General features: G+C 46.3%; 46 protein-coding genes (1 of these 46 running past the window's edge). 39 read left to right on the top strand and 7 right to left on the bottom strand.

The annotated features are described in order from the left end of the window. Positions 1–535: the 3' portion of an NAD(P)H oxidoreductase gene (locus RB620_RS27040; RefSeq protein WP_308099845.1), read on the top strand. The gene continues 77 nt to the left of window position 1, outside the view; 535 of the gene's 612 nt are visible here — the last part of the coding sequence; the start codon falls outside the window, past its left edge; its stop codon occupies positions 533–535. 268 nt (positions 536–803) lie between these two features. On the opposite strand, the gene RB620_RS27035 is transcribed toward RB620_RS27040, so the two are convergent. Then, positions 804–1,640, bottom strand: coding sequence for a helix-turn-helix transcriptional regulator (locus tag RB620_RS27035; RefSeq protein WP_308099843.1), 837 nt, complete (start codon positions 1,638–1,640; stop codon positions 804–806). 363 nt (positions 1,641–2,003) lie between these two features. On the opposite strand from RB620_RS27035, the gene RB620_RS27030 reads away from it, so the two are divergent. From RB620_RS27030 to RB620_RS26920, 23 genes are all read left to right on the top strand, one after another. Beyond that, a complete protein-coding gene (locus RB620_RS27030; RefSeq protein WP_308099841.1) occupies positions 2,004–3,560 on the top strand; it encodes an MFS transporter in 1,557 nt (518 codons plus the stop codon). A 38-nt stretch (positions 3,561–3,598) separates the two neighbouring features. Next, positions 3,599–3,901, top strand: coding sequence for a metal-sensing transcriptional repressor (locus RB620_RS27025; RefSeq protein WP_374121468.1), 303 nt, complete (start codon positions 3,599–3,601; stop codon positions 3,899–3,901). A gap of 295 nt (positions 3,902–4,196) precedes the next feature. After that, positions 4,197–4,523, top strand: coding sequence for an ArsR/SmtB family transcription factor (locus RB620_RS27020; protein ID WP_308099839.1), 327 nt, complete (start codon positions 4,197–4,199; stop codon positions 4,521–4,523). Then, positions 4,504–4,962: an SRPBCC family protein gene (locus tag RB620_RS27015; protein WP_308099837.1), complete on the top strand. Its 459-nt coding sequence runs from the start codon at positions 4,504–4,506 to the stop codon at positions 4,960–4,962. The genes RB620_RS27020 and RB620_RS27015 overlap by 20 nt, the downstream gene beginning before the upstream one ends. Positions 4,963–5,004: 42 nt before the next feature. Beyond that, a complete protein-coding gene (locus RB620_RS27010) occupies positions 5,005–5,184 on the top strand; it encodes a hypothetical protein (RefSeq protein ID WP_308099835.1) in 180 nt (59 codons plus the stop codon). 93 nt (positions 5,185–5,277) lie between these two features. Continuing rightward, the gene (locus RB620_RS27005; protein WP_308099833.1) at positions 5,278–5,718 is read left to right on the top strand and encodes an SRPBCC family protein; all 441 of its coding nucleotides are present in this window, start codon (positions 5,278–5,280) and stop codon (positions 5,716–5,718) included. Between the two features lie 403 nt (positions 5,719–6,121). Then, positions 6,122–7,765: a sensor histidine kinase gene (locus tag RB620_RS27000; RefSeq protein ID WP_308099831.1), complete on the top strand. Its 1,644-nt coding sequence runs from the start codon at positions 6,122–6,124 to the stop codon at positions 7,763–7,765. Continuing rightward, complete coding sequence (locus RB620_RS26995; protein WP_308099829.1) at positions 7,762–8,835, top strand: response regulator; 1,074 nt, start codon at positions 7,762–7,764, stop codon at positions 8,833–8,835. The genes RB620_RS27000 and RB620_RS26995 overlap by 4 nt, the downstream gene beginning before the upstream one ends. Positions 8,836–8,981: 146 nt before the next feature. After that, complete coding sequence (locus RB620_RS26990; RefSeq protein ID WP_308099827.1) at positions 8,982–10,700, top strand: extracellular solute-binding protein; 1,719 nt, start codon at positions 8,982–8,984, stop codon at positions 10,698–10,700. 84 nt (positions 10,701–10,784) lie between these two features. Then, the gene (locus tag RB620_RS26985; protein WP_308099826.1) at positions 10,785–11,675 is read left to right on the top strand and encodes an ABC transporter permease; all 891 of its coding nucleotides are present in this window, start codon (positions 10,785–10,787) and stop codon (positions 11,673–11,675) included. Positions 11,676–11,690: 15 nt separating this feature from the next. Beyond that, positions 11,691–12,578: a carbohydrate ABC transporter permease gene (locus tag RB620_RS26980; protein WP_308099824.1), complete on the top strand. Its 888-nt coding sequence runs from the start codon at positions 11,691–11,693 to the stop codon at positions 12,576–12,578. A gap of 190 nt (positions 12,579–12,768) precedes the next feature. Next, a complete protein-coding gene (locus RB620_RS26975; RefSeq protein ID WP_308099822.1) occupies positions 12,769–13,107 on the top strand; it encodes a metal-sensitive transcriptional regulator in 339 nt (112 codons plus the stop codon). 200 nt (positions 13,108–13,307) lie between these two features. After that, on the top strand, positions 13,308–13,508 hold the full coding sequence (locus tag RB620_RS26970; RefSeq protein ID WP_308099821.1) for a cation transporter: 201 nt from the start codon (positions 13,308–13,310) through the stop codon (positions 13,506–13,508). A gap of 29 nt (positions 13,509–13,537) precedes the next feature. Continuing rightward, positions 13,538–15,988 carry a heavy metal translocating P-type ATPase gene (locus tag RB620_RS26965; protein WP_308099819.1) on the top strand — a complete coding sequence of 817 codons (2,451 nt, stop codon included), beginning with the start codon at positions 13,538–13,540 and terminating at the stop codon, positions 15,986–15,988. A gap of 22 nt (positions 15,989–16,010) precedes the next feature. Next, on the top strand, positions 16,011–16,862 hold the full coding sequence (locus tag RB620_RS26960) for a hypothetical protein (protein WP_308099818.1): 852 nt from the start codon (positions 16,011–16,013) through the stop codon (positions 16,860–16,862). A 23-nt stretch (positions 16,863–16,885) separates the two neighbouring features. After that, complete coding sequence (locus RB620_RS26955; RefSeq protein WP_308099817.1) at positions 16,886–17,506, top strand: nitrite reductase; 621 nt, start codon at positions 16,886–16,888, stop codon at positions 17,504–17,506. Positions 17,507–17,520: 14 nt separating this feature from the next. Continuing rightward, entirely contained in the window at positions 17,521–17,790 is a 270-nt protein-coding gene (locus RB620_RS26950; protein WP_308099816.1) for a glutaredoxin family protein, read from the top strand. After that, entirely contained in the window at positions 17,783–18,316 is a 534-nt protein-coding gene (locus tag RB620_RS26945; RefSeq protein ID WP_308099814.1) for a TVP38/TMEM64 family protein, read from the top strand. The genes RB620_RS26950 and RB620_RS26945 overlap by 8 nt, the downstream gene beginning before the upstream one ends. A 136-nt stretch (positions 18,317–18,452) precedes the next feature. Further along, positions 18,453–19,145 (top strand): response regulator transcription factor, encoded by a 693-nt coding sequence (locus RB620_RS26940; protein ID WP_308099812.1) that lies wholly within the window; start codon positions 18,453–18,455, stop codon positions 19,143–19,145. After that, positions 19,142–20,212 (top strand): sensor histidine kinase, encoded by a 1,071-nt coding sequence (locus tag RB620_RS26935; protein ID WP_308099810.1) that lies wholly within the window; start codon positions 19,142–19,144, stop codon positions 20,210–20,212. Before RB620_RS26940 ends, RB620_RS26935 begins: the two co-directional genes overlap by 4 nt. A 68-nt stretch (positions 20,213–20,280) precedes the next feature. Further along, entirely contained in the window at positions 20,281–21,186 is a 906-nt protein-coding gene (locus RB620_RS26930; protein ID WP_308099861.1) for a F510_1955 family glycosylhydrolase, read from the top strand. A gap of 109 nt (positions 21,187–21,295) precedes the next feature. Continuing rightward, a complete protein-coding gene (locus tag RB620_RS26925; protein WP_374121470.1) occupies positions 21,296–22,417 on the top strand; it encodes a cell wall-binding repeat-containing protein in 1,122 nt (373 codons plus the stop codon). 139 nt (positions 22,418–22,556) lie between these two features. Then, a complete protein-coding gene (locus RB620_RS26920) occupies positions 22,557–22,799 on the top strand; it encodes an SHOCT domain-containing protein (RefSeq protein WP_308099806.1) in 243 nt (80 codons plus the stop codon). A gap of 8 nt (positions 22,800–22,807) precedes the next feature. Here the strand turns inward: RB620_RS26920 and RB620_RS26915 are convergent, their stop codons facing one another. Together RB620_RS26915 and RB620_RS26910 are read right to left on the bottom strand one after the other, a co-directional pair. Then, on the bottom strand, positions 22,808–23,260 hold the full coding sequence (locus tag RB620_RS26915; protein ID WP_308099804.1) for a putative iron-sulfur cluster-binding metallochaperone: 453 nt from the start codon (positions 23,258–23,260) through the stop codon (positions 22,808–22,810). 21 nt (positions 23,261–23,281) lie between these two features. Continuing rightward, the gene (locus tag RB620_RS26910; RefSeq protein WP_308099802.1) at positions 23,282–24,646 is read right to left on the bottom strand and encodes an SEC-C metal-binding domain-containing protein; all 1,365 of its coding nucleotides are present in this window, start codon (positions 24,644–24,646) and stop codon (positions 23,282–23,284) included. A gap of 270 nt (positions 24,647–24,916) precedes the next feature. Between RB620_RS26910 and RB620_RS26905 the strand changes: the two genes are divergently transcribed. After that, the gene (locus RB620_RS26905) at positions 24,917–30,301 is read left to right on the top strand and encodes a M4 family metallopeptidase (RefSeq protein WP_308099800.1); all 5,385 of its coding nucleotides are present in this window, start codon (positions 24,917–24,919) and stop codon (positions 30,299–30,301) included. Positions 30,302–30,363: 62 nt separating this feature from the next. Here the strand turns inward: RB620_RS26905 and RB620_RS26900 are convergent, their stop codons facing one another. Further along, the gene (locus tag RB620_RS26900) at positions 30,364–31,134 is read right to left on the bottom strand and encodes a LytR/AlgR family response regulator transcription factor (RefSeq protein WP_308099858.1); all 771 of its coding nucleotides are present in this window, start codon (positions 31,132–31,134) and stop codon (positions 30,364–30,366) included. Continuing rightward, on the bottom strand, positions 31,106–33,448 hold the full coding sequence (locus tag RB620_RS26895) for a histidine kinase (RefSeq protein WP_308099798.1): 2,343 nt from the start codon (positions 33,446–33,448) through the stop codon (positions 31,106–31,108). The genes RB620_RS26900 and RB620_RS26895 overlap by 29 nt, the downstream gene beginning before the upstream one ends. A 249-nt stretch (positions 33,449–33,697) precedes the next feature. On the opposite strand from RB620_RS26895, the gene RB620_RS26890 reads away from it, so the two are divergent. From RB620_RS26890 to RB620_RS26875, 4 genes are all read left to right on the top strand, one after another. Continuing rightward, positions 33,698–36,766 carry an S-layer homology domain-containing protein gene (locus RB620_RS26890; RefSeq protein ID WP_308099796.1) on the top strand — a complete coding sequence of 1,023 codons (3,069 nt, stop codon included), beginning with the start codon at positions 33,698–33,700 and terminating at the stop codon, positions 36,764–36,766. Positions 36,767–37,007: 241 nt separating this feature from the next. Further along, positions 37,008–39,137, top strand: a complete 2,130-nt coding sequence (locus RB620_RS26885) for a pectate lyase family protein (protein ID WP_374121469.1) — start codon at positions 37,008–37,010, stop codon at positions 39,135–39,137. A 260-nt stretch (positions 39,138–39,397) separates the two neighbouring features. After that, on the top strand, positions 39,398–39,598 hold the full coding sequence (locus RB620_RS26880) for a cold-shock protein (protein ID WP_308099792.1): 201 nt from the start codon (positions 39,398–39,400) through the stop codon (positions 39,596–39,598). Positions 39,599–39,665: 67 nt separating this feature from the next. Beyond that, complete coding sequence (locus RB620_RS26875) at positions 39,666–39,908, top strand: cold-shock protein (RefSeq protein ID WP_308099790.1); 243 nt, start codon at positions 39,666–39,668, stop codon at positions 39,906–39,908. Positions 39,909–40,063: 155 nt separating this feature from the next. Here RB620_RS26875 and RB620_RS26870 read toward each other — a convergent pair whose 3' ends face one another. Next, entirely contained in the window at positions 40,064–41,266 is a 1,203-nt protein-coding gene (locus RB620_RS26870; RefSeq protein ID WP_308099789.1) for a patatin-like phospholipase family protein, read from the bottom strand. 399 nt (positions 41,267–41,665) lie between these two features. On the opposite strand from RB620_RS26870, the gene RB620_RS26865 reads away from it, so the two are divergent. The 5 genes from RB620_RS26865 to dptH all read left to right on the top strand — a co-directional run bounded on the left by RB620_RS26865 (position 41,666) and on the right by dptH (position 50,873). After that, the gene (locus tag RB620_RS26865) at positions 41,666–41,995 is read left to right on the top strand and encodes a hypothetical protein (RefSeq protein ID WP_308099788.1); all 330 of its coding nucleotides are present in this window, start codon (positions 41,666–41,668) and stop codon (positions 41,993–41,995) included. Positions 41,996–42,052: 57 nt separating this feature from the next. Beyond that, positions 42,053–42,448, top strand: coding sequence for a hypothetical protein (locus RB620_RS26860; RefSeq protein WP_308099787.1), 396 nt, complete (start codon positions 42,053–42,055; stop codon positions 42,446–42,448). Between the two features lie 120 nt (positions 42,449–42,568). Next, positions 42,569–44,350 (top strand): DNA phosphorothioation-dependent restriction protein DptF, encoded by a 1,782-nt coding sequence (gene dptF / locus RB620_RS26855; protein WP_308099785.1) that lies wholly within the window; start codon positions 42,569–42,571, stop codon positions 44,348–44,350. Between the two features lie 3 nt (positions 44,351–44,353). After that, the gene (gene dptG, locus RB620_RS26850; RefSeq protein WP_308099783.1) at positions 44,354–45,745 is read left to right on the top strand and encodes a DNA phosphorothioation-dependent restriction protein DptG; all 1,392 of its coding nucleotides are present in this window, start codon (positions 44,354–44,356) and stop codon (positions 45,743–45,745) included. Next, a complete protein-coding gene (dptH, locus tag RB620_RS26845) occupies positions 45,726–50,873 on the top strand; it encodes a DNA phosphorothioation-dependent restriction protein DptH (RefSeq protein WP_308099781.1) in 5,148 nt (1,715 codons plus the stop codon). The genes dptG and dptH overlap by 20 nt, the downstream gene beginning before the upstream one ends. 30 nt (positions 50,874–50,903) lie before the next feature. On the opposite strand, the gene RB620_RS26840 is transcribed toward dptH, so the two are convergent. Continuing rightward, positions 50,904–51,137: a helix-turn-helix domain-containing protein gene (locus RB620_RS26840; protein WP_308099779.1), complete on the bottom strand. Its 234-nt coding sequence runs from the start codon at positions 51,135–51,137 to the stop codon at positions 50,904–50,906. Between the two features lie 176 nt (positions 51,138–51,313). Here RB620_RS26840 and dndB point away from each other — a divergent pair, with 176 nt between their 5' ends. From dndB to RB620_RS26815, 5 genes are read left to right on the top strand one after another with little or no spacing between them, the layout of a single operon-like run. Continuing rightward, the gene (gene dndB / locus RB620_RS26835; RefSeq protein WP_308099777.1) at positions 51,314–52,399 is read left to right on the top strand and encodes a DNA sulfur modification protein DndB; all 1,086 of its coding nucleotides are present in this window, start codon (positions 51,314–51,316) and stop codon (positions 52,397–52,399) included. Further along, positions 52,396–53,895 carry a DNA phosphorothioation system sulfurtransferase DndC gene (gene dndC / locus RB620_RS26830; protein ID WP_308099775.1) on the top strand — a complete coding sequence of 500 codons (1,500 nt, stop codon included), beginning with the start codon at positions 52,396–52,398 and terminating at the stop codon, positions 53,893–53,895. The genes dndB and dndC overlap by 4 nt, the downstream gene beginning before the upstream one ends. After that, entirely contained in the window at positions 53,885–55,873 is a 1,989-nt protein-coding gene (gene dndD / locus RB620_RS26825; RefSeq protein ID WP_308099774.1) for a DNA sulfur modification protein DndD, read from the top strand. The genes dndC and dndD overlap by 11 nt, the downstream gene beginning before the upstream one ends. Then, the gene (gene dndE / locus RB620_RS26820) at positions 55,870–56,256 is read left to right on the top strand and encodes a DNA sulfur modification protein DndE (RefSeq protein ID WP_308099773.1); all 387 of its coding nucleotides are present in this window, start codon (positions 55,870–55,872) and stop codon (positions 56,254–56,256) included. The genes dndD and dndE overlap by 4 nt, the downstream gene beginning before the upstream one ends. 16 nt (positions 56,257–56,272) lie before the next feature. Continuing rightward, on the top strand, positions 56,273–57,391 hold the full coding sequence (locus RB620_RS26815) for a cysteine desulfurase family protein (protein ID WP_308099772.1): 1,119 nt from the start codon (positions 56,273–56,275) through the stop codon (positions 57,389–57,391). Positions 57,392–57,671: the final 280 nt, after the last annotated feature.

Below are 57,671 nucleotides of genomic sequence, written 5' to 3'. Positions count from 1 at the left end.
CCTTCAAGATGCTGGACATGAAACGGAGATGTTGGATTTGCACCGGAGCGGGTTTGATCCTGTCTTGTGGGAAGAAGACGAGCCGGACTGGTCAACTGATCATAAAAGCTATTCACCTGAAGTTGAGACGGAAATCAAGCGAATGAAGCAGTTCGACGCACTGGCCTATATTTTCCCGATTTGGTGGTACAGTGTACCAGCCATGCTAAAAGGGTATATCGACCGCGTATGGAACAATGGTTTTGCATACGGATCCAGTAGGCTTCATCATGACCAGGTATTGTGGCTTGGACTCGCCGGTGCTTCATTAGAGCATTTTGAGAAAAGAAACTACGACAAGATGCTCGCTCATCACCTGAATGTGGGCATGGCTAGTTACGCTGGAATATCAAATTCCAAGGTTGAGATCTTGTATGACACCCTTGATGCTAAGCAGGGACATTTGGAGAAGTTGCTAAAGCAAGCATATGATCTGGGACTACATTATTTACAGCTAAAAGGCGATGTTTCAAATGCTGAGAAGTACGAGCAATAAAGTATCGTGGGGGCTGTTGCTCGTGCTATGAGGGGCGATCTTCCTCGAAGGAATCGACGTTTCGATGACCGCCGTCAGCATTATGGCCACGGGAGATAATGAATCACCTCAGGCAATCTTGGAAGGCTTTCGAACTGCACACTCCGGCGAATTGTGGTTTTGCACAGCCACGGTTCGCCTCGAACTGTTCGGTAGAAGAGACATTAATTTGTGACTATTGTTTATTCGTTAGAATACAGACATCAACAGATGCCCATTGCGAGCTGTATTATGTAGGCTTCATCCACGCTGCAAGCTTTTCAGAAGTCTGTGAACCCGGTATAGGCATATAAATGCAACACATTAGGTTTTCGAGATTGTTAACTGGGGAAAATGAAATGATTTCAAAATGTAAACGTCCCATGGACGGGTGCTGAATCTCCATTGTTATTCCATTCCTATATGCCACTTCGTGAAGAGGCCACCACTCGGCAAACTCCTTGCTCTGCACTTTCAGATTTTCAATAAGGCTGGTATACCAATATTGATCGGCCGAACGGTCATACACCTTTCTGTAAAAAGACAGCGCCGTTTTGACTGACTGCTCCCAGTTCACGATCCTCGTTCGGAATGCAGGGTGCATGCAGAACAGCCTCATCATCTGTCTGTCCTCTAATGGTATCAAAGAAAAATCCGTCATTATAGCACAGGCAGACTCATTCCAGGCAATTAACCGGTTTTCAGGACCAGTAACAAAGAAGGGATAGGGGGTATTCGTGACCAGGTTCAAAAAGGCTGGTGAAAAATTGTATTCGGATAAATCGAGCGGCGCCCCGGAGTATCTCCCTGCTAACAGGTATAAGTATTCACGCTCAGCATTTGTCAACTGCAGCGCTGTTGAAAGCCGTTCCAGTACATCGGGCGATGTGGCTACGTCCCTTCCCTGCTCCAGCCAAGTGTACCAAGTTGTACTTAGATCGGCGAGTTGAGCAACTTCTTCACGACGGAGTCCCGGCGTCCTTCTACGTGTATATCCTTTAGGAAGACCAAGTTGCTCTGGTGAAAGACTTTCTCTGCGAGCTTTTAAAAAGTCCCCCATTGCTTTTCGATTCAGATTGGTCTGCATAATTATCCACGATGCTCCTAACCTGGTAGTTTTTATACTAGTTATAAATCCTTCTGCCTACAGTATAAATCGCATGTTAAAGTTGATTCAAGGGATAGCCCCTTTTTAACAAATTGTCGGGGAAGAAGGATGCGTCATGAAGAGAATCAAAATAAGCAAAAAAGAAATCGTTTTTGCACACACCTTTACCGCCAACCCGTAGGCGGTGTGGTACTCGGTTTTCAGGCAGGCCCTGGAAGCGGATGGCTTTAAAGTGAAAATGCCGGCTCTTCCTAACCCCCAATCATCGATAATTCGCACGATCCATCTAAAAGGTGTATAAATCCTTGTTGACAATATAGGATACAGGGGTATACTATATTCATGCAAACTAAGAAGAACTCAAGGATAGGATGGACTACTTTTCAGACGGTAGGATTGAGAATGATCCAGAAAAAAATGTTGTTTGTCGAGGAGGAAATAATGATGAAGAATCAAAGGATTCAAGCTCTGGAAATTCCGCAAGCAGATCCGAAGCGTTGGAGAGCTCTTGCGTTATTATGCTTAGCTAATTTTATGGTGATCATGGACACTTCCATAATCGGTGTTGCTTTGCCAGCTATCAAAGAAGCACTCGGCTATACGCAAGCAAGTTTGCAGTGGGTTTTTAATGCTTATGTCATTTTCTTTGGCGGTTTGTTGTTATTAGGAGGGCGATTGTCTGATCTATATGGTCAGCGGCGAATATTCATGTGGGGATTTTTTATTCTTACGTTAGCTTCTTTATTGGCAGGGCTGGCTTGGAACGAGGAATCGCTAAATGTTGGCCGCGCTCTGCAGGGACTCGGCTCCGCATTCATTGCGCCTTCCGCGTTAACGATTGTTATGATGCTTTTCAGCGGCAATCCCAAAGAATTAGGTAAAGCATTGGGCTTCTGGGGGGCATCAGCTGCTGCAGGCGGGTCAGCAGGTGTGTTTCTGGGCGGTGTCATTACCGAGTGGCTCAGTTGGCAGTGGACATTTCTCATAAATGTTCCGGTCGGGATTGTCGCATTGCTCTTATCGCCGGGGCTTTTGGCTAAGGGAGTACGGAGGAAGGGCAGCATCGACTTGATTGGCTCCGTCTTCGTAACAGCGGCATTGGTATTGATAGTATATGGTATTGTAACTGCAGAACATAACGGGTGGGGGGCGTCGTCCACGTTATGGACGCTTATCTCGGGTGCTGTGTTGTCTATCCTTTTCCTGATCATTCAGGCTGTTAAAAAGGAGCCGCTTGTCCCGCTGAAGATTTTTAAAGCGCCGAATCTGGCCGCCGGTAATATCGCGCTTATTATGTTATCCGGAGGATGGATTCCTCTATGGTATTTCCTAAATCTCTACATGCAGCAAGTATTACAGTTTTCTGCTTTCGCCGGCGGGGTAGGCCTGTTGCCGATGACGATCCTGATTGCTATCTTCATGATCTTGATTACCGGAAAATTAATCGGAAAGTTCGGCATGAAGGCCAACTTGGTCATTGGATTGATTGCGCTTGGAGGTTCGATGCTTCTGTTCGCTGGAAATACGCCAGTTGATGGAAACTTTATTGTTAACGTTCTTCCAGCTTCCTTACTCGGCGCCCTTGGGATGTCACTTGCTTATATTCCGGCTACCATGTCCGCTATGTCGGGTGCCAAACCGGAAGAAGCAGGGCTTGCATCGGGTCTTGCCAATACGAGCTATCAGATTGGCTCAGCTATCAGTCTGGCCATTATGGTTGCGATAGCGGGAGCTGCTACCGCTTCGCAAACAGGTGCTGACCCGGCCGCTCAATTGAACGAAGGTTTTCAACAAGCGTTCTTGTGGTCAGGTATTGTAGCTTTTGCAGGTGCGGTGCTAGCATTCTTGTTTATCCGTTCACCCAAGCAGGGGCAGGCAGATAACACGGCAGCCATGTAATCAATGACTCGAGTTCCAGAATGAGAGGAGGAGATCCTATGAGCGAAGTGACAGTACACTTGGAACAACATATGGATCAGGATATGGGCTGCTGCTCTCATGAAGAAGGTGAACGTAAGGGCCATTATTCCGATAGATCCAATAGTAGTTTAGCTGACCGGTTAAATCGGATCGAGGGACAGATTCGCGGTATTAAAAGCATGATTGAGAAAGATATCTATTATAATGATGTGCTGAATCAGATCGCTTCGGTACAAGCCTCTTTAAACAGTGTCGAAAAGCTGTTCTTGAATTGCAGCTTAATGGAGGAGAACCTCCTTGCGGGAGATAAATCAGAGTGAACACTTAGAGAGGAATCGCTTGATTGGAATTGAAATCGATAGGGGATAACATCAAGAGATCAAGAAAGCTGTTGAAATCGCGCATACACTCAAATACTTGGCGAATTGTGGCTTTGCATAGCCACGGTTCGCCTCCACCAAACATGAGAAACCCGACCGTATCAGGTCGGGTTTTTCAATTGCCTGGATAAAGCAGTTTTTTGAATGACGCCAGGTCAGACTAGGAAAAATAAAGTCATTGTGCAATACGTTTATTTAAGTTGACACTTAATTAAGTGTGTGCTAAATTAAAGGCATGATCGATAAAGCCATTCAAGCCATAACGGAGCCAAGGCGCAGAGATATTTTACATCTCGTCCGTAATGGGGAACTGACCTCTAGCGCTATTGCGTCGCACTTTGACATTTCAGCACCGGCAATATCGCAGCATCTTAAAATCCTGGAAGAAGCCGGGCTCGTCGTTGTGAGGCGAGCAGGCACCAAACGATACTACGGCATTAGGAGGGAAGGGTTTGCCGAATTGATGCAATACATCGAGAGCTTCTGGGATGACAGCTTAATGCGCTTGAAGGAAGCAGCGGAAGAGGAGGAAAGGAAAAAACATGACTTCAACAAGCAATAGTGACACGATCACGAAAGAAATTTTTATCGAATGCCGACCGGAGACCTTGTTCCCGTTTCTTACCGATCCTGATAAATTAGTTCGTTGGATGGGGCGCCACGTATTGCTCGATCCGAGTATCGGCGGCAAATATCGCATTGACGTTAACGGGAGTGACATTGCGATGGGTGAATATAAGGTCATTATCCCGAATGAGAAAGTTGTCATGACATGGGGTTGGGAGAAATCGAAGGTGGTGCCTCCTGGATCCAGTACCGTTGAATTTAGATTAACCCCCAAAGATAACGGAACTCTCTTGGTTTTGACGCATTACGACCTGCCTGCAACGGAAGTCGCCTCGCATGTACAAGGCTGGACCCATTACATGCCACGCCTGCAATCGATAGCGCAGGGCCAAGATCCTGGCATTGATCCGTGGTCTGAACGAGCTATGCATTAATGTAATAAATAATAAACCTAGTTAAAGGAGAGCATCAATCGAATGAATACATTATCTTGCGCATGCGGATTTAAAGTAACGGACGATAACAAATATAAAGTTGAAGCAGCCATGTGGCATCACGCCATTCAAGATCACTCGGACATGCTGAAGAGCATGACTGTTGATATGCTGGAGCAATGGCTCATGAACAAAGATGAACAGATGAAGGCTGGTGCATAAAGAAGAGTGCAACGATATAGATAAACGATTAGCTTAAGTGAAGCGGCGCGCAGCTTTTATGCGCGCTTTTCATTTTCATGGAGGGATAAAGAAATGGTGGATGTTTTAACAGAAATAATCATACATTGTCCTTGTGATAAAGTTTCGGAATATGCTGCTAACCCCGACAACGCGCCAGAATGGTATGTCAATATTGACTCGGCAGAATGGCAGACGCCAAAACGGATCGAGGTTGGCTCCAAAGTTGCATTTAAAGCTGCCTTCCTTGGAAAACAGCTTTCCTATGTGTATCAATTCGTCGAGTATGCACCGGGGAGAAAATTAGTAATGAAAACGGCGGATGGCCCCTTTCCGATGGAAACGACATACACCTGGGAGCCGGTGGACGGTCATTCAACTAGGATGACTTTACGAAACAAAGGCAATCCTTCCGGATTCTCGATGTTATTTTCTCCTTTTATGTCTTTGATGATGAAGAATGCCAACAACAAGGACTTGAAAAGACTCAAGTTGTTACTGGAAAAACGATCATGATAAATCGAAAGGGACACCTAAAGCGGTGTCTCTTTTGTTTTGTTCTCTGTTCATGGAGGAGGTGTGGCGCCTGCCGGACGGGCAAAACAGCCTCCGGATGTTCATAACGTTAATCGACGCGAAGCTGCTGCAGGCCAATTTTATGTGTGATAAAGTGATAGTATCGGGAACCGAGCTTTGTAAGCGAGTGTGGTTTCTTTCATACCCAGTTTGAAGAAAAATATGAAGACATACTTGTTGTGAGGTGGTGGAGGTGCTCGGCAATCGCTTTATTAAATCTACTAGAACAGCTCGTAAGAAGATAGGCTACTTGTATATGCTTCGAAATCGGTTTGTTTTCTCCTCTCTTCGCAAACGAATTATGGTGTTTCTGACTATTGGCTTTGTGGGATGTGCCATCTTAATGGCGTCCGTCTCCTACAATGCGATCTACACGATGCAGCATGATAAGATCAAAGCTTCAATGGCAGTTGATCTGTACCAGCAAACGGCCAAGCTGAATCAAATGTATAATAACCTGCTCCAAGTTACCCAGCAGATGACGCCGGAGGGCACGGTGGGTCATTTGATGGAGTCGTATGTATCGACCGCGGACAATTATAAGCAGAGTCTCATCTCTCGCGATATTTCCTATAATATCGGCTTAATTACGTTTTCGAACCCGGCGATGCAGTTGGTCATGTACTATGATCCCGGAAGTGGACAAGCTTCGTATTCGAATCTGCCGCTGCGCGGGGACTTCAAGCTGCAAGCCTTGCCCAACGTCGCCGGCATGCGGGAGCTGAAGTACCAGTCTCCGCACAAATCGTTATGCCGGTTCTGCGACGATCTGGTGGTGTCGGTCACGCGGGAGGTTCAATTTTCGGATGGCACGCAATTGGTCGTGTATGTGGAAGCTAAGAATGACATCACGAAAGAAATGAATTCGCTTACAGAAAACTTGAATATGCCTTATATGCTAGTGTTTACGGATACGGCGGGCCTCGTGACTTATAGCAGCAATCCGACGGCTTATAGTGCCGGGGAGCACCTCGTGCTTAGCGGTTCATCCGGCATGACGGATGATTACGTATGGAACCGGATGAAAGGCGATTACGGCTACGACGTCACGCTGCTTCTTCCCGTCTCTTACTACAATCATGAGCTCTACACGTGGAAAAATCATATGTACTGGATACTCGCCGTTGCCCTCCTGATGATGGTTATGCTCACGCTGGTCTTGAGGCGTCTCATTAACCGGCCGTTTCGATTGATCGAGAACGAAATGAGGACGTTCGGCAAGGGTTTCATGGGCACCCGGCAATATCATACGGGGATTGATGAATTTGACCGCATATTCGGACAGTTTAATGTGATGAAGCGGCAAATTCAACAGCTGATTCTGGACGTGGAGCACAAGGAGAAGCGCCGGCATCAGCTGGAGATCGAGAAGCTTGCCTACCAGATCAACCCGCATTTTCTCATGAATACGCTCAACTCGGTCCGCTGGCTGGCGGTCATGCACAAGCAGGCGGAGATTGAGAAATTCGTGACGTCGTTAATCTTTTTGCTCAGTTATAATTTAGGCAAATCGCAGGAGACGGCTACCTTCCAGTCGGAGATCGAGGTCATGCGCGCGTATTTGGAGCTGCAGCAAATGCGGCATGATTTTGAAGTCAACCTGGACATCGCGGAAGGGACGTATCTCGACTGTCCAGTCGCGAGGTTCATTCTGCAGCCCATCGTGGAGAATGCCATCTGTCACGGTCTTGACGATAACGGCAAGCTGGATATCCGCATTACGCCGGATGAAACGGCGGGGCTCGTGCGCATCGCGATCCGCGATGACGGCAAAGGCTTAAGCCGGGAGACGCTGGCCCTGCTGCAGCGCGACACACCGGACCAACAGCAGACAGGCTGGGGGATCGGGCTTCGTTACGTTCGCTCCATGCTGGAATCCTTTTATGGCCCTAAAGCCCGGATGGGGATCGAAAGCACGCAGAATCAAGGCACGACGGTGACGTTAGAGCTTCCTATTGTCCATCATGGAAAGGAGAGAGCGGTATGATTCGAGTATTGATTGTCGACGACGACAAGCTTGCGCGCAAAGGCCTGATTTCGATGATGCCCTGGTCCAATCACGATATGGTCGTCGTGGGTGAAGCGGCGAACGGCGCGAAGGCGCTGGAGTTTATGGAGCGGCACGAGGTGGACCTCATGTTCGTGGATCTCTCGATGCCCGTCATGTCGGGGATGGAGCTGCTACAAGTGGCGAGGCAACGATTCCCGTCCTTGCGCTCCGTGATTTTATCCTTCCACGAGGAATTCGAGAACGTGCAGACGGCTTACCGGATGGGCGTTCTCGATTACCTCTCCAAGGTGCGTCTGGAATCGGAGGACGACGAACAAATACTGAGGCGGATTCAGCAGCAAATGACGGGCGAAACGCCGATTCGCACGGCCGATCCTCTCGTGTCGTCGACGTCCCCTCCGCTTGTCTCCGAGCCGACTAGCTGCTCTCGGGAAGAAGAAGAATGGAGCGGCCTGGAGCGGGAATGGCGCTCCCACTACTGGCTCTATAATGAATCGGTCTTCCAGCGCCTATGCAAGCAGACCGTGGACGCCAAGGTGTCCTTCCGCCGACTGGAAGGGCTGTTCATACGCGTGCTGTCGCAGCTGGAGACCGAGCTGCTGCTTCCTGCGGAGCTCCGTTCCGACGCGACCGACGTCCGGCAGGCGGTGGATTGGCTGCGCGACTACCGAAACCGCGTGTATGCGCAGGTGGCGGCATCCGCCGACTTTACCAACACGACGAACAGCATCTTGAAAGCCGTGCTGTTCATTCGCGAGCAAGCCTCGACTACGCTGCACGCCGAGGACGTTGCCGATCACGTGCACATGAGCAGAAGCTACTTCAGCCAATGCTTCAAGAAGCTGACCGGCTCGACGTATAACGATTACTTAAGGCAGGAGCGGATCAGAGCCGCCGAACGGCTGCTTTGCGAGACGAATCAGTCGATCGCGTGGGTGGCCCATGCCGTAGGCTATAACGACTCCAAATACTTTTCCCACCTCTTCTATGAGCAGACCCGTCTCTTGCCTTCCGAATTTCGTGCCCAGCATAAGGGGGGGGAATGATTACAGCCGATCGAACAAATGTCTACCTTGGCGTTACTTTCATCACCAAAACACGGTGCAACCGTCCGACTTTTTTTCGCCGTTCCCCCTGTACAATAAAATCATGAAAACGCAACCAATCACAATCATTGTCTAGGAGGGGTAAGATGAAAAAGAACATGGCAAAGCTGCTATCCATTGCATTAATCGGCTTAAGCGTCACGGCATGTACGTCTTCCAATAACTCGCCGAATGACTTGAAAGCGTCTCCAAGTCCGGACGCCGGCACGGAAAGTCCGGCGCTCTCGGGTGACGACCTGGCCTTCTCCAAATTTCCGGAGCCCGTCGACGTCCACATCGGCATGGTGGTCGATCCGACGGACAAAACGCTGCCGGAGGGCGACAGCGTCAGCAATAACCAGTACACGCGCTATCTGAAAGAAAAGTACAACATCAACGTCATTGTCGATTGGACCGCGGCGACCGGCAACGATTTCAAACAAAAGGTAAGCTTGACGATCGCGTCGGGCAAGCTGCCTGACGGCATGGTCGTCGATGACCGCTCCTTCATGACCAAAGCGGCCAGCTCGGGGCTGCTGTACGATATTACCGATCTGTTCGAGCAGTACCAATCCTCGCAGGTAAGAGACATTATGGCAAGCACCGACGGCCGCGCCATGGAGAACGCCAGCTACGAGGGCAAGATGGTATCCCTTCCGAACATTACGGTGGATACCGATGGCGTTCACGTCATGTGGATCCGCAAGGATTGGCTCGACAAGCTGAGTCTGCCGGTTCCGAAGACGATGGCGGATATCGAGAAGGCCGCGCAAGCGTTCAAGGACAACAAGCTGGGCGGAGACAAAACGATCGGCATCGCCGGACCTTCCAAAAATACGTTCCCTTACTCCACGTTCCTCTTGTCCTCCAACAATCTGGGAGGTTTCGATCCGATCTTCGGCGCGATGGACGCTTATCCGGGTTACTGGCTCGATAACGGCGACGGGACGGTATCTTACGGAACGACGTCGGAGAATACGAAGCAAACGCTGGCCCTGCTGGCCGACTGGTACCAAAAAGGATTGATCGATCCCGAGGTGGGCACTCGCGACAACGTAGGGGATCCGATCAATGCCAATCAGGCGGGCATCTTCTTCGGCCCATGGTGGAGCGGCGGCTACGGAAACGGGGATTCCTTCAAAAACGATCCGACGGCGAACTGGCAAGCTTATCCGGTCTATACCGACGATGGCAAGTGGAATACGCATATGAAGACGACGGGCAGCAGCTACACCTTGATTAGCAAAAACGCCAAGCCGGATGTCGTCAAAGCCATCCTCATCATGAACAATGCTCTTGTGCGCGACGAAGCGACCTTTGATTTGTCGGTTGCCGTGGGCTGGTATCCGCTTCGCAACGTCATGGCGGCGGCCAACGAGACGGAGTACGAGTATACCGAGCTGATGAAGGTGCTAAAGGGCGAAGCCGATCCGGAGGATTACAACAAGCCTAACAGCTTGTACAAACTGATGTACGCGGACGCGAAGAAGGTGAAGGACGTCATCAAGCCTCCTTTCGACGATTTGAATGTCAGCAACTTCAATACGGCGAACTTCGGCGACTTCCAGCGTCTCTACTCCCTCATGATCGGCGATCGTCCGTTCTCGACGGTTCCGATCGACAAGAAGGTGTATAGCGTGACCTATAACCAGACCGAGACGATGGAAACGAAATGGGCCAACCTGAAGAAGATGGAAGACGAGACCGTGCTGAAGATCATCCTTGGCCAGGCGTCGATCGATTCCTTCGACAAGTTCGTGAAGGACTGGAAGGCGCAAGGCGGGGACGAAATTACGGCGGAAGTCGCGGAGCTCTTGAAGAAGTAAGACTTCATCAAGCTGGGGAAGGCACTGCATCATAGTGCCTTCCGCAGAGGCTTGGTTTGCAAGAGGGAAGGGAGGTTAGCCGCAATGAGGAAATTGGGCCATCAGAAGCATTATTACCTCATGCTACTGCCGGGTATGGTCTGGCTTGTCCTATTCAGCATCGTGCCGATGTTCGGCATTGTGATGGCATTCCAGAACTACAATCCGGGAGCGGGACTGCTCAAATCCGAGTGGGTCGGACTCGAAAACTTCAAGTACATGTTCCAGCTGAACGATAGCAAGACGGTCATTGCGAATACCTTCATCATCGCGATCGGCAAGATCGTGCTGAACTTGATCGTTCCGCTCGTGTTTGCCATTCTGCTGAACGAGCTGCGCAGCCTTCGCTACAAGAAGCTGGTGCAGACGATTGTCTACCTGCCGCACTTTCTGTCGTGGGTCATCATGTCCACGATCGTCATCGGGATTTTCGGCTATTACGGGGTCGTGAATACGGTTCTGGGTTACTTCGGCACCGATCCCCAGCTGTTCATGGCGGATGCGGGCATCTTCCGGCAGTTAATCATCGGCACCGACGTGTGGAAGGAATTCGGCTTTAACGCGATTATTTATCTTGCGGCGCTGACGGGCGTAAATCCCAATCTATACGAGGCAGCCGCCATAGATGGCGCGAACCGGTGGCAGTTAATCCGGCACGTCACGCTTCCGGCATTGACGACAACGGTTGTCCTGCTTGGCGTCCTTAGTCTCGGCAACGTGTTGAACGCCGGCTTCGACCAAGTTTACAACCTTTATAATCCGCTTGTGTATTCCACCGGCGATATTTTGGACACATGGGTATACCGGCTGGGCCTGCAAAATCTCCAATTCTCGCTCGCGACGGCGGCAGGGTTGTTCAAGTCGGTCATTAGTTTTGTACTGATTTACATTTCCTATCGACTAGCATACCGTTATGCCGATTACACTATATTCTAAGAGGAGGGCGCTGAATTGGTCAGAAATATAACGTTAGGCTCGCGAACGTTCGATATCGTCAATATCATCGTCCTCGGTCTTCTGCTCGTCAGCTGCGTCTACCCGCTGTGGTACACCTTCTGCGTATCGATCTCCGACAAGGCGGCCGCGAACGCGGGTCTCGTCACCCTGTATCCGATCGGGTTCTCCTTGGAGCCTTATAAGGAAATCATCGGCGACAAAATGTTTTTCAACTCGTTCTGGATTTCCATCCAGCGCACCGTGCTTGGCACGTCGCTCGGCTTGTTGCTGACGGTATTGATGGCTTATCCGCTGGCGCGGCCGAAGAAGGACTTCAAGGCGCGCAATGTGTTCATGTGGATTCTTGTGTTCTGTATGCTGTTCAACGGGGGATTGATCCCGTGGTATCTCACCATTCAAAACTATCAAATGATCGATACGATCTGGGCGTTGGTGCTTGGCGGAGGAGTGCCGGTGTTCGACGTCATCCTGATCATGAATTTCTTCCGCAACTTGCCGAAGGAGCTGAACGAGGCGGCCGTCGTCGACGGCGCGGGACCATGGTCGGTGTTGTTCCGGGTCTATATCCCATGCTCGATCCCCGTGCTTGCCGCAGTAGCGTTGTTCCTAAGCGTCTATCACTGGAACGAGTTCTTCAACGGATTGGTGCTGAGCAACACCTCCGCTAACTATCCGCTCCAAACCTATATTCAGCAGCTTGTCGTGAACATTCCGGTCGGCACCAATCTGACCCCCGAGCAGTACAAGAAGCTGTCGGAGCTATCTAACCGGACGCTGAATTCGGCCAAGGTGTTTATCGCGATGGTGCCGATGCTGATCGTATATCCTTTCCTGCAAAAGTACTTCGTATCCGGTATTATGCTTGGCGCCGTGAAGGAGTAAGGCTTGGCTTGCGAGGGATGCACAAGGGACCACACCTATAAACGGGTGTGGTTTTGTTTTTGGACTACTCTTCGGTTTGATACAGGGAGTAGGTGAATTGCCGCAATTCGCAAGTGGTTGGTTCTTCAAATTTGTTTCTTTGTATAGGGTAGGGGGGCTATAGTACAATAGAGAGAAAGGAGTGATTTGGATGGAGGAACTTACGCAAGATGATGTCCAAACGCCTACCCACGATTCATGCGGCACGAACGGGCGGCAAAGTCACCATTCGGAAAAGACGAAAAACAATTTGATAAGCCGCCTCAACCGAATCGAAGGTCAGGTTCGGGGGCTTAAAGGTTTGATTGAGAAGGATACTTACTGCGACGATGTGCTAAATCAAATTTCATCGGTCCAGTCCGCATTGAACGGTGTAGGAAAACTTCTTTTGGAGCACCATATGAAGAGTTGTGTGATCGAGCGTATTCAAGATGGAGAGAACGAAGTGATCGACGAGCTCCTCGTCACCATCAATAAGCTTATGAAATAAGGAATGGCCTGGGATTCGTAAGAATCCTTTTTGTTCGGGGTTAAATATAGGGTTGGGGGGTAACGTAAAATTTGTATTGACTATTATACTGTAGGGGGGTATACTAAAAACATCTTAAAGAGTGTGTGATGAGCTGCTGCAAACCATTCAAAAGCTGATGCAATAAAAAACCAATAAATAGTTAAAGGAGAAATGAATCCATGAAAAATGTAACGTTGAAAGTTGAAGGCATGTCATGCGGACACTGTGTTAATTCGATTGAAGGAGCTTTGAAAACAATCGGGGCAAGCGGCAAAGTCGATCTCTCGGGAGGAACAGTAGCTGTAGCGTACGATGAAAGCCAACTGACTCTCGCTGCCATTAAGGAAGCCATTGAAGAACAAGGATACGACGTAGTGTAACGAATCGGAAAAGAAACGAGGTGTTCGTGATGGAAGCAGCCAGACTGGAAACGGAGCAAACATCCCTGCAATTAACTGGTATGACATGCGCCGCGTGCGCAAACCGAATTGAGAAGGGGCTCAGTAAACTCGAAGGCGTGACGGAAGCGAACGTGAACTTTGCCCTGGAACGGGCGACGGTTACGTACGATCCGAAAAAAGTAAATCTCGTGCAAATGGAACAAAGCATTCAGAAACTCGGCTATGGTACGGCCAAAGAAGTTGTTGATTTCAAATTGGAAGGCATGACCTGCGCGGCTTGCGCGAATAAGATCGAGAAAGGCCTTGGCAAATTGCCTGGCGTCACGAACGCCTCCGTTAACTTTGCGATGGAAACCGCACGGGTTGAATACAACGCGGCCGATGTATCTATCGCCGATATGAAGCAGCGCGTGGAAAAGCTGGGCTATAAAGCGATACCGAAGCAAGACGAAGCCAATCCTGCGGAGCATCGCGCGAGAGCCATTTCGCAACTGAAGCGGAAACTGCTCATCTCCGCCGTTCTTTCGCTGCCGCTGCTCTGGTCCATGGTCAGCCACTTTTCGTTCTTATCCTGGATCTGGATGCCGGAACTCTTCATGAATCCGTGGTTTCAATTGGCGCTCGCTACACCCGTTCAATTTTACATTGGCAAACAGTTCTATGTGGGTGCATTCAAAGCACTGCGCAATAAAAGCGCCAATATGGACGTACTCGTCTCGCTCGGAACGTCGGCTGCGTACTTCTACAGCTTGTACTTAACCATTGAATGGGCATCGATGGGCAGCATGGCGCATCATGGTCCATCGATGTATTACGAAACGAGCGCGGTCCTCATCACCCTCGTTATTCTCGGGAAGCTGTTCGAATCGTTGGCAAAAGGCCGCACATCCGAAGCGATCAAGACGCTGATGGGCCTTCAAGCGAAAACGGCTCTCGTTGTTCGGGACGGACAGGAAATGACGATACCGGTCGAGGACGTACTTGCCGGCGATATCGTGGTGGTGAAACCGGGGGAGAAGATTCCGGTGGATGGTGAAGTGCTGGAAGGCAGCTCTTCGGTCGATGAATCGATGTTGACCGGCGAAAGCATCCCGGTTGAGAAAAAAGCCGGAGACAGCGTGATCGGTGCTACCGTCAACAAAAACGGCAGATTGAGATTGAAAGCGACCAAAGTCGGTAAGGAAACCGCGCTTGCCCAAATCATTAAGGTCGTGGAAGAAGCGCAAGGCTCGAAAGCGCCGATTCAACGGGTAGCGGATGTCATTTCCGGGATCTTCGTGCCGATCGTCGTAGGGATTGCGATTGCCGCGTTTCTCGTTTGGTACTTCTGGGTGACCCCCGGCGATTTCGCAAATGCGCTGGAGAAAGGAATTGCGATCCTGGTCATCGCCTGCCCGTGCGCACTGGGGCTTGCTACACCGACATCGATTATGGCGGGATCCGGCCGCGCCGCGGAGCTTGGCGTGCTATTCAAAGGCGGGGAGCATCTGGAATCCACGCACAAGATCGATGCGATCATTCTTGACAAAACCGGCACCGTAACGAAAGGTAAACCGGAACTTACGGATGTTGCCGTCGCACATATGGACGAACAGACATTTCTACGCTTGGTTGGCGCTGCCGAGAAGGACTCCGAGCATCCGCTTGCGGAAGCGATCGTTGCCGGAATCAGGGCCAGAGGCATTGAACTGCCGGCAACGGAACAGTTCGAGGCGATTCCGGGGTTTGGGATCCGCGCCATCGTCGAAGGCAAAGAAGTTCTGGCCGGTACGCGCAAGCTAATGGCGAAATATGACGTTTCGGCGGAGCAGGCGTTTGAGAGGATGACACAGCTTGAAGAAGATGGAAAAACGGCGATGCTGATCGCGGTTGACGGAACGTATGCGGGTCTCGTCGCAGTTGCCGATACGATTAAAGAAACGTCGAAAGAGGCTGTGACTCGGCTGAAAGAAATGGGCATTGAGGTCATCATGATCACCGGTGACAATGAACGAACCGCACGGGCGATTGCGAGGCAAGTCGGCATCGATCATGTTCGCGCCGAAGTGCTTCCGGAAGGCAAAGCGGAAGAAGTGAAGAAGCTGCAAGCGCAGGGCAAGAAAGTGGCGATGGTTGGCGACGGTATCAATGACGCCCCCGCGCTGGCAATGGCAGATATCGGTATGGCGATCGGTACCGGTACGGACGTGGCCATGGAGGCCGCCGACGTCACCCTGATGCGCGGCGATCTGACGAGCATTCCGGATGCGATCTACATGAGCCGCAAGACGATGAGCAATATCCGGCAAAATCTATTCTGGGCGCTCGGCTACAACACGCTCGGCATTCCGATTGCCGCGATTGGACTGCTGGCCCCTTGGGTTGCGGGCGCGGCGATGGCGCTCAGTTCGGTATCCGTCGTTCTTAATGCTTTGCGGTTGCAGCGTATCAAGGTTCGCTCTGTATCCTCGAAATCGTAATGAAATGGAGTTGATATAATACATGAAGAAGAAAATCATCCTCGTCGCTGCGGCGGCGATTGCGTTAAGCGTATTGGCCGCATGCGGCAAAGCAGGGGAAGAGAAACCCGCAGGCGGAAATAACCATGCCGGTCATGGGGAGAGCAGCGGGCAAGAGAACGCCGAAAAGCCAGCAGGACAATTGGAGAATCTTCAAGCATCATTTGCCTTCCCCGCAGGCGCCGCAAAAGCAAATGAAGAAACGGAATTGACCATCCAAGTGACAGATAAGGACGGGAAACCGGTCAATAAATATGAAGTCAATCACGAGAAGCTACTTCATCTCATTATCGTCAATCATGATTTATCATTCTTTAACCACATTCACCCGGAGTTTAAGGGAGACGGCACTTTTACGGTGAATACGTCGTTCCCGGCGGGCGGAGAGTACAAAGTGTTTGCGGACTTCATTCCGACTGGCGGGGCCAAAATAACGCTCAGCGAGTGGGTGAAGGTGGAAGGCAAGGAAGCCAAGCATTCCGCGATTGCAGCTGATGCGAAGCTGGTGAAAGAAGTCGATGGAAAGGAAATCGAGTTGGCTATGAGCGCCATCAAGCCTAAAGAAGACGTGACGTTGACCTTCAACATTCGCGACGCGAAGACGAAGAAGGGGATCGATAACCTACAGCCTTATTTGGGCGCGGTCGGACATGTCGTGATTCTTTCGGAAGATGCGAATCAGTATCTTCATGTTCATCCGATCGATGAGAAAGCAACCGGACCGGATGCGAAATTCGCGACTTCTTTTCCGCAAAGCGGCACGTTCAAAATTTGGGGACAATTTCAGCACAATGGCGAGGTCTTCACCGTCCCCTTCGTCGTCGATGTGAAATAACAGAAACGAGGAGGAGAATGATCATGGGAGAAAAGACGAAATTGGCGGTATCGCCTGCCATTCAAGTCGGGGGAAGCCTCTTTACGCCAGATCAGCTTGCTAAGATCGGTACGGTCGCCGGTTCAGACGCCAAAATTGAAATGACCTCGTTCAAGCAGCTTTACGTGGAAGTGTCTCTTGATAAGCGAGAAATCATTCAGAAAGAGCTGGAGCACGCCGGCCTGGAGGTGTACCCGGCCGGGTTTGCGACCAAGAGCTTGATCGCCTGCAACTTCTGCAAAGGCGCGGAAGTAGCCGGTCTGGAGACGGCACGCATCTTGAATCGGGCGATTGCTGGAAACGCGACGCCCACGCCGCTGAAGGTGGGCTACGCAGGTTGTGCACTGGGCACAAGCGAGCCGCTGCTAAAAGATATCGCTGTCGTCAAAATGCGGGATACGTTCGATATTTACGTTGGAGGAGAGCCTAAAGGCATCAAAGCTGCGACCGGACGGCTGCTTGTCTCCGGCATAACGGAGGAACGGCTTGTTCCGGTTGTATCTACGCTTATTGATTTCTACAAGCAACAAGCGAAAGGAAAAGAGAAGTTCAGCAAATTTGTGGATCGGATCACAATGGAGCAGTTGAAAGAAATCGTCGCGTAAAGGAGTGAACTTCCATGTCTCAAATCGATCCAAAGAAACCGATCAAAATTTACACGATCCCGACCTGCAGCGACTGCCACTTTGCCAAGCGATATTTCAATGAGCATCAAGTTCCCTATGTTGACTACAATTGTGAAGATAATATCGAATATGCGAAAGAAGTGCTGGAGCTGACAGGAAAGCAGGTCGTACCAACTATCGTTATTCATGACAAGGTGTTTGTCGGTTTTGCCGAGAACTTAAATGAAATAAGCAAACTCGTTACGGAAGGGAAACATGATTAAAAAAGGGTTGGTTGTTCTTCTTTATGGGGTTGTGATCGCCGCCGTCATCGTTTACAAGGAGCCTCTGCTTTCATGGCTCTCTCTTGGAGGTGTGGAGCGTCTTCCATGGATGATCGGGGCTGCCGTCCTTCTTGCGATGATTCCGGTCGTTCCTTTTGGGATTGTAGCCGGAATCATCGGTGCGGCGTATGGGCCTGTCTGGGGCAGTTTGATCAATGTGGCCACTTCAACCGTCGCGGCAGCCTTGACCTTTTGTGCGGTTCGGTTGATTTTTCAGGAACGAAGCCGTCAGCTCATGGCATCGTTGAAAGGAGCAGAACGTTTTATCTTCCTTCTGGAGCGTAATGCGTTCTTTGCGGTCATACTGGCTCGCCTGCTGCCATTTGTCCCCGCGGTTATCGTCAATATCGGGGCGGCCCTCTTCCGAATGTCCTTTGGAAGTTTTATTATGGCCACTGCGGTGGGGAAAGTACCGGTCATGGTTGTTTTTGCCGTCATGGGAGATCAGTTGAATTCAACCGGCTGATGAATAATATAGACGAAAAGGGGACTGATTCGGGTCGCCCTTTTGTTGTTTCTGGACGGCATCTTTGCATCTACATCAGTTCTACATAAGTCATGGGTAGAGTGATACGTAGAAGCGTTATTCGCGGAGGATGGTCATGAAAACGATATTGGTCGTCGATGATGAATCGAAAATTCGAGATGTGGTTGTATCCTACTTGAAAAGAGACGGCTTTCAGGCCGTTGAAGCCGAAACGGGCAGCGAGGCCATTCGGCGCGTGCAAAACGAATCGATTGATTTTGTCATCCTGGACCTTATGCTTCCGGATATGGAGGGCGAGCAGGTTTGCCAAGCGATTCGTCAAATCCATTCTGTTCCGATTTTGATGCTTACCGCCAAGGTTTCCGAGAACAATCGGATTAAGGGGTTATCCATGGGGGCCGATGATTACTTGATCAAGCCCTTTGACCCACGCGAAGTAGTGGCTAGGGTACGGGCAATCCTGCGGCGTACGGACGAGTATCATTTGCTTGCGGATCGACTGGCCTTTAATCAAGGTGAACTTATTATTGATTCGTTAAAGCAGCAAGTATTCCGTGACGACCAACCGGTGAACCTAACTCCGAATGAATATAAGCTGCTGCTTGTCCTGGCTAAGCATCCGCAGCGTCACTTTTCACGAGACGAGCTTGTGGAACGCGTTCTTGGCTATGATTTTGATGGCGATAGCCGAACGATCGATCAGCATGTAAAAAATATCCGGCAAAAAATAGAGGGCGACCCCAAGTCCCCAAAATATATTGTGACGGTGTATGGAACCGGCTATCGGTTTGCAGGAGGAACAACATGAATAAGCGTCTGCATACCCGTTTGGCTCTGATTATTATCGGGATTGCTGCCGGCATTGTCCTGATTTCAACCATTAGCGTCATTTTGACGACACATTATCATTTCTCCTTGTATCAAGCGCAAGCCGGCATGACGCACGAATTACCCGAACTGAATGATCATTTGGAACAAGCGATGATACAAACGATCATCTGGACGTGTTTAGTTGCGATTGTACTTGCCGTATTTCTCGGTTTTTATGTTGCCAAACGAATTTCGGCTCCTCTCGTTCATATGACGCGAGTCGCAGAGCGCATGACGGACGGGGAATGGAGTACGAGAGTGGATATTCAAGGGAAGGATGAGCTTGCAGACTTGGGCGCATCGCTAAATACACTGGCGGAGCAGTTGCAGCAGCATGAGCAACTGCGCGTCACGATGACCGAAGACATCGCCCATGAGCTGCGAACCCCTTTGGCCACACTCAAAAGCCATATGCGCGCCCTGGAGGACGGGATTTGGGAGCCTACGCCGGAGCGCATCCATTCTTGCTACGAAGAAATCGAACGATTGACACAGCTAGTGGCCGAATTGGAAGACCTGACGCATGTGGAGTCCCCCGGTTTTCAATTGGTGCGAAAAGTAGAATCGTTGGCGGCTATCATTGAGAGAGGCGTAGAACTGGTTGCTGCTGCCTATCGTGAAAAAAACGTTCATCTACAGTATTCAGTAAGTCCTCCTATTCATGTTTTTGTCGACCATGATCGCATGATTCAGGTGCTTGTTAATCTGCTTAGCAACGCTCTGAAATTTACTCCTGAACACGGAGAAGTGCGAATTGAGGGGAGTGAAGACAGCGGGCATGTTTGGGTCCGAGTTCAGGATACGGGAACGGGAATCCCACAGGAGGACTTGCCCTATGTGTTTGAGCGATTTTACCGGGCGGATAAGTCCCGCAATCGGAAGACCGGCGGCAGCGGCCTGGGGTTAACCATCGTCAAAGAGTTGGTAGCAGCCCACGGCGGGGAAATTTCGGCCGAGAACCGTGAAGGTGCCGCCTTTACAATTCGGCTTCCCAAAAGGCAGTAAGGCGTTCTACATCAAATCTTCGAAAGTATCATTTACACTGTATATTTGGGGGTAATTTTTTGAAAAGGATGACGATGCTTACACTAGCGGCTGTACTCATTATCGGGACTGCGGCATGCTCCAAACAGGCAGAGCAAGGGCCGAATTCCATTGCGAATACCACTTTTATGCACCTGCATGGCCTTGGTTACTCCGCAGACGGAAAACGGCTTTTCATTCCCGTTCACAACGGACTACAGGTATATGCAGACGGTTCATGGAGTGAAGGTCCGGGGGAGAAGCACGATTATATGGGGTTCACCGCGGTAGATGACGGATTTTACAGCAGCGGCCATCCAGCACCGGGTTCGAACTATAAAAATCCATTAGGACTTGTGAAAAGTACGAATGACGGGAAAATCATCTCGGTTCTGGCTCTTGAGGGGGAGGTCGATCTACACGGTATGACGGCCGGGTATCGTTCGCATACGCTATACGTGGCGAACCCGGAGCCTAACTCCAAAATGAAACAGGCAGGGTTGTTTTATAGTGAGGATGAAGGGAAAACCTGGACAAACAGTCTTGCAACTGGCCTCCAAGGGCAGATGACAGCAATCGCAGCTCATCCTTCTGATGCATCCATCGCTGCTGTCGGCACGACAACAGGCGCCTATCTATCGAGGGATTACGGTCAGAGTTTTACCCCAGTGATTCCAGAACAACCGGTTTCGGCCCTGACTTTCACGGATTCCGGTAACGTGCTGGTAGCTACATCCGGCCCCAACGCTTCACTGCTTGATTTCAACATAGAGAGCAAACAGCCATTGGCGATCCAGACGCCAAACAAGGATACGATCACCTATGTTGTCCAGAATCCCGCGAATCCGAAAGAGCTGGTCATCGCAACGGAACCAAAAGATGTTTATCTCTCTACAGATCGTGGCGCTACATGGATACAGATTGCAGATAAAGGCAAAACGATTAACCGAAAATAGGAGGTGTTTAAGCATGAAAAAAGGCTTGAAAGTCGGTATCATTTCGGCGGCTACAGCAGTAGCGCTAACAGGATGCTTTAACAATTCCAACTCTTCCACTCCACACGATATGAACAACATGGGTCAGCAAACCGGTTCGGCTCAAAGCCCGACCAGTACCGTATCAGTACCGTGGATAGCCTCAAAAAATACGACACGCATCAACACAAGTGACCCGGCGGAAGCTGCGGTGCTTGTTTCGAAATCATTGTGGATGGCAACCCATGAAGCGAACCGTCCCGGAGGCGTCATTCTAGCGAACCCGAAAGATTGGCAGACGACTCTCGTTAGTGCTGATTTGATTCATCACCCGAATAACGGTCCAGTTCTGTTTGTAAATAAAGACAGTGTGCCGGAAGTAACGCTTAACGAATTGAAAAGGCTAAAACCAATGGGGACGGACGCGAATAATGGAACCCAGGTTATATTGGTCGGGGATCTTGATCCTAAGGTAGAGGAACAGGTAAAAGCGCTTGGCTACAAGACGGATAAGATTGCAGGTGGCAACCCGGCAGCCGTAGCCAAAGCCGTAGATGCTTATTATACCGTTGTCGCGAAGGAAAATCCGCCTTCGGTCATCATTGGTTCTATGGACAGCGAAGAATATACGATGCCAGCAGTGAATTGGATTGCTCATATGCCGGAGCCGCTGCTTTATGTTAATAAGGATGAGGTTCCGCAAGAAACCGTGGATGCTTTGAAGACGCGGGGCGGGAAAGCCAATATTTATTTGCTCGGGCCAGAATCGATTATTTCAGCCAAAGTTCAAGATCAATTGGGCCAGTACGGGAAAGTGGTTCGTATTGCGGGCAACGATCCGTATGCGAATGCCGTTGCCTTCGCGAAGTATAAAGATTCGGCAACCGGTTTTGGCTGGGGAATCACAACACCGGGCCATAACTTTTCGTTCGTCAATAAAAATTCCGCAGCCTTGGCACTTGCGGCAGCTCCATTCTCGCATTTAGGCAAACATGCACCGCTTCTCTGGACGGACAAAGACAAACTGCCGGATACGGTGATGACCTATGTCATGTCGATTCAACCGAAATATAAAAACGAGCCAACGGAAGGGCCATACAATCATGCTTGGTTAACGGGTAGTGAGAATTCGTTAACAGCCGCCGCGCAAGGGGAGATCGATTCCATGCTGGAGATCGTATCGGAGACCGGAGAAGGCCATGGCGGGCATTGAGGCGGAAATATGTATCGAATCCGCTCGTTTGGGTAAAAAATAAAAGGTACATGATTTGGATTGTGTTTTAACTGATGTGTAGGCTTCGACTGTTGGAGACAGTTGAAGCCTACTTTTGATGAATTGAGGGGTGTTCACAATGATGAATGACATGATGATGGATCGTTCGATGATGGTCATGATGTGCATAATGATGTACATCGGGGCGATCATCTTCATACTGATTGCTGGAGCAACCATTTACGTTGTTGCTCGATTACTGATGATGAAGAGCCGTGTTGTGGATCGTCCGTTGATTTTGCTGAAAGAACGGTACGTCAGAGGTGAAATCAATGATGACGAGTATTTGCGAATGAGAAAAGTCATCAATGACATGAAATAAGTTTGTCGTTAGTTCAAACTTCGAATATACGCGGTAACATTGCCCAAGCAACAAGCCCCTTGAGGGTTGTTTACTTCGCAGCCACAGCGATTCGATTGAACATGTTTTTTTATTTGTTCAATTGGCCGTTGATTATCACTAGTTGCTTGAAAAAGGCGTTCTCTCGTCCAATTAAAGCAATAGCAAACGGGAACACCCATGCCGGAGCTCTTTTGGAATACCGATACTTTTAAGGCGTCCTCTTCAAATGTTTGCGAATGATCACCACTGAAATAAACTGTATGACATGAAGAGTTTGGACAGAAAAAATAGGTGTTATCTGGTTCGATGGTTTCCAGAAAAGAAGCTTTAAGTAAGGACTTTAGTGTAATGAGAGGTACGCTTTTGCCTTTTTCTCCACAAGAAGGACAACTGGTTGTATTTGATTTTTTCTGGTTGTTGGATGGTGTGCAGCAATCCATACAAAAGCAACTCCTTTACATTTATTTCCTCCGCTCTGGAAGAAGCTGCAGCAATTCAGGCCGAGTTAGCCAAAGATGGCGGTTCATTAAAGCGTAGACAATGGCTTCCCGATCATCTCCGAATCCCATATAGTCGGGCATCTTGCGAGGGAGCTGCTTCTTGCCCTGGAGATACGCGGGGACGAATGGGTTATGCGCAGTCGCTTTTTTGATCAGCGATGTTAGTTTGGATGATTTTCCGCGTAATCCATATTCCACAAGCACTCGGCTATAATTAAAGGATGCACTGCCGTCTTCATCGAACTGTCGAATAAGCTGCTCAGCGGCTTTCCACTCCAATGTCTCGATATAAGCAGGCAGGAGCAGATCGCGTACACCCTGATTATCGTTTGGATTAAGCTCCAGCAGCTCGCGATAATGCTTGATCGCTTCGGGCATTTTGTCCAGCATGGCACAAGCCTCCGCATACCCTTTTTTGGCCCTCATATAAGGTCTTGTCGGTAAGTAACCCCAAAAGTGACCTTTGTTCTCCTTGAAAAAAGCCTCGCCCAGACGTTTTTCCTCAACCATCATCCCTTGTTTGTAAAAGTAAGCCATTTCTTTAGAGGATGACGAGCACTCGGCAAGAATATTGTAAGCGTCGCCGCTGCTGGGATCGAGCAGAAGCGCATCTTGAGCCAGCTTCATTCTGCGCTGCAGATTCGGCTCCTCCCATGCCTGATACAGGAGCTCCGAGGCTTGTTCTTGCTTGCTCACTTTTTTACTCCTTGAGGGCTTGCTGTTCATGTTCTGCTCAAGGAAAGTGTTGATTTCTTCGATCGAATCGAAATTTTGCTGATCAAGCAAGGCATGCAGACGAGCCATCTCCTGCTCCATCTTCATGCGTGAGTTCGGACTCCCTGAAGCCGAATGCTGCAGTGCAGACGGCTCGCCTGGCAATTCGGCATGATCCTCAAGGAAATCGAAGAGTTGATTGGCGCGTTGTGATAATGTCGCGACCGATACCTTGTATTTCTCGGCCAGTTCGCTTTGGGTTGTATCGTATTCGAACATCTGGCAAAGAACGTACTCTAACGCCGAAGGATATGCGCCCAGCTTTTTCGAGACGGGAAGCTCTTCGTGCGCGAACTTATTCCAAGTTAGAATGAGTTCTGCAATGTGCTCAGCTTCATATAAGCCTGCGGTGTTTTGGAGGAAATGATGTGCAATTAGCCGGTGCAGCTCGTTTGGCCACTTGAGCTCGCGATCAATGATGTCTGCCAAGGACGGAGGCTGTGGAGCGGCAAGGCGGGTTACATTGACAGCATCGTCTTTGCTTAAACAGCACTTTTTATATTTCAAGCCACTTCCGCAGTGGCAAGGATCGTTTCTTCCTAATTTCTTCATGTGAACCTCCCTGCTTAATGTATTCTTTTATTATCGGCTAAATCTCGCTTTTTGTCTAAAAATAATGTCTTATTTATTTGAACCGTAGCTAAGAGTGTCGTCTGAAATGACTAAAAATAAACCGATCGCGAGAAGCTCACTTCATAATTTTTCTGTGACAGGCTATACCAAAAGTCTCCAATATATGAGAAAATATTAATCGAAATTAGTAGAAACTACATTTTTTTCTTTCGTTCTAGTTTACTTACTTTTTTATGGGAGGTCTCATTCTTGAAGCGTTCGAGGGTCATCGGTAAGAAATCATTGTGTTTATTTTTGGCATTGCAATTGGCGCTCGGTTTATTCGGAGCACAGTTAGCGGCTGCTAACGATTCGCAATCTGCATCAAATTCGAGCGAGGACAGTCAGGTTCAATCAAGCATCAAAGGAGAGTTGTCGGCTCCTCTAGTGAACGATCAATCCGTACTGCAATATTTAGCTACAAATAAAAGGTCGATCGGCGTTTCCGATCCTGCTAGTGATTTAACGATGAAGCAAAAAACGGTAGATTCCGCTGGGCGGACGCACTACTTATATCAGCTTCAAGTAGACGGAATTCCCGTATACGGCAAATACATAAGGGTTCATCTTAATAAATCCAAAAGAGTGACGGAAATTCGCAATCAAGTGGCAGAGTCTCCTCTACCGCAGATCCCTAAAACATTGACGCCTGAGCTTTCCTCCGAGGATGCGATCCATGCGCTAGAGAGGCATCTGGAAGAAACGCTTGGCTTCGAGATTCAGTCGGAAACGACGATCAATGGCAAGCTCGTGACGAGCCCGCCAGACTCGACGTTAACGATTTATCCGTTCCAAGGGAAAAGCTATTTGGCGTACGAAACCGAATTGAGCTATCTCGAGCCGAAGGCCGGAAGCTGGATCGCTTACGTTGACGCGAATAGCGGAGACATCATTGATAAGTATGACCGGATGGCCGAAGTCGAAGCGAAGGCCTTGATTAAAGGAGTCGACGAGAACAATACGGAACGGTGGTTGAACGTTGTTTTCGACGATATGGGAGACGAGGATTCGGAGAACAACATTTACGTCCTGGAAGATCGCTCTCGGGATATGTACGAGGATGACACGAACACGGGAGCGATCGTTACGTTCGATGCGGGAGACTGGGGACCGCCGGTTACGACGCCGGAATCGGACGTGGCGTTCATCGATACGGATGAAGTCAATGCCCATTACTACAGCGGAGTCGTCTACGAATATTTTAAGGAGAACCATAACCGGAATAGTATAGACGGGAACGGAATGGATATTCTTTCTCTCGTCCACTACATGGAAGACGGTTCTGATGCAGATCAATTGCCGGATCCATACGATAACGCTTTTTGGTCCGGGGATGTTATGGTTTACGGAGACGGAAGTTGTTACACCTGCGCCCTCGATGTCATCGGTCACGAGATGGTGCATGGCATTACGCAATATACATCGAATCTGGAGTACCGGTATCAATCGGGAGCTTTGAACGAGTCGTTTTCGGATATTTTCGGAGCGCTGATTGAAATGGATTTCGAAAATACCGCAAATGATTGGGTCATCGGAGAAGATACGGGAGAAGTCGTTAGAGACTTGGCGAATCCTGAGCTTTATAATCAACCGGCGACAATGAATGATTTCTATTACACCTCCCTGGGATTCGACCAAGGCGGCGTCCATATCAATAGCGGAATCCCGAATCATGCGGCCTATTTGACCGCGACGGGGATCGACGAGATAGGCTTGGACGGCAAACAAATATTAGGGCAATTAAGCTATGACGTGCTGTCGAACCGGCTCATGCCGAATTCGAATTTCGAAGACGCGCGCGACGCTTTCGTGTCGGCGGCGGAAGACTACGCCTCCGTTCATCCAGGCACGCAAGGGATTGTGCAAAAGGTGAAAGACGCATGGGCCGCCGTTGGTTTGCCTTACGGTTCCAGGCATGATATTACGTCTCTGCAAGGTGATGGCATCTCGTCGGTCTGGATCGATGCCAATTCGAACGAAATCTACGTCAATGCGTCTTCGCCGGAAACGATTAGGACTGGCATTGAGGTGTCTCCAGGTGCCGTTCTAAGGGAGGGTAGCTGGAAGTACTACGCAGAAGGCGACTATTATGCGGGCACATACACGGTCTCTTCCGCAGGCACAACCGTAGAGTGGATTATTTTCGTCTATGATTATGCCCCTTATTTAACCTATAATTGGAACTATTCGGGACGGAACTATTACGAAGTAGACGTGGACATCGGGCAAATCGGGGGAGAAGTCCTAATCGAGCTCCATAATGATATATTTGCAGGGGAAGAAGGAGAAGACTTCCTGAGGACGGGCAAAGCCATTGTATCTCCCGTTCCGGAAGGCCTAGTGCCGTACACCATGCTTGTTCGCAATAGGCTGTATCTCTGGTTTCTGGGGGAAGCCGTTCATCACGATAACAGGGATGACGTAACCAACTTCTCCATCCGATTCATGGATAGTGCATTCAAGTATAGCAATGCATACCAGGTCGCCAACAATTATAAAAATGATATGGTCATCGATATGAAGTCACCGCTTCGAATAACGGAAATAACGGAGACGACGGCTTCGTTCGAATGGCCGGCTCTCAGTGACGCAACCGGCTTCCAGCTATTCCAATCCACGAACAATGGATTGTCTTGGGATCTTCCGGCTGTTTCAACCGCGCTTAACGGCAGCAGTACAACCGCGACTATTTCAGAGTTGTTGCCGAATACGTTCTACAGATTCAAGCTTGTTACGACCGGCGGGGAAGATGCAGGCGAATCAATCTGGTCGGCAACCTATACGTTGTCGCCGGGCACGTATGTGCCTGCGGTAGCCAATCCGATTGCGGACCGGACGGCTATCGCGGGCGGAGAAGATCTTGTTATCGCTCTGGACGGTACCATTACGGATAAGGACAAACACGATATAATCGTATACGAGACGGCTTATTCCTCGAATTCGAATATGGCTGAAGTTTCGCTCCAGTACGGCGTTCTCACGATCCATCCGCTTCAAGCAGGCAGGGTAGAAATCGTTGTCAACGCGCATGACGGCTGGGGGCATTACGCGCAGGACCGCTTCTTTGTGTACATCGATCCGCCGCCTAACCAAGCTCCGGAAATTTTTAGGGGCGTAGCCGGACAGTTTGCTTACGTCGAGGGCGCAGACGTAAGCGTGTCGCTGTCTAACGTGTTTAAGGATCCGGACGGAGATAATTTAACTTTCACGGCCGTATCGAACGCGCCTGACAAAGCGAGCGTGATTGTCAACGGGAACTCGTTGCGCATTCATCCCGAGTCGCCAGGTACGGCGATCATCACGTTGACGGCGAACGATGGTCAAGGACATACGACCGCTGTTCAGTTCGCGGTGACGGTTAAACCGCCGAATCAGCCTTCGACCATAGCCAATCAGATCGCGGATCAAGAGGCTACAAGTGCAGGTCAGGAACTCACTATTCCATTATTGGGAGTCTTCGCCGATCCAGACGGCGATCCGTTAAGATTTTCTGCTAGTTCGAACTCTAGGCAAGTCGCCTCGGTCAAGGTCGTCGGCAATACGTTAAAGGTGAAGACGATGGAGGCCGGTACGGCGGCCATTCGTGTAACGGCAAACGATGGCAATCGAAATACGGTCAGCGATATTTTCTTGGTAACGCAAAGTACTGCTGCTGTGAACCGGAGCCCGATCATAAATAGCCCAATCGCGGATAAGACGGCAACTGCAGGCAGTCCTAAGATCAGCATCCAAAGCACAAGCGTATTCTCGGATCCGGATCCAGCCGACCGCTTAACCTATTTGGTTACTTCGAGCCAGCCTAGCGTCGCATCCGCGAGTATGAGCGGCAGCCTTGTCGTCGTCAATCCGTTAGCGGCGGGGACGGCTACCATTACTGTGACCGCGACGGACAGCTCCGGTAGTTCCGTATCCGACGCCTTCGTCGTTACAGTAAGCGCGGCTGCTGTGAACCGGAGCCCGATCGTAAATAGCCCAATCGCGGATAAAACGGCAACGGCAGGCGGATCGCAGATCAGTATCGCAAGCACAACCGTTTTTTCGGATCCGGACCAAGGCGATATCTTAACCTATTCGGTTACTTCGAGCCGTTCGGATGTAGCGTCCGTAAATATGAATGGCAGCCTTGTCGTCGTCAATCCGTTAGCGGCGGGGACAGCTACCATTACTGTGACCGCGACGGACAGCTCCGGTAGTTCCGTATCCGACGCATTCGTCGTTACAGTAAGCGCGGCACCGACACCGACGGTTCCGGATACTGGCGGCGGAGGCGGTGGGGGCGGAGGCGTGCCAGCAATCCCTCCAGTCGTGCCAGATGAAGAAGGAACGGAAGAAGGGACGGATCCTACGATCGACGACGAGGGGATTCATCTGAACCCTGACGAGGACAATATTCAGACTGTGCTCTCGACAGACGGTACGAAAAACATGACGATCTCAGTGGAAGCAGGGGATTTGGAGAAGGCATTAAACGCGATGAGCGATGCCGACTCGAAGCCGGTCATTTTGAAGGCGAGCAACTCTGAAGGGAAGACGAACTTTGAATTACCCGCTGGACCTTTGGAGAAAGCTTCCCAAAAGAATAAGGACGGCGTCATTTCCATCCGTACGGACCAAGCCAGCTTGAACTTGCCGTTGAACGCTCTCGACTTCGAAGACTTGGCACGAAAAACGGGTAATAGCATCGACAAAGTTACGATAGTCGTTTCCTTATCCGCCCCGTCGAAAGCCGAGGAACAAGCGATTAGAGATCAAGGACAGTCGCAGGGATTAACGTTTTTAAGCATTGTCGATTTTACCGTATCCGCGGAAGCGGGAGGAAAGTCTGTTGCGGTTTCCGATTTCGGCAGCACCTACGTTCCGAGAACAATCGTCGTTTCCGAAACGGACGGCAACAAGAGATTACTGGCCGTCATCATCGATCCGAAGACCGGCGAAGCTCAATTTATTCCTGCGACGATTAAAGTCGAGAACGGAGTAACGACGGTTGTCATATCCGCTCCTCACGCCAGCGTTTACGGAGTCGTAGAAGCGAAGAAAGTTACGTTTGCGGATATTCAGAATCACGCTGCGAAAAGCGAAATCGAGGCGCTCGCTTCCGCGCTGTTGATCAAAGGGACGAGCGCGACAACGTTCTCGCCGGAAAGGTCCATCACCCGGGCCGAATTTGCCGCATTGCTGACAAGAGCTTTAGGTCTTGATGCAAAAACAGGCGTATCCAAATTTAACGATGTAAAGGAAACGCTTTGGTTCGCCCCATCCGTTAATGCAGCCGTCCGGGCTGGCATCATTAACGGCAAGAGCAGCACGATCTTTGACCCGAACGCGACGATCAAGCGAGAAGAGATGGCGGTTATGGTGTCCAGGGCGATCGCGTTCGCCGGTAAAAAAATCAACTTGGCCGGCTCGAAGGAGAATTCGTTCGCGGACGGGGAGCAGATATCCGGATGGGCGAAGAAGGCAATCCTTCAAGGCATCGAAGCAGGTTTATACGAGTCGGGCCAGTCGGAAAACTTCAGACCGCAAGAGAATGCGACCCGTGCCGAGGCAGCTGTCATTTTGAAAAACATGTTGGATTACTTGCAGTTCATCGATTAAAAGGGAACTATGAGAGGCCCATGCAAATGCGCATGGGCCTACTTAATTTTTTTGTTAATGGCTTAAACAATCGATTCCAAACGATAAGCCCATAAATATCCTTTTGACTCCAGCAGAAGCGCATCCGGCTTTTCTTTGGGTTCGATGACGATGCTGTTGTTGGTGTTCATGATGTAACCGTCATTGATTCGATCGATGACGATTGGCACATCCAGCTCCATGAAAAGCTGCCGCATACGGTATATCGTATTGTACAGATTGGGGAGCGCTCGTTTTTCCTCTATATGCGTCCAGATATCATCGATGATTCTCCATTTTAAGCACAATTTATTTTCATGAAGCAGAAAATAGTAGAATAGCTCCTCAGTTAAGCGAGTCGGCCACTTTGCGAGATGCTCACCTTTTTTAACGTAGATTTCTCCATAAAGCTGGACATGGAGATTCTTGTTATTGGTCAGCTTCTGTTTCTGACCATAATATTTCTGAAGGCGTTCATCTAGTTGCTTAATCGTATTCGGGGTCATCGGTTTTAAAATATAATCCAGTGCTTGTACACGAAAGGCCTGCACTGCATATTGTTGGTGAGCTGTTGTGAAGATTACAGGCACGTCAATACCGTTCTCCACTAAGTTTTGAGCGAGCCCAAGTCCCGTCATTCTCGGCATTTCAATGTCGAGCAAGAGTGCGTCTACATCTAGCTTCGGTATTTCCTGCAGCGCATCGAATGGCGATTCGAAGCGGCCTACAATTTGAAAGGGGCCGTAGGTTTCCAGCAATCTGGCATGCAGCCCCAGAATCGCTTTCTCATCCTCTACGATAATTACTCTCCACATCATCTAGTCCCTCCTTGATGGGAATCTTTAATTGAACGGTTGTTCCTTTGCCCGGCACTGAGCTAATCTCAAGGTTGCCTTGGGTGAGATCATGCACACGTCGACGAACGTTCGTAAACCCGATGCCGACATTGGCGTTCCCGCCGCCCATTAATTGAGCGCATTGCTCTGCCGACATGCCTACACCATCATCGGCAACTCGTATGTTCAAAAAAGATTCATGCGAGTAAATGGAAACCTCCACATGTCCCGGACCTACTTTGTCGAATAGGCCATGGCGAATCGCATTCTCGACTAAGGGCTGCAAGAGCAAGCTAGGAATCAGAACGTTCTCGGCAGCAATGAGCGGATTGATGTGATAGGCGAATGTTAACCGTTCGCCAAATCTAGCTTTCTCCACCTCTACATAGGCATCAATGATTTCCAGTTCCTTTTGAAGAGAAGAATATTGTCCATCCCGACTCGATTCAAATATATAACGCAGGAAAGAGCTGAGCATCGTCAGAAGATAAGCGGCACGCTCTCCATCCGTGTAACAAAGGGAAATAATGTTGCTCAGCGCGTTATATAAAAAATGCGGTTTGATCTGGGTCTGCAAAAATGCCATTTCATACTCGATCGCTTTCAGCATAGACTGCTTTGTTTGTTCAGCGGCATTCAATCGAGCCATCAATGTCTCTTTCGAGAAAGGTTTTATTATATAATCATTTGCGCCGGAAGCAAAGATCTTTTCAATATGTCTTGGATATTCGGAAGAAATCATCATGATAATCGGCAACTCCATCAAAGAAGCCTGCATACGGATTTGCTGAAGCAATTCGAGACTATTCAGGTTGCCCGGAATAATGTCGTCAATGATCATCATCGCTATTTCCGGGTGGTCGTTATAATAATCAAGCGCCTGTTGAGCTGTATAAGCAATTCGTATCTTGTAGTTATCACTCAGCATGCCTCTCATGACTTCCGCGTGCATCACATCATCATCAACAATGAGCAGCGTCCCTAGCTCCCGTTCTTCTGCGATCATGGCAGATGGGATGTTTTCTTCGTATTCTGTTGCGGTAACCGGATTTTTGCTCTCGCTGAAAGCCAATTGGAGAGTGAAGCGGATACCGCTCCCCATACGTTCATACGTTATACTTCCATTCATTTGTTGGACAAGCTCTTCCGTCATCATTAGCCCCGAAGAATGCTGTCGACGATCCCTAATCGGCGCTGCTTTCTTGCGGGTTGTCGCCACATGAAGAAGGACATCCTCTCCTGTCTGCATGGATTCAATGGTCAGGTTGTCATCCGCGGCATCGTGAGATATTTCTGTCATCATACGTAAGAGCACCTGCGTCAGACGTTGCTCGTCCGCCCATACGTAAAGCTGATTCGAAATATTTTCGTTTATTCGAACCTTCTTTTTCGCGAATGTAAGCTGCATCAGCTGCAGGACATGGAGCATGACCATCCGGAGATTGGTGGACTTCAGCTGGATGGCGTAATCATCAAATCGAATGCGGGTAAAGTCGTGCAGATCTCGCAGTAAATAAACCATGTTTCCAATTAGTTGCTCAGCTAAGTAAAGTTGCTCGCCTTGCTTCTGGAGATCGCGCTCTCGGGCAATCGACTTTATCAATTGGACGGTATCATGAAGAGGTCTCTGCAAATCTTGTGTAGCGACCTTCAAGAAATCATCCTTCGTATCGTTGGCCTTCTGCAACCGAACGGTCAGCTGTTCCGATTCCTCGGCCCGATTCATGAGACGGATACCGAGAAAAACATTCATCGTCATAATAACCCCGATCAATCCGATTCTGTTCATACTGTTGCGGCCTGAGAAAAATAAGCTGTCCGACGAGCTGCTAATAGCTAAGATGGCTAGAAACAAAATCATCAAGAGGAGAATGACGGCTTCGTTTCGACGTATGGATATTTGATTTTTAACCGTTAAATAGAACATTCGAACGATAATGATCAGGAATAATCCATCGAGGTAATAAAAGAACGGATACTGCACGCCCGACACGGTTCTGGCCGGGAGAATGGCATTTAACAAGGCATAGATCAGAATCGGAAGGAAAAGCAGATGCAGCGTCCTTCGATTCATGATGGAAGGAACCATTTGGACAATAAAGGCAATAATCGAGATGGCCATCAGGAAAGTACCGGTGTCTTGAAGGCGAAAGTAGAGATCGAAGGGAAACGATGGGAATTCGCCGTCTACGGCTTTGATATGGACGGAGCCTGTATCCCGGTCGCTAAAAATCATATAGAGAATGGCGATTAAGGCGCATGCCGCACCCAGGCAGCCCATCCATTTCTTCATGTCTAGTCACACCCCTATTGTTACTACTATACGTTAAATATCTCTCGAAAAACTACTCTTTGTGTTTGAGAGATTTTTGAGAGATGCTTCTGATATGTTGTTATGAGAATAATGAACCAAATGTATGAGGTAATCGAATTAACAAGGTACATAATTCTTATTTTTAATTGTGTTACTCTTGCAGATTGTCGTTGAACGGGATTGAAGACACAGGACGTTGTTACTAAACTTACAGGATGGGTGAAACAGATGAAGAAAAAAATGATTGCAATGGTAGTGGCTTTCCTATTAGTTGTTACGAATGCGTCAATGGCGCATGCGCTATCGCCGGTAGCAGAGGTTTACTATAATAGCGGAACAAGTACATATGATTCCAGTGATTTTGAAAGCCAATTAAACGATGCGATTAAAGCCAAGCTGGAAGCAGGGGGCGTCAATCCTAAATATGTGTCCATCATGGACGCAAGCGCGGATCCGGCAGCTGTAACGGATACTCACGTTCACTCCGGTAGAGCGAGCTGGTATAATGGACCAACTCCGGAGGTTGAGACCGCCGATTACAACCATGTTCAAATTTCCAACAACGGCAAAACGTTAACCTTCTACGGTTATACCTCACCTGGCTACAAAGATTTTATGCTGACGAAAGGAAGCCCTTCCGGCAAAAAGATCATCACCTTCGACATGGATGAATCCAAAGTGAATTATCACAGCATGGAAGGCGGAGGTTTCCTATTCAATACGCAGATCGACAGTGACAAGAAATTAAGCGGTTATGCTATTTTATATGTCCAAGGCGCTGTCAAAGTATATAAGATCAATGGGGTGGACGCAGCTGCTCTGCACAATGAGTCGTCGAAAGGTTTAAGTTTGATGACAAGTGCAGGCGTTACCGAAATCGGAAGTTACACCAAAGGGGCATCCACGCAACACAACATTAAAATTAATGTAACGGATACAAAGCTGAATATGTGGGATAACGGAGAGCAACTCATCAAAGATTTACCCCTTCCCGACGTGTACGGAAATGAATTTGGCCCGATCGTTAGCCATGTAGGCCATGGCTGTCAGATCATCTCGATTTTTTCGTTTGACAATATGAAGCTATTCTCGACTTCGAGCAAAACGTTAGATGAAGCCGTAGATGAAATCCAGTGGGAGACGCATTCGCCTGTACGTTATGTCGTGAACATTAACGATGACCCTAGCACGAGTTTGGATGGGGGATCGAATCAATCCGATCTGACGAACTCGTTCAATAATAGCGGAGCACAATATGTTGGGGTAACTAGCTCGGTTTATGCGGAAACCAGCCAAAACTTCATTGCCGGCCTTGCGAATGGCGGACTGCATGTCGATTCCGGAAACGCCAGCGCCGATATCATTAATGCAATCGCCGATCGTATAGCGAATAAAATCATCACTGATTATAAAGCAGCGATTCTGGCTATTGAAACAGCAGAAACTGAGACGAACATCGCGTTTAATCCCGGCGACACAAAAAATGCGGTAAAACACGATATTACGCTGCTGCAAGACGATGATGTAACGACAGTCTGGTCCTCGGATCAGCCTTCGATCATCGCACCTGACGGTAAAGTCACGAGACCGGTTACTACTCAATCGGGAACTTACGTGACATTAAAGGCGACTATCACGAAAGATGGGCTTACAAGCGAAAAAACGTTTACCGTCTATGTTAATGCGGCTGATCCGGCTCCACTAGCTACATTGTCGGCTGCTGCAGGCAATGGCCAAGTGACACTAAGCTTTCCGTCTCTAATGGTCGCATCGGATGAAGATATTGTTGTGGAACAATCTACGGACGGTGTCGAGTTTAAGGCGGTTAAAACAGTAGAGACGCTTACTGCGGTATCAACGAGTGCAACAGTAACCGGTTTGACGAACGGTGCAACCTACTACTTCCGGCTATCGGTCGGATCGGGATATTATGAAGGTGAGTCCAATGTGGTAACAGTTAAACCAAGCGCACCTTATGTACCAGTAGTTGAACAGCCTACAATGAAAACAACAGTTATTGTTTCCGACCCAGCGGGCGGCGGCAAAGTTGTTGAGGAGAAAATTACAAAGCTAGTCGGAGACAACTTAAAAGTATCCGGGACAATCAAGTCGGCAAACGGTCAAGAACTTAATCTGCCGAATATCGTGATGAATGAGGATGGAAGCTTCACGCTTCCGAAAGTTGCACCTGGCGAATATACACTGTCGATGAACGTGATCGCGCCGAACGGTGAAAAGCTGGCCGGTCCTGTCGGCAAGCTCATTGTCGATAACAACGGAAATGCAAGCTTGTCGGTTGATCTGGTCGATCCGTACGGTACGATACTCGACGAGATCACAGAGCAGCCTGTTGCAGGCGTGAATATGAAATTGTACTGGGCGGATACAGAGCTGAACCGTTCCAAAGGCAGAGTGCCTGGAACGCTTGTTAATCTGCCGGAACTGCCGGATTTTGCGCCAAACAAAAACCACAACCCGCAAGTAAGCTCGGACAAAGGCGAATATGGCTGGATGGTTTATGCGGATGGCGATTACTACTTCTTGGGCGAGAAGGATGGCTACATCGTTTTTGACAGCCGCAACGATAAGCGCGAAGAGAAATTTGGGGATGACAGCTATATTAAAGGCGGGATCATCCATGTCGGCGAAACGATCGTCAAATTCAGCTTCTCCGCGCAGCCGAAAGTGAAAGAGACAGGCGATCATAGCCCATTCATGGTTGGATACCCTGACGGAACGTTCCAGCCGGATCGCGGAATTTCCCGAGCTGAGGTTGCAGCAATCTTGTCCCGTCTGTATACATCTGCAGCGGGCGCTAACAAAGCAGCGTTTGCGGATGTGAGTGCAAATCATTGGGCTGCGGATGCGATCACGACTGCGACCAACAATAAATGGATGGTAGGCAACGGCAACAACATGTTCCAACCGAAGAAACAGATCACGCGAGCGGAGTTCGCGCAAATGCTCACCAATTTGTATAAGTGGGACGTCGCTCAAGAAAGTACCTATACTGACGTAGTTGGACACTGGGCTGAAAAAGCGATTGCAACAGTAGAGAAGCAAGGGTTGCTGTTTGATTTTACAGAGAAGACCTTTAATCCGAATCAACCGATTACGAGAGTAGAAGTGGTCCGTATCTTCAACCAGCTGCTGGACCGCCACCCATGGAACATCGAGGTTGAACAAAAATGGACCGACGTGCCGGTAAGCCACGAGCATTATACAGACATTATGGAAGCTTCGATTCCACATCCATTCGAACAATTCGAGACCGGAATTGAAAGCTGGAAGGAATAGTAATTAACGAGAAACCCGACCGAGTGAGGTCGGGTTTTTGCTATTTGCAGTGTCATTCCGCCTGCCTCATAATCATTAGCTCAGGAACACGCCGTCATGCGAAGCGCTAGGTACGATTATGAAAAAATGATTGTATCGGCACCATTTTTCAGGTTGATATGCTAAGGTTGTTTCGGGCTTTTGTTAAAAATTGAGAACGGGAGGGATTAATTTGAAGAAAAGAGTTGTGAACGTAACGAGCATGGTGTTGTTGTTTTCCCTTGCACTATCTTTAATAGCCGGCGGATTGCCCAGGACGATCATCCATGCCGCCGGACTTACGATAACGGGCAGCGGAGGCTGGAACGAAACGGCCTATGTGCAATGGTCGCCTGTTAGCAACGCGGAGGGTTATAACGTCTATGTGAAGCCTGCAAGCGCATCGGATGCCAACTATCAGCAAATCGACACGGAACTCATCCGGAGATACCCTTCTTATTGGAGAGCGGATGCCGTAGGACTTGCAGCTGGCAATTACGTCATGAAAGTCGAAGCCAGGTTGTCGGGCGGCACAACGGCCAGCGGCATAACGAATTCGATATCCGTAACTTCGCATGACCGATCCGGCTTTGCTTTCTCGGCAAACTCGACCTATGGCACGGGATCAGGTGCTTATCAAGATAACGGAACGCTTAAGAATGGCGCTCAAGTTCTGTATGTCACATCCGAAACCGCTCAGACCGTCACGCTAGACGTGAAGATCAATAGCTCGGGCGGCGTGCAGACGGGCGTTGGTCTCGGCGCGATTATGGCACTCAGACAAAAGGGTTACGATACAACGCCGCTTGCCATCCGTTTGATTGGAAAAGTGACGGATGATGATATGAGCGGTCAACTGAACAGCAGCGGTTATCTTGAAGTCAAAGGCAAAAACAATTACTCGGAAATGAATATAACGATTGAAGGAATCGGAGACGATGCTTATGTTTATGGGTGGGGGCTCCTTCTTCGATATGTCGGTAATGTAGAAGTAAGAAACCTAGGTTTGATGTTATTCCCTGACGACGGCATCTCCATGGATACCGGCAATATGAATGTGTGGGTGCATAACAATGACATATTCTACGGAAGCGCCGGAGGAGACGCGGACCAGGCGAAGGGCGACGGCTCCACGGACCTGAAAAAAGGCTCCACCTATATTACCATTTCGCACAATCACTACTGGGATTCCGGAAAAGCTTCTCTTGTCGGTTTGAGCGAGTCGTCGCCGTTTTTTGTATCGTTCCACCATAACTGGTTCGATCATTCGGACTCTCGCCATCCGCGTATTAGATTGGCATCCGTTCATATCTACAATAACTTCTTTGACGGCATCTCCAAATACGGCGTCGGCATTACGACGGGGGGTTCGGCCTTTGTCGAATCCAATTATTTCAGACATGCCAAATATCCGATGATGATTTCGCTGCAAGGCACGGATGCACTCGGGGAGGAGGGCACGTTCTCGGGCGAGAACGGCGGCATGATTAAAGCCTATAACAATCTGATTGTTGATGCAGAAAGCATAATTTATGCCAACTCCAATGCCGGAACAGCGCCGGCTCACGCCACTTCGTTCGATGCCTACTTAGCTTCGTCAAGAACGGAAACCGTTCCAAGCTCTTACAAAGCATTGGTGGGCGGAACACCTTACAACAATTTCGACACGAGCGTCGATACGGGAGTAAACGGATCCGACATCGATAACGTTAGCGCAGTTGAACAGATCGTAACGGCGGAAGCGGGACGCTTGAATAAGGGAGACTTCGCATGGGAGTTTAACGATGCCGTCGATGACGCATCCTCCGCGCTTAATTCGGCATTGATGTCTGCAATAACCAGCTATGCGACGAAGCTTGTATCTGTAGGGGGAAATTCAAACCCGACCGAACCGTCGCCGACTCCGGTACCGACGGCAACGCCAACACCGACAGCGACGCCATCACCAACGGCAACACCGTCTCCAACAGCGACCCCGGCACCAACGGCAACACCGACTCCGACAGTAACGACTCCGGGCTCCGGATATGCTCATAACTTCACGACAAACGGAACGGTGAGCGACTTCTTCGCCATTCAAGGGAATCTCTCGACAACGAAGGGGACTGTGGTCTATAACGGGCTAACGCTCACGCAATGTTTGAAAGTCGAGAGTTCCACCAGCATTACGTTCACGACAACCGAAACTGCAACTTTAACTTTGGTGTTCAACACGGCCGATGGAACCAAAATCAAGATCGACGGAATCAGTTATCCGATGAAGAACGGCATTGTCAGCGTATCGCTTGCGCCGGGCGCACATACGATTACAAAAGATAGCGTGACCAATTTGTATTACATGGAACTAATATAGATCGTTTTCGTGTCACCATATGCAGCAACAGAAAGACCACCGCAATTGGTGGTCTTTTCTGCTGCGGGAGGTCTGCTAATATCTACCGATCAAATAGATTGTGTTTTTAACTTGTTAATATGGTACAATAAGTTTATTGGAATTCTGACCTTAATTCACATATTGCAGAGGGTTATTATTTTGAGTAATAATCTTGTGCAATATGTGAATTTTTATTTTTAACCGAATAAGAAATCATGTAAAAAAGTGGAGGTGTTTCTATGCAAACAGGAACAGTAAAATGGTTTAACGCGGATAAAGGTTTTGGTTTCATCGAGGTTGAAGGCGGAGAAGATGTATTCGTGCATTTCAGCGCGATCGTCGGCGACGGATTCAAGTCGCTCGATGAAGGACAACGGGTGGAGTTCAATGTTGTTCAAGGCAACCGCGGCCAACAAGCCGAGAATGTTGTCAAACTGTAGGTCGGACACTGTCCCCAGACTCACGTTTGGGGGCTTTTTTTTGAGGGATGCGAAGGGAGAAGGTTCGATGCCTTATTCATGGAATAAACCGCTGGAGAATTTGCCCGAGGAAATGACCACCATCTGGTCCTGCGGCAGAGACGAATGCAACGGCTGGATCAGGGACAGCTTCTCGTTCAAAGAGCAGCCCACATGCCCGATGTGCAAGACGGCCATGATCCGGAGCGAGAAAGTACTGCCGATCCTGGTCACGACGGATCAAGAAATCAAACATTACAGGAAGAAACAACGAGCAGACGAGATTAGCTGAATTCGTGCTGAAGCACGCCTAAGCGGGACGGCGATGTCCTCGGTCAAGAAAACCCATCTTGTGGACATTGAAGAAAATACTTAAACGATGAGCTGGCGCCGGTATTCAACCGGCGTCAGTTTTTTAGTTTTCTTCCGATTCCAGTCTTGTTCTCATCAACCAGGCAGCGCGATGGCGTCCAATACGCGCTGCGCCGCCATGCAGAGCTCCACTTGTCGGAATCCGAGTCCTGATGTGTTTCGGAGCGGCCCGGATGTAGCGGCGCGTATCCACTCGTCGAAGGAATAGATAGCATATTTGTCCACTCCCTTGGCTGAGGCAAGATTCTCCGCCAGACGGATGATGAAGGTCATCGCCGAAGCGTCTGCCGGCAGCCGCATGCTGCCGGACAGCCTCGGCATGATGGCCTTGCTCCACAACTCCTTGGCGGGCAAACTGCCGCCTATGCCGAGCATGCCGGCGAGTCCGCGCACTTTGGCTTCGGGAAGGGAATCGAGCATCTCCTTGCACATCGCCTCGGTTAAACTGCCTGCGTCAATGCAATAGACGCGCCCTTGCAAGCCCTTGAGGTGACGAATCGCGTCATAATAACCCATGTCTAAGCTGCGGCGAATCGCATCCGGGTTAAAGCTCATGGTGCCGCCAAGCGGCTCGGAGGGCGCAATTGTCGTGACCGCGATGTCGGGATACTCGACTTTGCGCGTAATCCCTAGTCCGAGCGTTCGAATCGCGACCGCATGCTTGTAGCCTTTTCGAGCCAGCATGTTGATGGGGCAGTTATCGTACAGACCGCCGTCGATGTAAGCCTTGTCGTCGATGACGGTTGGCTGGAAGCCCGGGAAGGCGGCGCTAGCCATTAGATAATCCGCCAATCGTCCTTGCGGAATATCGTCTTTGTACAGCTCGAGCGGCGCACGATCCGTTAAGGACACCGTCACCAGGCCAAAGTCGGCCGTGGAGCCCCGCAGCCGGTCTTCGTCGACGATGGATGCGATTAATTGTCTCATTTTGCGAGTGTTCATGCCCCTGCTGGCGATCAGCTTCCGTGTACGAGAGGCCAGGTGACGCAAGGCGTTTGTATCCAGCTTGCGGCGCATCAGCAGATGATATTCTTCATCGGACAAGTCGAATATCAAACGAGCGTCCAGCTTCTCCCACAGCCGATAGCCTTGCTCGAAGTCCCCCTGCGCAATGACCGCCCCGTTAATGGCGCCGATCGAGGTGCCGACAACCGCGTCGAAGGTATGTCCCATCTCCAGATACGCCTTCAAAACCCCCATATGATAAGCGCCTTTGGCGCCGCCGCCTTCAAGCGCGAGCCCTAATCCCGGCTTGGCCGCCGTTTCTATTGCTTCCATGCTCCGCCTCCCCCTCCGTCGTTCGGAATGTGCACATTATATCCGTCTAATTCCAGCTTGGCAATGTCATTGCGTCTTGGATCCGTTTCCAATATTATGCGCTTACAAGAGAGAACAGGTGCAGGGTTGTCGAAGTTTTTTTGAAAATGGGTGTGACAGAGTCCGGCTGTGGTGGTCCCGATGCCCTTGCAGATCATTAAATCCGTGCAATGCCACGGAAGTCTCTGACTTGAAATGTCATATTTCATAGGAATAAATACCCATCTGCGTTATAATGACAGGGAAAGCGCTATAACGGAGAGACAGGGGCTTGGGCAACAACATGGAGAACGTTGTCGACAAGCAGCTTATGCCCAACCATCCGAACGTCGCAGAATGATACGAGAGGCCGCGCCATATTTGGAGAAGTGGAAGGGAAGCTCCGCATTTGACGCTTATCAAAGCCATAATCCGATTCGGGTACGCCATCAGGTAGCCGCGATTTATTCAGCGATTCAAGCGAAGCAAATCACTTATTGCGTAGCGCCGGCAAGCTTCGAGGAGATCGGCCAGCGGGTCAGACTGCCAGATGCCATAATTATTAATAATATGGGGAATTGTCTGGACCAGACCTTGCTGTACGCGGCTTGTCTGGAAGCCATTGGATTGTATCCGCTGGTGGTGTTCACCGAGGGGCATGCGTTCGCTGGCGTATGGCTCATCCAGGAATCCTTCTCGGAGAGCGTGTAGGATGACAGTTCGCTGCTTACCAAACGACTCGTAACCGGAGTACACGAGATCAGCTTGGTGGATGGCCCGATCCGAGCGCGGATCGAGCGTCATATGGACAGCTTGCTGGGTTCAATGGCGCTCAGGTCTACAACTTGGAAAGGCATTGCTTATTTTTGGCCAAAGGAAGCCGATCTCGCGCAATACAGTAACTGTTGGGTAAGCGACAACGAGTCGGAGCGAAGAAGCGCGGAGGATCTGCCTCCCGAAGAAATCGCCAATGCCGTACATGATGTCTTGTTCATCCACGGCAGCCTGACTGCGGATGACCTCGTGAAGGAGATCGTGAAGCAGCTGGGCTACGCGAGAACTGGAGCCGCTCTCGATAAGGTGCTGAGGAATGGCATCCAAGTCGCGGTGGGTCTTGGGTTGGCTTCTGAGGAGGATGGTAGGTTTTCTTTTGGGGTGAGGTAACGGTGGGCTTAGTTTGGGTTAATTAAGACCATCCTAGCAGAGCTTCCAATAGCAGGATAAAAATTATTATTATCGAATATCTTGTATAGCATGTAGAAACCTGTAAAGGGGCTATTATGAGTGAGTGAAAGATTGGTTTCGAGCTGCCTAGTAAGCTTGTTGAAGAAATGTAAACAATCCTCTAAAGAAGCCGTTGATAATCTACAATCATTTGATTCTTTTAAAAGTTATATGCATATCCCAAGAGTCGTTGAAACAGAACTTGAGGAGATTATTTTTAGAGCACGCCATTCTGAAAAGTCGCAGCTAATATTAGTGTGTGGTGGTGTTGGCGACGGAAAGTCACACACTCTAGCATACTTAAAGAGCAAATATCCATTCTTAAGCACCGAGTTTTACATACATAATGATGCTACTGAGAGTTTCGATCCACAGAAGACATCGATTCAAACCTTAGCAGAGTGTTTTCAAGAGTTTTCCGATGAAAATTTAAAATCTGGACTTATTAAAAAATCTATACTTGCAATTAATTTAGGAGCACTAAATAACTTTATTGATTCAGGCTATGCGAGTGATTTCAAACAGTTGCGAAATTACGTCACCGAGAAGGAAATTTTGGAATATTCGATAACATCAAATGATTTTGATCCTAGCAGTCATTTCCAGTTTGTGAATTTTAGTGACTTCCATATGTTTGAAATAACAGAAGCAGGAACTAAGTCTGATTATCTGTCTGGTCTGATAAATAAAATAACAGCCCCCCTAGAAGAAAACCCTTTTTTCAAAAGTTATGAAAATAATTGCATGAACAACTGCCAAGTTGCGAAACAGTGCCCAATTAAACAAAATTACGAGCTACTTGCAGAGTCGAAAATTCAGAAGAAGGTAATAGACCTCATTATAAATGCAGTCATTAGTGAAAAGCTAATTGTCTCGTCGAGAGCATTTTTAAACTTTATATACAATATTATTGTTGCTCCTTGTTATGAAAGTTTGCCAGATGAGTTAATAAAAGAAGAGAATGCCGATATTAAAATCAGAGAATATGTGGAGAGACTATTACCGCTTTTGGTTTTTGCGCAGCCGGATAGTTCCAATATAACGAATGCTTTATCAAATTTAAGCCCTACTAAACTGCGAAATGAACAAATAGATCAAGTATTAATAAATTTTAGAACAGTAGATGATAAGTCCGAGTTGTTTCGAAAATATCTTGATATTAATTCATTGCCATATCTCTTAAAACAAATAGAAATGATTCATAAAGATGAACAAGTAAAGGCACAACTAGAGCCAGAAATTGGCCGGTTGTTTATTCATTTATCGTTTTTTATCAGTAATGAGAGCTGGAATATTTATTATAATCCTGTCTTCCATAAATTTGTTTCATACTTGTATTCAGCCAATGTTGGGAACATGGGGCAGCTTGCGAATCTGTATAAAAACGAACTCAGAGAAGCGATTTTTAGCTGGAACGGAAACGGCTTTGGAGATTATATTAGCATGAGCGTCGGGCATCCCCAAAGTTCCTATAAAACTCTTCAGAGGTTAGAGATTCAACCTTTAATTAACAAAGAAATGGTGAAAAGGTCGGAGAAAGAGCTGTCTAGGTTCTTAATAAAGATTCCTGTCGCCTTTAAGTTAAAAAACACCGATGGTTCAGTTGCTGTAGAATTAGATTTCTCTTTATATAGACTTGTTACTAAAATTGGGGAGGGATACCGCCCCAATAAAAACGATAAGCTTCAATTTATTAATTTTGTAGACTTTATCAATAAGCTTAGTGAACTAGGAAATGGGCATGAAGAAATCATAGTGGAAGAGGTTCAAACCGCGAGTAAAAAGAAATTTTCCTTAAGTTACGATAACACTTTTGAAAATTATAAATTTATGGTGGTATAAGACATGAGCTATCAACTGGATCTTGAACAAATAAGGATTAACTTTAAATTTCATGAGACCACTCTGAAACACAATCCAAATAAACAAACGAAATTCTTGCCATATACTACTAAGTCCGATAAAAACAAATTGAAGGACTTTTCTATGATATTAGGGGAATTCTTCCGGCTTGTTGAAAGGAAAAGAACAGAGAAAACTATTGTTTTCGATGATATTTTGGAGAAAATGTTGTTGGAAATTTCTTTCGATAAAGAAGATGATAGAGATAGTTTTATTAATATCGTAAATACAATTTTTCAGACAGATGATAACAAAACGTATATGTTTCACCCGTATATCTACTTGTACCTGTCCTCCGACACAGAGACGAGGAAGCTAGGGCAATTTCTGTTTGATGTTTTGTTATGCGAAATGGATCAGAGAAATGGCGGGTTAAAAATAAATTTTGGTACAACCGATGTGCTTTCTCAACTTTTCATTAAGGTCTTACCCCAGTTAACAGAGTACCATGAAAACGAGAAGCCAATATATCATTGCGCAGTACCTGCTATATCATCATTGTTTCACAGCGATCTGAAATGGCTACTAAAAAATCCAAATTTGTTCATCCTCCATGCCGAGAAGTTGTTAAAATATTATTACTTTTTTTATGTCTCCCAGTTTTCTTTATCATGTCAACGTTTCTTAAATGACGAAGAACAAGGTGTACAGCCGATTTATTTTAATTTGGAGTGGGAGAACACTTCAAGTAACAGGATCAGTTATGAGAATGGTTGGAAAAAGATTGAGACCCCCATATCACAATTATTTTCTCATGTTAATTGCCTTGAATTTCTAAACCATAAGGCACATTCGAATAAGGTATATTTCTACCATGATATAGGGGCAAAGTTGAAATCTTTGGATACTGAAGGGCGCACTAAGTTATTTAATGACTTAGAGATTTTACTAAAAGAGTATCAGGAGAAATTAAGCGATACAGACTGGGAAGGTTTTAAGTATAAGGATATTTATGATGATCCTGTGAAGTGTATGATGTATAAACTTTTCAGAGCTATAGATTATCAATTCAATGATGTGAGTTCTCGAAAACAACAATATAAGTTATACCAGCAGTGGTTCGTTTCCTTTTGCCAAGATAATTTTATTAAAATAAGAGGGCGACTAGGGAAAACTTTGAAGCTAACTCCTGAATACCTATTGTTTATTACGAAAGTAATTATTAAGGATGAGTCGAAAATAAGAATGAAAAAGTTATTCGAAGGTTTTAAAGAAAGGGGAATCGATTTTGATCGGGATTCCCAAAATCAGATTATTAAGTATTTTGAGGCTATAAATATAATCGAGAAAAAAAGCGACAGTGGGGATGCAATCTATGTCAAATCCTTTTTATGAATATCTTGCAAGGAAAGTAGATGAATACTTCACAAGTTCATTTCTTCTACCTGGTGATAAATATCATATTTATTTTGATCGTGATGAGCACGTCTTCGAGTTGCTTTCTTTTCTAAGAAAGCTTAACAACAGCGAAACATTTCAGGTCAAGGATGAGAGCGGTCATGTAGTTTACGAAACTTTTAGTCTAAATTACTCTAGCTCGGACTTAGTCGTTGGCTCTACATCCAATGCAACACCTGATTATTTAACAAGGCTTCGTAACAGTGTCGGAACAGCAACTAACGGCATGGAACGGGCTTCATTCTTGCTAATACATAATTCAAATTTAGATAGTTTGGTTCACGGAATGGATTCATTTTATAAGGAAGGCATGCCTTTTCATATTAAGGTCTTAGAACAAGATATAAAACAACTTTTAGCAACAACTTCATTAAGTGGGAGTGAAAAAAGAACGCTAGAGTTTATTGTAACCAATAAGAAGGCGATGCGCAGCCAGTATGAGGAAACCACTTTATTTGATTTTATTGATGTCCTGACGGTGTTAAATCGAACTAAAATTTCAAATAGTGACTATACTTCTTTTGGTTTGTTCAAAGATACCGATATGCTGCTTCCTACTTTAAGTGATAAAGAATTCAGAGAGAGATTTAAAATTAACCATGAATTGTTCACTAGAATTGATTCAATTTATAAAAATGGGAGTAGTGACACTGAACTCGAAAGATATTTTGACGATGAAGGTGTGAAGATACTCTTAAAACCAAATTGGCAGGAAACCGAATTTAACCCTATTTATGTTTCTCATAGCAATAAGCAGAATGATAAAGGACTTGAATATGTCGAGGAGAAAAAGAAGACTCAGGAAGGTTTGATTTTTTGGGAGAAGCCTGCGGGTGAAAGTAAATCCAAACAGAGGATTAGGAGCTTTCTTATTTTTAACCCGGATAGAAAATCTGAAATTAACCTTGAGTTGAATTTTAATAATAAAGTAAGCCATCAATATGCCGAGTTGGAGACTAAGGTTAGCGGTGTAACTATTGATTCCTACAATACCAAGTTGAAATTAAGAATTAGAGTGAATGAAGGAGAGAATAAGTTTTTTAAGATTAGATATAAAACCGATACTTCAAATAAATTTGATTTTAGATTCGCTTTGGTTGACGTTAATGAATCTTTTCTAAAGGGAATTCAAACTTCTTTTTCCATTGTTCCTGCTAAAGAGCCTTACCTCTTAATTAGTTCTGAGGAAAATGAAATCATACTTAACCCCACCGAGAGTGATTTTGAAACAAAAACTATTATTCTTGATGGAAAATCGATCCTACAAACTGACGTGAATGCTGGTCAAAGAGTTGTCCTTAAGAAAGTACTAGACAGTGATAATGAGGAAGAGACGGTTCGTTTTAACGTTTCACTGGACAACTCTTTAATTCCTTTCGCGATTGAAGATATCGTTGAGCGGCCAGCTCCGATAACAGCGTTTACAGTTTGGAAACATAAGATGGTGAGACAAGAACACTTTTATTACAAAATTGAAAATGAAAAGATGAAAATCATACATGGCACTAGGGAAACTTTCGCTCAGGGGGAATTTAAGAAAAGTTTGGAGAGGGAGTATAAGCTAATTCATTCTGACGGACTCTATTTCCAAGAAGGCGTCATGGGTTTATTTAACAAAGAGATCGATGTTCCTGATAGTATAAGAAGCTCCTATCACGATTTAATTACTTACTTCAGAACAAATAAATTATTGCCTAGTTTGGCGTACATGGATGAGGAATATATTAGCCTAGCCCAGACTTATATCAATTCATTCATCAATGAGCTGGCGAATCTGGAAAACGGACAGTTAACTCAAACAAGTCGAAATATGGGTTTGGTAGGAACAATTGACCGAACGATAGATGAAAAGGAATGGTTGTTTAGTCCGTTACACCCAATGAATCTTGCTTTTCAAATGGAATTAAACAAACTAGTTGCTAAACAAGACTTGCAAGATGAACTAATGAAAACGTTCAGTGGAACATTCCTTATTCCACATGTTCGATTTGGAAATGATACGCTCTACAAGGTAGCTGAACATTCAGATGCCTACGAATGGAACACCTACGTAAATTATGATCTTCCAAGGTATGATGGTAACCGATCATTTGTGAATAAATTAGTGTATGAGAAGATCGAGGAGTTCATCGAACACTTTACTTACTTGTTCGACACTGATGAGAGTTCTCCCTTGAAAATTAACGTGGTGAATATGGGAGATTGCCGTGAAATCGCGCAAGGTGTATTAGAATTCTACAAAAGACGACTTAAAAAGAAGATTGGAAAGGATCAGTTGATTCCGATAAATATAAGTATTTATTCTGAAACAACTGAGACAAATGCTTTTGAGGAAATTGCTGAGTTATCTAAGGTTGAAGATATTGAAGAAAGATTTAATCTAAAACTATCGGTGGATAATTATTTATCTGAAGAAGTGATTAATATCTTCCATGACAAGATCACTTTCTTCTCAAAAGATGCTGCGAATGAAAAGTACGAGTACAGTCATTTGACTTTTTATCAAATGAAGAAAATTGAACAAATAGCCGACAGTAAGATGGTGGACATTCCAACAGGCCTCTCCTTATTTGGACTTTCTTCAGGCGTACCATCGTCATTCGTTAACGGCAATTATTTAACGGGTTTCGGCAGCAAATCATTACCGGACAGCAATAATTTGATTCATCGCCTCGGGCCACGAATGAATGCACTGTTAAGGGTCGCAAGGAATCTGAACAGTTACCAGGATGATACGGCCGTGGTTACAGCGATATCTTCTGATGGAAAACATATTCTTAATAAAATTTACGACTCGAGCCATTGGGTTACTTTCGTAGAACCTCGTGTAGACCTGAGTTTCTTTAAGAATGATTCTAAAAACAACGATTTATTGGTTATTCATTATAATGACCAATATACAACATCCAATGCATTGGACGCTATAACGGTAACTCGGCGATCGAAACAGTACCAAGTACTTATTCAAGATTTTTTAGGTTCCAAAGGGGTTCCTGTAAACGAGGATATTACAGTAAGCATTATTAACCTTTTCAATGCGCTAAACGGAAACTGGTTATTACGTTTATTAGCTCAAAATAATCATTTTCCAAAAGAAAAGCTTAGTATTCTTTCAGCAGCTAAATTAGCCTTAGCATTCCTATGGACTCCTGAAATCGTATGGATACCGATTTCAATGGAGGAAGTACTTAGAATTTCTGGTGGGGCTGGACTAAAGCAAGCAGAAGGATTATTTTCTGCGAAAAATCTGCGTCAGCAAGGATCTTTTAGTGACGACCTACTGTGTATTGGAATTGAAATGAATGGAAACAATATTCCAAAAGTTCACTTGTGTCCAGTTGAAGTGAAAATTGGAATAAACAATAATGTACAGCCTAAAGCCATTGCACAAGTAAAGGAAACCAATCGCCTCCTCTACGAATTTTTAACGGGGGAAATCCCATCGGCTATGATATATCGTAACTTCTTTATTCAATTAGCATTGGCGAATCTGGAGAAATTGGTTATCTACGATACATGGCCAGAGCAGAATTATAAGACTAGGATAGATCACTTTTTAATAGAGAAACTTTTAAATGATAACTATACACTTTCTAATGAACTAAACGAAATCTTAGGTGAAGGTATAGTCATTTCATTTAAGAGGGATATTTTCTTTGCGGAAGCGAAAAAAATTGATAATGTCATGTATGTTAGTTATCCTGAGAAGAGTGGGTATAACTTTGTCATTGAAAGTGTTGAAAAACTGAAGAGTGCGCTGCATGAAGGTAAGTCCAGCATCGACAAAAGCTCACTCTTGGAAAATTGTAGGAGTGATGGGACTAATACTATTGTACCTGATCGCATATACGAGAAAAATGAGCTTGTAACGGTCACGGCCGAGTCCAGTGAGTCGTATGAGTTTAATTTTCTGGCACCAGATGAAGCTAAACCGCTAGAAGTTTTATTTGGTTCAAATATACAAAATGGCGATAAAGTGAACTGGTTCCCAACTTCTACTAATAAAGTGTTGCATACGAATACAGGAATAATTGGAACGATGGGGACAGGTAAGACACAATTCACAAAGTCTCTGGTAGCACAGCTTAATCAAAATTCAGACCAAAACCTATATAAAACACCAATCAAGATACTTATCTTCGATTATAAAGGTGACTATATTAAAGATGATTTTGTGAATGCTACGAGCGCCAAGGTGTATGATTTATTCCATCTGCCTTACAACCCGCTATCCTTGTTCATTACTCATCCGGTAAAACCGTTATTACCGGTTCATACTAGCAGTACTTTAACTGATACGATAAGTACAGCATTTAACCTTGGTCCAGTTCAAACGATTACTTTAAAAGATTTAATAATGGATGCGTACGCTAACAAAGGAATTCTTAAGGCGGACTCGTCTACATGGGGGAATCCTGCTCCAACATTCTCGGACATATTTGAGTTATTCAGACAAAAAGACGGGTTAAAGATTGACAGTTTGTACGCAGCACTAAAGGATCTATACGACACAGAAGTTTTTGAACCTGATGCGACGAAAACTATCCCACTCTTTGATCTAATTGAGGGAATAACGGTAATTAATCTTTCCGGATATAACGATAGTATTCAGAACCTGGTTGTCGCAATCACGTTAGATACTTTTTATAACCAGATGCAGATGTCAGGGCACAGTAGGATACAAGGTAATATAAGAGAAATTACAAGAATGATACTGGTTGATGAAGCGGATAACTTCCTAAGCAAGGATTTTAAAGCTATTAAGAAGATACTGAAGGAAGGAAGAGAATTTGGGGTTGGTACAATTCTTTCAACACAGTTCTTAAGTCACTTCTCGACTAACGATAATGATTATGCAAATTATATTTTGACTTGGGTTCTGCACAATGTCTCAGAGTTGAGCAGCAAAGAAATTAGAATGATATTTAATACTCAATCCAAGATAGAAGAAGAAAATATTATGAGCCAAATAAAAAAGTTGGAAAAGCATCATAGTGTAGTTAAAGGGATCGGAAAAGAGCCGATCCTGATGAGGGATAAAGCATTTTGGGAATTGTTTTCCTAGAGACAAATAAACAAATATCGAAAAGATGCTCTAATTAGGAGCATCTTTTTTTATTTCCACCAAATCTAAGATTTCACGAATATCACTAATATCTAAAGCCTCAGCAATTTTTTCTATATGGTTAAAGTTTATATTTTCACGTTTTTGATTAGAAAGCTCACTAAGAGTCGCATGACGTATATCAGTTAATCTTGATAGCTCTCTAAGGCTAATTTCTTTTCGTTTAAGTAATTCTTTAATTTTTATACTAACTTTTAGTTCCACGAGGGATGGCTCCTTCACTTGACATATGTTGAAATTTAGCATAATATTGACCATAGATTGGTACTCATATTAGTACCATAGTTGAAGTGTTAATAAAGTAAAATATCAATACGAACTTCCATTTTAGAAAAACAGACTTCCATTCGGGGAAAGGTGAGTTCAAAATTATACATTCTATGTATTACACATTTCCTACAATAAGAGGTATCCAGGCAAGACGAGAATATTATATTACTATGTGCCCGTTGAAACTTATACCCCGTATATTCTTGTTTAACGAAGAGGATATTGAGCCCGATGTAAGATCCCAGAGAGTACTAAACAAATCTCGTGTCCCTGAAATAGCAGAGTATTTAGTTAACAACTCTGAGGACTATGTGTTTTCTGCAATTACTGCGTCGATCGACGGACTTGTTGATTTTGTACCGTTTTCTGACAATCCCCAAAATTATAATATTGGTTATATTAAAGTGCCTATGTCCTCAAGGATCGTCATTAATGACGGACAACATAGACGGGCAGCAATTGATGCCGCTTTAAAAAAGAAGCCCGAGATCGGGGATGAAACGATATCAGTAGTTTTCTTCATAGATGAAGGGTTAAAGAGATCACAGCAAATGTTTGCAGATTTAAATCGTTATGCAATCCGCCCATCCGGTTCGATAAACATATTGTACGATCACAGAGATCCAGTTGCTGAAATTTCGAGAGTACTTTCGACAGAACTATTCCTCTTTAAAGGACTAACCGAGGTTGAACGGTCTACAATATCTAATCGATCAACAAAACTATTTACACTAAGCGGATTATATAGAGCCACTAATGAATTAATTAATAGTTGTATCGACAAACCTTATGAAGAGTTGAAAGTATTATCCTTTGAGTATTGGACGGAAGTGGGTAAACATATAAAAGAGTGGAACAGTGTTAAAGAAGGTATTGTTAAAGCTTCTGAATTGAGAAGAGATTACATAAATGCTCATGCAATAACTTTAGTAGCTCTGGGAAAAGCCGGCTGTTCCCTCATTAAAGAGTTTCCCTTGAGCTGGAAAGAAGAGCTAGTACGGCTGAATAGTGTTGACTGGCACAGAGGGAATAAATATTGGGAAGGTCGCGTTACTGTTGGAGGAAAGATTAGCTTTTCACGAAATAACTTAGTGTTACTAACAAGTTCTTTGAAGAAAGTATTGAGGATCCCTTTGACAATAGAGGAACAAGAAGCAGAAAATTCTTTAGCTTCAAGTAACGGAGGTATAAGATGAGTATAGAAATTAAAATAAATAAGGAATACCTTCAAGAAATAAATGAACGTATTCAAGATTTATATTTATCCGACCATATTCCATGGATTGTAGGTTACAGTGGTGGCAAGGATTCCACGGCCACACTACAGTTAGTTTGGAATGCAATTAGATCGCTACCACCTGAAAAAAGAAATCATAAACCAGTCCATGTAATCAGTACGGACACTTTGGTAGAGCAACCAATTGTTGCTGCATGGGTCAATAACTCTTTGAAGAGAATGAAAAAATCAGCAGAGTCAATGGGAATGCCAATTACACCACACAGACTAACTCCAGAAGTTTCAAACTCTTTTTGGGTGAACTTAATTGGACGAGGCTACCCGGCACCTCGACCAACCTTTAGATGGTGCACAAGTCGACTTAAAATAGATCCATCTAACAGGTTTACTACTAACTTAGTGAAAGATTACGGAGAGACAATTCTGGTATTAGGGACTCGCAAGGCGGAAAGCACAAGACGGGCCGGAACCATGAATAAATACGAAAAGCAAAGAATCAGAGAGTGGTTAAGCCCTAACGGGAGTTTGCAAAATTCTTGGGTATTTTCCCCAATAGAGGATTGGACGAGTGATGATGTATGGTTGTACTTAATGCAACATACCAATCCTTGGGGCATTTCTAACAAAGATCTAATGGCCATGTATCGTGAAGCTACAAACGATAATGAGTGTCCTTTGGTAGTGGATACTTCTACACCGAGCTGCGGAAATAGTAGATTTGGTTGTTGGGTATGCACGTTGGTATCTTCGGACAAATCCATGGAAGCAATGATTCAGAATGACGATGAGAAGGCTTGGATGGAGCCACTTTTAAAATTCCGTAATGAAGAGATTGGTATGCTTAATGAGAACGGAAGAATAGATGATCATGAGAAGAGGGACTTCCGAAGAAAAGGTGGGGCAATCACTTTAAAGAGGAGCGGAACGGACGTAACTCCGGGCCCTTATCTAAAAAGTCATCGTGAACATTTGCTGCGCCGATTGCTTGAAGTTCAGGAGGAAGTCCGTGCATTAATGCCGGAGGACATGGAAGGGTTAGAGCTTATTTCAATTGAAGAACTCAAGGAAATTCAACGTATTTGGGTTCAGGATAAGGCAGAGTTTGATGATGCTGTTCCTAAAATTTACCAGGAAGTTACGGGGGGCGATTGGCCATTTAACGATAAATATAGCTCGTTTGGTCATGAAGAATGGAATATTCTCGAGGAGATAACAGAGGGTAATCATGTCGCTATGGATTTGTTCTCTTCACTATTATTTATGGAAGAGCAACACACCACTTTAAGGGGAAGAAAAGCTGTTCTTAGTGAAATCGAAAAACACATTAAAAGATGTTTCTATGAGGATGCCCAGGATGCACTAGCGTTTAAGTTGAGCCAAGTGGCACTTAGAGATAAAGAAAATTTGGATGAGCTGTCCCGGCAACTAGAAATGGAGTCAGAAGATGATTATTAAATCGATTAGTCTTTGCAATTTTGGTGTGTACTCAGGGGTACACAAAATAAACCTAGCTTACGATAGTGAGGGTCGAGTTGTCACTCTGATTGGTGGGCTGAATGGGCGAGGCAAGACCAGTATTCTTGAGGCGCTTCTGTTGGCCTTTTACGGAAATCGCTCTCCGAAGGTCAGGGAAAGTGGACGTAGTTATTCCATCTACTTGGCCGATTTAATTCATGGTCGAGGAATTGAAGAACTGGAAAGTTGGGTGTTACTAGAACTAGAGCTTCCTTTAGATAGCACTGTAACCAATGTTCGACTAAAGCGTTCCTGGGGAAAAAAAAATGTACGGGTGACAGATTTCTTACAGGTTTGGCGCGATGAACGAGAAGATCCATACTTGGCGGAGAATTGGGATAGTTACGTTGAAGAACTAGTACCTTCCGCTATAGCAGAATTGTTCTTTTTTGATGGTGAACGAATAAGCACGTTGGCCGAATCTGATGAAACAGTGGAATCTTTAAGAAAAGCTATTCAGTCGCTTCTAGGTATTGAGACTATTGATAGACTAACAAAAGATCTAGATCTTTTAATTAAAAGAAATAGAACTGTTACCGCAGATACTGAATTAAAAGATGAATTACAGGAAGTTAAAGAATACCTTCAATCAATAGAATTGAAATATAGTAATGTATATCAGGAAAGAGGCGGTATAAATTCAAAAATTCAATACTTGACTCAGCAACTGGAGCAATTGAAAAAAGCATATAATGAAGCAGGAGGAGGATACTTTGATAATCAAGGTAAACTTCTTAAACGTCAAGATGAGCTTTATAATGAACTTGATGAGCTTAAGTTAAGTGTGGGTTCTATTCTAGCGGGTGCTTTTCCTCTAATAATTGTTGAAGACCAGGTCAGGAAGGTTAAAGAAACCGCTAAACGCGACTTGAAAAACAATCAAGCCAAGGTATCTTTATCTTTCATCAAGAATATTTCATCAGATATCATGTCGAGCATCAATACCCTGGAGATTGACAGTACCGAAAAAGATAAAGTACAACAGCTAATCTTATCGAAGATTGCCGGAGTAGAACAATCAGCAAATGAGGAACCGTTATTTCCTTCCGGGCTTACGATGTCGAATCAACTGGAAAATATACTAGGCTTGTTCATTTCTGAAAAAACTTATATCCGGGAATTAATTAGTAGATATGAAGATATTGATCATGAGCTGTACCAAATAGAAAAGAACATGCCATCCGATCCTGATGTTGATGCTCTAAAGGATTTGCTTGAAAAGCAGAAAGAAATTGAAATAACCATCGTTGCATACTCCAAGGCTATAACGGAATATGACGAAGAGATGAGATCGTTAAAAATTGAAGAGCAAAAGGCCAAGGAAAAGATTGTGAAGATGAGTACTATAAAGGCTGAAGCAGACGAGACAGAGCGCCTGATCAAATATGCCTTTCAGACTCAGCTCAAAATGAAAGTTTTTCGGGATCGCCTGACACAGCAGAAAGTTAATAAGTTAGCGGAATTTATTTATGAAGCGTTTAATTTATTAACTCATAAGAGTAACTTGGTCTCAAAGGTAAGTGTGGATTCTGAGAATTTTAAGATAAAACTATACGATATAAGCGGTGCAGAAATTTCTAAGTTTAAACTGTCTAGTGGAGAAAGACAAATGTTGGCTCTTGCGATTCTATGGGGGCTAGCAAAAGCATCCGGTAAAACATTGCCTGTTGTCATTGACACACCAATGGGACGACTGGATTCACTCCATCGGATTAACTTCGTAGGGAAGTACCTTCCTAATGCAAGCCATCAAGTTGTCGTTCTTTCCACGGATACTGAAATTGAAGGGAGATACCTTCAGATGCTTTCGCCATATGTCGGGAAGAAGTATTTATTGGTATACGATGAAACAAAACGGGCTACCGAGATCACTGAAGGATACTTGCAACCCGAAAACGAGATGGAGACAATTGTATGATAGTGAAACAGATTCGGCTTTCGAGCAAAGCAAAAGAGCAATTAATTCGACTAAAAGCGAAAACAGGTATCCAGCAATGGAATATCTTATGCCGTTGGGCGCTCTGTCTTTCATTAAAGGAACCCAATCCACCGATGGACATTGATTACCCAGCGGATAGCAATGTTGAAATGACTTGGCAGGTTTTTGGTGGGGAACATCAAGATATTTATGAAGCTCTTATTATTCAACGTTGTTTGGATGATGGTTTGGGAACTGATCCGAATGTTCTTGCAAAACAGTTTCGACTACACTTACACAGAGGGATCGGACGGCTAGCCGCACACGGTGCTAGGTTGAAGAAACCTACGGACCTATTAATGGTAGGTTTAGGAGAACTCTAGAAAGAAGTGAATGATAATGCCACTTTATCTTGATTTCAATGCAACAACACCTGTCCATGACGAAGTATTAGAAGTAATGATCGAAGTTTACCAAAAAAATTTCGGAAACCCTGCTAGTAGGACACATATTCACGGTCATCAAGCGAAGCAGTTAGTCGATAACTCTCGGAAAAATATTGCTGCGGTACTAGGAGTTAACGCAAGTGAAGTGATTTTTACTAGCGGTGCAACGGAGAGTAACAATATATCTATTTTAGGGCTCGAAGAGTTCGGGATTTCTCAGGGGAAGAAACACATAATATCTTCAGCTATAGAGCACAGTTCCGTTTTAGGGCCATTAGAGCAACTTTCAAGGAAAGGTTTTCGAGTTGATCTTATCCCTGTGGGGCCAACGGGAAGAATCACTGTAGAAGATGTGATTAGTAGGGTCACTGAAGAAACCTTATTGGTTTCGGTAATGCACGCCAATAATGAGACTGGGGTTATACAACCGGTAAAAGAAATTGGGGAAGAGTTAGTTGATCGAAACGTATATTTCCATGTGGATGCCGCGCAGACACTTGGTAAACTTGTTGAGGAGCTACGTGAAGTTAAGTATGATCTTCTCAGTATAACGGCACACAAGATTTATGGTCCGCAAGGAATTGGGGCGTTAGTTCTTAAAAGTAAAAAGTACAAGCGGCCCCCAATTACACCGTTGATGTTCGGTGGAAAGCAAGAAAAAGGGTTACGTCCAGGGACATTACCCGCTCCTTTAATTGCTGGATTTGGAAAGGCAGCGGAGCTAGCTTTACAGCATTACGGCGATTGGAGAGCTAAAGAGTTAGAAATTAAGAACAATTTGCTAAGTCAGTTAGAAGGCATTAGTTACTTAATAAATGGTGATATATGCAACTCTCTACCGAATTGTATCAATGTCAGCATTCCAGGGGTAGACTCAGAGGCTTTGATGATGGGAATAAACGAACACCTTTCAGTTTCTAATGGTTCTGCATGTACTTCCTCCGAGTATAAACCCAGTTACGTTCTTCAACATATGGGGGCGTTGGCAGAAAACGCGGTGCGTTTATCATGGGGCCCTAACACAGACTTTGTAGATTTAACTTCACTTATTAAATTTGTGCAATCAATCTGAAAATCAACCAATTTCTTCATTTTTATTATGTGAAATACTGGTTCTTTATTGGAGTTAAGTATTCAACCATGCAATTCTGTTAGTGTGCGATTAGAATACGTTTCCCTTCACAATCCCTTAAACCTATTAAGCCCCTTAATCGGATTTGAGTCTAGCACACCTAACGGTGTAAGCTAGAAGCAGAAGCGATGGAGGGGATTTTTTAATGCAACGCAGACGATTTTCAGTGGAAATGAAGAACCAGATTATTCAAGAGGCCAAGGAGGTCGGGAACGCTTCC

Origin of the sequence: Paenibacillus sp. LHD-117 (assembly GCF_030929555.1) — a bacterium.
Lineage (GTDB): Bacteria > Bacillota > Bacilli > Paenibacillales > Paenibacillaceae > Pristimantibacillus.
This window is presented reverse-complemented; position numbering and strand designations above follow the sequence as displayed.

Excerpts from the sequence above, each read along its gene's own strand:
- RB620_RS27035 (WP_308099843.1), bottom strand. The coding sequence starts at position 1,640 with ATGCAGACCAATCTGAATCGAAAAGCAATGGGGGACTTTTTAAAAGCT.
- RB620_RS27030 (WP_308099841.1), top strand. The coding sequence starts at position 2,004 with ATGCAAACTAAGAAGAACTCAAGGATAGGATGGACTACTTTTCAGACG.
- RB620_RS27025 (WP_374121468.1), top strand. The coding sequence starts at position 3,599 with ATGAGCGAAGTGACAGTACACTTGGAACAACATATGGATCAGGATATG.
- RB620_RS27020 (WP_308099839.1), top strand. The coding sequence starts at position 4,197 with ATGATCGATAAAGCCATTCAAGCCATAACGGAGCCAAGGCGCAGAGAT.
- RB620_RS27015 (WP_308099837.1), top strand. The coding sequence starts at position 4,504 with ATGACTTCAACAAGCAATAGTGACACGATCACGAAAGAAATTTTTATC.
- RB620_RS27010 (WP_308099835.1), top strand. The coding sequence starts at position 5,005 with ATGAATACATTATCTTGCGCATGCGGATTTAAAGTAACGGACGATAAC.
- RB620_RS27005 (WP_308099833.1), top strand. The coding sequence starts at position 5,278 with ATGGTGGATGTTTTAACAGAAATAATCATACATTGTCCTTGTGATAAA.
- RB620_RS27000 (WP_308099831.1), top strand. The coding sequence starts at position 6,122 with ATGGCGTCCGTCTCCTACAATGCGATCTACACGATGCAGCATGATAAG.
- RB620_RS26995 (WP_308099829.1), top strand. The coding sequence starts at position 7,762 with ATGATTCGAGTATTGATTGTCGACGACGACAAGCTTGCGCGCAAAGGC.
- RB620_RS26990 (WP_308099827.1), top strand. The coding sequence starts at position 8,982 with ATGAAAAAGAACATGGCAAAGCTGCTATCCATTGCATTAATCGGCTTA.
- RB620_RS26985 (WP_308099826.1), top strand. The coding sequence starts at position 10,785 with ATGAGGAAATTGGGCCATCAGAAGCATTATTACCTCATGCTACTGCCG.
- RB620_RS26975 (WP_308099822.1), top strand. The coding sequence starts at position 12,769 with ATGGAGGAACTTACGCAAGATGATGTCCAAACGCCTACCCACGATTCA.
- RB620_RS26970 (WP_308099821.1), top strand. The coding sequence starts at position 13,308 with ATGAAAAATGTAACGTTGAAAGTTGAAGGCATGTCATGCGGACACTGT.
- RB620_RS26965 (WP_308099819.1), top strand. The coding sequence starts at position 13,538 with ATGGAAGCAGCCAGACTGGAAACGGAGCAAACATCCCTGCAATTAACT.
- RB620_RS26960 (WP_308099818.1), top strand. The coding sequence starts at position 16,011 with ATGAAGAAGAAAATCATCCTCGTCGCTGCGGCGGCGATTGCGTTAAGC.
- RB620_RS26955 (WP_308099817.1), top strand. The coding sequence starts at position 16,886 with ATGGGAGAAAAGACGAAATTGGCGGTATCGCCTGCCATTCAAGTCGGG.
- RB620_RS26950 (WP_308099816.1), top strand. The coding sequence starts at position 17,521 with ATGTCTCAAATCGATCCAAAGAAACCGATCAAAATTTACACGATCCCG.
- RB620_RS26945 (WP_308099814.1), top strand. The coding sequence starts at position 17,783 with ATGATTAAAAAAGGGTTGGTTGTTCTTCTTTATGGGGTTGTGATCGCC.
- RB620_RS26940 (WP_308099812.1), top strand. The coding sequence starts at position 18,453 with ATGAAAACGATATTGGTCGTCGATGATGAATCGAAAATTCGAGATGTG.
- RB620_RS26935 (WP_308099810.1), top strand. The coding sequence starts at position 19,142 with ATGAATAAGCGTCTGCATACCCGTTTGGCTCTGATTATTATCGGGATT.
- RB620_RS26930 (WP_308099861.1), top strand. The coding sequence starts at position 20,281 with ATGACGATGCTTACACTAGCGGCTGTACTCATTATCGGGACTGCGGCA.
- RB620_RS26925 (WP_374121470.1), top strand. The coding sequence starts at position 21,296 with ATGAACAACATGGGTCAGCAAACCGGTTCGGCTCAAAGCCCGACCAGT.
- RB620_RS26920 (WP_308099806.1), top strand. The coding sequence starts at position 22,557 with ATGATGAATGACATGATGATGGATCGTTCGATGATGGTCATGATGTGC.
- RB620_RS26915 (WP_308099804.1), bottom strand. The coding sequence starts at position 23,260 with ATGGATTGCTGCACACCATCCAACAACCAGAAAAAATCAAATACAACC.
- RB620_RS26910 (WP_308099802.1), bottom strand. The coding sequence starts at position 24,646 with ATGAAGAAATTAGGAAGAAACGATCCTTGCCACTGCGGAAGTGGCTTG.
- RB620_RS26900 (WP_308099858.1), bottom strand. The coding sequence starts at position 31,134 with ATGTGGAGAGTAATTATCGTAGAGGATGAGAAAGCGATTCTGGGGCTG.
- RB620_RS26895 (WP_308099798.1), bottom strand. The coding sequence starts at position 33,448 with ATGAAGAAATGGATGGGCTGCCTGGGTGCGGCATGCGCCTTAATCGCC.
- RB620_RS26890 (WP_308099796.1), top strand. The coding sequence starts at position 33,698 with ATGAAGAAAAAAATGATTGCAATGGTAGTGGCTTTCCTATTAGTTGTT.
- RB620_RS26885 (WP_374121469.1), top strand. The coding sequence starts at position 37,008 with ATGGTGTTGTTGTTTTCCCTTGCACTATCTTTAATAGCCGGCGGATTG.
- RB620_RS26880 (WP_308099792.1), top strand. The coding sequence starts at position 39,398 with ATGCAAACAGGAACAGTAAAATGGTTTAACGCGGATAAAGGTTTTGGT.
- RB620_RS26875 (WP_308099790.1), top strand. The coding sequence starts at position 39,666 with ATGCCTTATTCATGGAATAAACCGCTGGAGAATTTGCCCGAGGAAATG.
- RB620_RS26870 (WP_308099789.1), bottom strand. The coding sequence starts at position 41,266 with ATGGAAGCAATAGAAACGGCGGCCAAGCCGGGATTAGGGCTCGCGCTT.
- dptG (WP_308099783.1), top strand. The coding sequence starts at position 44,354 with ATGAGCTATCAACTGGATCTTGAACAAATAAGGATTAACTTTAAATTT.
- dptH (WP_308099781.1), top strand. The coding sequence starts at position 45,726 with ATGTCAAATCCTTTTTATGAATATCTTGCAAGGAAAGTAGATGAATAC.
- dndB (WP_308099777.1), top strand. The coding sequence starts at position 51,314 with ATGTATTACACATTTCCTACAATAAGAGGTATCCAGGCAAGACGAGAA.
- dndC (WP_308099775.1), top strand. The coding sequence starts at position 52,396 with ATGAGTATAGAAATTAAAATAAATAAGGAATACCTTCAAGAAATAAAT.
- dndD (WP_308099774.1), top strand. The coding sequence starts at position 53,885 with ATGATTATTAAATCGATTAGTCTTTGCAATTTTGGTGTGTACTCAGGG.
- dndE (WP_308099773.1), top strand. The coding sequence starts at position 55,870 with ATGATAGTGAAACAGATTCGGCTTTCGAGCAAAGCAAAAGAGCAATTA.
- RB620_RS26815 (WP_308099772.1), top strand. The coding sequence starts at position 56,273 with ATGCCACTTTATCTTGATTTCAATGCAACAACACCTGTCCATGACGAA.